Origin of the sequence: Pseudarthrobacter sp. NPDC058119 (assembly GCF_042884655.1) — a bacterium.
Classification (GTDB): Bacteria; Actinomycetota; Actinomycetes; order Actinomycetales; family Micrococcaceae; genus Arthrobacter.
In genome coordinates, this window is the sequence record NZ_JBHVTN010000004.1 from 216045 (window position 1) to 271511 (window position 55467).

The following is a 55467-nucleotide window of genomic DNA, read 5'->3' on the forward strand; positions in this document are numbered from 1 at the left end:
CCTCCGTTGTCGGTGCCGCCGCCGGTGTTGGAGCCTCCGTTGTCGGTGCCGCCGCCGGTGTTGGAGCCTCCGTTGTCGGTGCCGCCGCCGGTGTTGGTTCCTCCGCCGTTGTCGGTGCCGCCGCCGGTGTTGGTTCCTCCGCCGTTGTCGGTGCCGCCGCCGGTGTTGGTTCCTCCGCCGTTGTCGGTGCCGCCGCCGTTGTTGGTTCCTCCGCCGTTGTCGGTGCCGCCGCCGTTGTTGGTTCCTCCGCCGTTGTTGGTTCCTCCGCCGTTGCCGTTGCCGCCGCCGTTGTTGGAGCCTCCGCCGTTGCCGTTGCCGTTGCCGTTGCCGCCGCCGTTGTTGGAGCCTCCGCCGCCGTTGTTGGTTCCGCCGCCGTTGCCGTTGCCGCCGCCGTTGCCGTTGCCGCCGCCGTTGTTGGTTCCGCCGCCGTTGCCGTTGCCGCCGCCAGTATTGTTGGCGCCGCCGTTGTTGGTTCCGCCGTTGCCGTTCCCGCCAGTATTATTGCCGCCGCCGTTGTTGGTTCCGCCGTTGCCGTTGCCGCCCGTGCCGCTGACATTGACCAGCGGTATCAGCGCGCTTCCGCTGGAGTGGGCGATGACCACTGGATCGGAAGCTGCGATGGCAGGTGCTGTGAGGCTCATGAGGCCAAGCCCCACCGCCCCAAATGTGGCTAAGGTGCGTTTCATGTCTTCTCCCCATGTCTGTTCGTGAAACGGACCATGGCGGGGACGGCCAGAGGTGGCGCCGTATTCCCCAGCAACACGGTCAGCTTGCTTTGAGATTTCAGGCTAGGGGCGCCGCCAGGGGCAGTCGCCAGTAGGGGGTACTCGTCTTTCCTGGGGGCTGGCGGCCCAGGTTACCTGCCAGTACCCTAAAGCCGGTCCGCGCCACCTGCTTCAGCGGCGGGACCTTGTCCGCCGCTCGGGCCGCGCCTACCGTTTTAACTGAAGCAGGGAGGGGGAATCGTGGAAATCTACATGTGGTGGTTGGACCTGGACCTGGCCAGCAAAGAGTGGCTGCGGCAGAACCTCCGCGCTCCGGAGTTGCCGCTTCCGGTACTCCAGGGGATCGCGGAAGCCGGCGGCCCGCATCCAGGCAATCCCGCCGCCGTTCTCACCGCTGCCGACTGGGACTTCATCGAAACGCAGTCTGAATTCGTGGACTGACCCCTGTCCGCCCGCGGTCCCTCCGGTGACGGGCTGATAACCGTTGCGCGTTCCCCCGGACGGTGGTTGCATGGTCCGCATGGCAACGGCGGCAGAATCCTTCATCCTGGCAATCGGCACCAAGAAAGGGCTGTGGCTTGCCACCAGCCGGGACCGGCGGGAATGGTCCTTCACCGGCCCCCATTTCCTCATGGCCGAAATCCCCAGCATCGGTATCGATACCCGGGACGGCCGCACCAGGATCCTGGTGGGAGTCAGCAGCCCGCACTGGGGACCCACCGTTGCACACTCCGATGACCTCGGCGCCACCTGGTCCGAGCCCGAGCACGGCGCCATCACCTTTCCAGGCGACACCGGTGCCGCACTGGAGCGCGTATGGCAGATCTACCCGGACGCCGAGTCCCGGCCCGGGGTGGTGTGGGCGGGGGCTGAGCCTATCTCCGTCTGGAAATCGACGGACGGCGGCGAGCACTTCGAGTTGAACCGGGGCCTGTGGGACCACCCGCACCGCAGTGAGTGGGGAGCGGGATATGGAGGCGCGGCGGCACATTCGATCGTGGTGGATCCGGCGGGAGAAACCGTGCACGTCGCCATGAGTACCGGCGGTGTGTACCGCTCGCTGGACGGCGGGTCGTCCTGGGAGGCGCGCAACAAGGGCATCTCGGCCTACTTCATGCCCGACCCCAACCCGGAGTTCGGCCAGTGCGTGCACAAGATCGCCGCAGACGCCGTCGTCGAAGGACGCCTCTACGCACAGAACCACCACGGGGTCTACCGGACCGATGACAACGCTGACAGCTGGAACTCCATCGCCGAGGGCCTGCCGGCCGACTTCGGCTTCGTGATGCTGACACACCCGCGCCGGGATGGCACCGCCTGGGTGGTACCGCTGAAGGCCGACGGCGAACGCATCCCTCCGGACGGAAAGCTCGCCGTCCACCGCACGGACGACGCCGGGAACACCTGGACACGGCTCAGCGCCGGACTCCCCGAGCAGGAATACAACAGCGTGCTCCGGGACGCCGCATCGGTGGACACGGCGGAACCCGCCGGGGTCTACTTCGGCACGCGGGGCGGGACTGTCTACACGAGCGCTGACGAGGGGGAGACCTTCATGGAGGTAGCGTCCCACCTGCCGGACGTGCTCTGCGTCCGGGCGGCAGTGGTAGCCGGTGGCTGAGATTTCGCTGCTGTTGCCCAGTGTCCTGCAGCCCCTGGCCGGTGGGCAGTCCGTGCTGTCCACTCCCGCCGACGGGCCGGTAACAGTAGGGCGCCTGCTCGATGCCGTCGCCGCCGACTATGCCGTGCTGGGCCGCCGGCTCAGGGACGAGACCGGGGCGCTGCGCAGATTCGTCAACGTCTATGTCGACGGCGACGAGGTGCGTCGGCTGCAGGGCCTGGAAACCGAGGTGGCGCCCGGCCAGGAAGTACTGGTCATCCAGTCTGTTGCGGGCGGCTGAGCGTCAACTGGAGTCCTGGCGCAAACCGAGTGCAAAATCGTTGACAATTTCGTCCGCGATCCGTACCGTCGGTTTCGTGCAGTGGTGATCAACTGCATCCATTCCTAGCGATGATGCGACAGGAAGGTACAGGGTGGCCGCGAGCCTGAGCCTCAAGGACGTTAGCCTGCACTTCGGCGGGGTCAAGGTGCTGCAGGACGTAAGTTTCGACGTCGAGCCCGGCGTCATCTTCGGACTGGTGGGCCCGAACGGTGCCGGGAAGACGTCCCTGTTCAACTGCATCAGCGGCCACTACAAGCCAAGCTCCGGCTCGATTTCTATCGACGGGACCGAGGTGTCCGGCAGTGCCCCGTCCCGGATGGCACGCCTTGGACTCGCACGCACCTTCCAGCATCCGGCGCTCCAGCTGAACGCCACAGTCCTGCAGAACGTGCTCCTCGGCGGCCACACGCGGCTGCCCGGCGGCCCGGTCTCGTGGGCCCTCCGCATGCCGTACACCGTCCGTGCCGAGCGCGCCGTCCGCACCGAGGCGCTCGACCTCCTTGCCAACGCCGGGCTGGGCTGGGCGGCGGACGTGCCCGCCGACGAACTGTCCCACGGGCTCCATAAGGGCATCGAGTTGTGGCGGGCGCTGCTTTGCAGGCCCGCGTTGCTCCTTCTCGACGAACCGGCAGCCGGCCTGTCGCACGCGGAGGTTGAACAACTCATCGCCACCGTGAAGCGCCTGCGCGCCGAGCAGGACCTCACCATCATCATCGTGGAGCACCACATGGGACTCATTTCTGCGCTGACGGACCAGGTGGTGGTCCTGGACCACGGGCGGAAGCTGATGTCGGGAACCGCGGCGGAAGCCCAATCCGATCCCCGCGTCATTGAGGCCTACATCGGAAAGGACGCCGCGGATGACGCTGCTTGAACTTACTGGCGTCACAGCGTACTACGGCCCCGTGCAGGTCCTGGACGGGGTTTCCCTCAGCGTCCCGGAGGGCGGATCCGTGGGCATCCTGGGCGCGAACGGGGCAGGCAAAACCACCACGCTCCGCGCCATCAGCGGCAGCGTCCGGACCGGCGGCAGCATCAGGTTCGACGGCCGGGACATCACGGGCCTCCGGCCGGACCAGGTGGCAGCACTGGGCATAGCGCACGTCCCGGAGGGCCGGGGCACCCTGGGCCAGCTGAGCGTGCGCGAGAACCTGATGGTGGGCTCCTACCTGCGCAAGGACCGGAAGGCCATCGCCGGCGACATCGACTACTGCCTGGACCTCTTTCCGCAACTGCAGGACAGGGTTGGCTCGCGCGCAGCAGCACTCTCGGGCGGCGAACAACAAATGCTCGCCGTTGGCCGCGCCTTCATGGCCAAACCCAAACTCTTGCTCCTGGACGAAGCCTCGCTGGGGCTGGCTCCGAGCACCGCCAAAACGGTCTACCAGGCCATCCGGCGGCTGCGGCTCGAATCCGGCATCGCCATGCTGGTGGTGGAACAGAACGCAAACCTCGCCTTCTCCCTGGTGGACACCGCTACCGTCCTGGAAACGGGCCGGAACGTCCTCACCGGAACCTCCGCCGAACTCAAGGGCATGGACGAAATCCGCCGCGCCTACCTGGGGGGCTGACGGTATGGGAACCTTCATCCAACTCGTCGTCGACGGCCTGGCCACCGGCTCCATCTACGCGGCCCTGGCCCTGGCAATCGTGCTGGTGAACCAGGCCACCGGCCTGATCAACTTCGCACAGGGAGGCATGGCTGTGCTGTCCGCCTACATCGCCTACGCGTTCGTGCAGCTCGGCCTGCCACTCATCCTGGCCATCATCATCGCCATTGTCCTGTCCTTCCTCTTCGGCGCACTGGTGGAACGCTTCCTGATCCGGCGGTTCGAACGGGGAGATCCGGACACCGCAGTGGTGGTGACCATCGGCCTGCTCACCCTGGTCACCGGCATCTGCGCGGTCCTTTGGGGCTACAACAACCTGGGGTTCCCGTCGCTCTTCCCGCTGACCAGCGTTGAAATCCTCGGGGCAGTGGTCAGCGTCAGGTCCCTTGCCACCGCCGTGACCATCGTTGTGATCATGGTGGTCCTGCAGCTGCTCTTCCTGCGCACCAAGCTGGGACTGGCCCTTCGCGCCGTTGCCGACAACCCGGCGTCGGCCGCTTTTTCCGGCCTGCCGGTGGGCCGCCTGCTCATGGTGGGCTGGGGACTTGCCGCCACCCTGGGGGCGATTGCCGGTGTCCTGGTGGCTCCTCAGCTGACCCTGACGCCCGGCATGCTGGACACCGCCCTGGTCTACGCGCTCGCCGCCGTGATCCTCGGCGGCCTGACCAGCCCTATTGGCTGCGTGGTGGCGGCATCCGCGATCGGTGTCCTGGAAAACCTGGTGGCCGTCTACGTTCCGCTCATCGGCCACGACCTCAAAATCGCCGTGCCTTTCGCTTTGATCTTCGTCATCCTCATCGTCCGCCCCCAAGGCCTGTTCGGCAGGAAGGTCGTGGTGAGGGTCTGATGAATGCCGCCGCCACTGCACGCAGGCCTTGGGTCCGCATACCCCTCGCCGCCGTCGTGGCCATCGTGCTGATCGTGGCGCCGCTGGCCCTGCCGGCCTTTGCGAACCAAACGCTGGTCCGCATCGGTGTCTATGCCGTGGCCGTGCTCGGGCTGAACATCGTCATGGGCTATACCGGCCAGGTCAACCTCGGTCAGATCTTCTTCGTGGGGCTCGGCGCCTATGTCACCGCCTACGGCGTCAACCACGGCTGGAACATCCTGCTGGTGTTCGTCGCGGCATGCGCCGTGGCCGGGGTAGTGGGGCTGCTGGTGGCCCTCGCGGCCGCGCGCCTGGGCGGCCTGGCCATCGCCATGGTCACCATCGCCCTGCCCATCGTCGGGGTACCCCTGGCCAAGCGACTCTCCGAATTCACCGGCGGTTCGCAGGGGATCTCCGCACGGTTCACGGATGCCCCGGACTGGTCGGGGCTGGACAACGACCAATGGCAGTTCTACATCGTCCTGGTGGTGGCGGCCGCGGCCTTCCTCCTCGCGCGGAGCCTGGTCCGGGGCAAGTACGGGCGGGCATTCGCGGCCGTCCGGGAGAACGAGGCCGTTGCGGCCTCCATGGGCATTTCCCCCTACCGGACCAAGGTCCTTGCGTTCACGATCGCCTCCATCTTCGGGGGCGCCAGCGGTTTCCTGTACCTCGCTGCCGTACAGTACACCTCACCGGAAACCCTCAGCTTCGGCCACTCCATCAGCCTCCTGGCCGCCATGGTGATCGGCGGCGCGGGAAGCATCGCCGGGTCCCTCCTTGGCGGTGCCTACTACGTCTTCGTTCCGCAGTTGACCAACGCCATCGATCCCAACCTCACTACCGTCAGCCAGGGCGCCATCCTCCTCGCGGTGCTGTTCCTGCTGCCCGGCGGCCTGGTGAGCGTACCCCGGGTGGTGCGCCGGCTGGCCCGCCGGACCGGTGCCGGCCCTTCGCCGGGCCGCGGGTCCTCCACCGGTGCAGCCCGGGAAACTTCCCAGCAGACAGCTCCAACCCACCGTCCGGTACCGGACGATGCGCCGGAGGGACATGAACAAACAGAGAGGCAAGATGGACCATGAACATGAGAAAGAAGCCCGGCGGGGTACTTGGCATCGTTGCCGTGACGGCCGCCCTCGCGCTCTCCCTGTCCGGCTGCAGGGGCGATAGCGGCGGCCAGGGCGGCGGCGGTTCCGCGTCCTCTCCCGGGATCACGGACTCGGCCATCACCCTTGGCATTACCACCCCCCTCAGCGGCGCCACCGCCGGCCCGGGCAAATGCACCGTGGCCGGTGTCTCGGCCTACTTCGGTGCCGCGAACGCCGCCGGCGGCGTGAAGTTCGGCGACGGCAAGACGCGCACCGTGAACATCAAGTCCTACGACGACGCCTACGATCCGCAAAAGTCGCTGGCCAACTTCCAGCAGATGGTGTCGGATAACGTCTTTGCCGCCACGGCCGGCCTGGGCACGCCCACCAACCGTGCCTTCCGCGACGCCGCGATCAGCCAGAAGGTCCCGCAGGTGCTGGTGATGACCGGCGACCCGCTCTTCAGTGACCGGAAGCAAAGCCCGTGGCAGCTGGGCTTCGTGCCCATCTACCAGAATGAGGGGGGCGCCTTCGGCAAGCTCCTGGCGAAGTCGGGCGCTCAGCACAAGGTGGCCATCCTGTCGCAGAATGATGACTACGGCAAGGGCTACGTGGCCGGCTTCAAGGAAGCGATCCAGGGAGCATCCAACATTTCGGTGGTGGGGGAGCAGACCTACGAGGCCACCGACACGTCCGTTGATGCCCAGCTCACCCAGCTCGCCGCCTCCGGGGCGGACGTCTTCTTCAACGCCATGTCCATCACGCCGCTGACCATCGCCGCGTTGCAGAAGGCGCAGCAGATCGGCTGGAAGCCCAGCTGGTTCCTGCCCTCCAACACGTCCAGCCCCACTGCGATCCTTGAGCCCGGCGGAGCCGCCGCCTACCCCGGCATCTATTCGGTGTCCTTCGCCAAGGCGCCGCAGAGCCCGGCATTCGCCCAGGACCCCGACGTCGTGAAGTTCCTTGACGAACTCAAGAAGTACGGGAACTACCCGGATATGCCGGCCTTCCCGCACTGCATGTGGAGCTACATGGTGGGCGCCACCCTTGAAAAGGCGTTCCAGAACATGAAGGAACCCACCCGGGACAGCTTCATGACGGCTCTGCGGGACATCAAGGACCTGAAGGCGCCACTGATGCTCGAAGGTACGTCGGTCAACACCACCGTGGACGGCCAGCCGGCAGTGTCCTCGGTGGTTGTGCAGAAGTACAACGGCAAGGGTTATGCCACGGCCGAGAACTTTGGCTGACCAGGGCGGTTTCCGCTAGGCGCGGGCGGCGCTCGGCTCCGGCCGGGCGCCGCCTTCCAGTGTGTCCACCAGTTCCAGCCCGCGCCGGGCCCACTCGATCTCCACCCGGGCCCGGTCCACCAGGCCCTCGTAGGTGAACCGCTTGAAAGCGATGGTCCGTTCACGGTCGGCCGGGTCCGTCACGGCCAGCCGGCGCACCAGCATGGGGTTGTCCACCTGGTCGATGCGCTGGAGTTCACCTTCCCACTGGGCGAGTTCGGACTCCCACTGCTCCTGGTGCCGGCGGAAGAACGCCCGGGCGGCCTCCGGCGAAGCCGCTTCAAGGTAGGCGGCCCGCAGGTGGGCGGGGTCGCGGACCCGGGCGTACTCCAGGGGCGTCTGCATCCAGTTGAGGAAGGCCTTGTTTCCGGTATCCGTCACGTGGTATAGCCGCCGTGTGGCGCGCTGGCCCCTGGGCTGCTCCTCACCCTCGATGAGGTTCTCCGCTTCCATCTTGCGCAGCTCGGGGTAGATCTGGGAGTCGGGGGCATGCCACACATGCCCCACCGACATGGAGAACTGCTTCTGCAGTTCGTAGCCTGACAGCGGGCCCACGCGCAGCAGCGCAAGCAGCGCGTACCGAAGGCTCATGCGGTACTCCTCCAAGGGCTCAAGGAAGGTGCGGGGGCGCCTGCGCCCCCGCACTCCGGGGTCCCCAGCCTAGGCCGACTGGTAGTTCGTCCGCCACCCGCCGTGGTACGTGGCGCGCGCCACGGTGGAGTAGGGCACGGGGCTGACCACGGCCCGCACCTCGGTCTGCACATGGGGTTCGACGGCGGCCTTGGCGGTTCCGCCGTTGGGCTCACCCCATACAACTTTCAGTTCCGTGCCTTCGGGAACGTTGGGATCAATCGTGGCCAGCGAGAGGGCGCGGCGTTCATTGGCGCTGTAGCCGGTGAACATCGAATAGCCCACCACGGTCCCGTCGGCGTCCACCACCGAGTCATAGTTGGCCGAGCCGTAGTTCGCCAGGGGCAGGTCGAAGAACTTGTAGCTGGGTCCGTCCACGTTGAACAGCGACGCGAAGATGGAGGTGACATCTTCGGCGTCCCAGGCCAGGGTAACCTTCTTGCGCTGGGCGGCCGGGTCGATCTTCTGGAGCGCGTCCCGGCCGATGAAGTCGTGGTCGAACTTCACGAACGAGCCATAGCCCAGCTCCCACGGGGTCAGGTAGTAGTCCTCGATGTTCCCGGACACGAACGAGCCCGCCAGGGTTCCGGTGGCTTCGTAGCCGTCGGCCGGCAGCCATTCACGGTAGCCCCGCTCCGCTTCGCCGGTGTAGATGGCCGGAAGGGGAGACGGGATCCAGCCGGATTCGAGGGTATTGGACGGGTATGCCCGGGAGCCGACGGGAACCAGCCCGAACTCGGCTCCGGCCTCAACGATCGCGTCGCGGATGCGGTCGTGGTCCGCGTACGGTCCCCACACCTCCAGTCCCGGTGCGCCGGCCATCCCGTGCCGCAGGGTGCGGACGGTGGTGCCGGCAATGGCCATGGTGGACATGTTGAAGAACTTGAGCTGCTCCAGGGCTCCGCCGTTGAGCTTTTCGATCACCTGCCAGGCGTTGGGCCCCTGGATCTGGAAGCGGTAGTACTGGCGGCTCACGGGGTGGCCGTACGGCCGCGACGGTGAGCGCCGGTCCACGGTGATCTCCAGGTCCCGGTAACCGCCCGTTTCGCCGTGGTAGAGCAGCCAGTTGGCGGCCGGCGACCGGCCGACGTACACGTATTCGTCCTCCGCCTCGTGGAAGAGGATGCCGTCGCCGATCACGTGCCCGGACTCGGTGGTGGGCACGTACTGCTTGGCCTTGTCCACCGGGAACACGGCGGTGGAGTTGATGGCGGTGGCGGTGATCAGCTTGATGGCGTCCGGGCCCTTCAGGAACAGGTTGTCCATGTGGTGGGACTGGTCGTACAGCACGGCCGTCTGCCGCCACGCGGTCTGCTCCTTGATCCAGTTCTGGAAGTCGGCCGGGACCACCGGGTAGATGTAGGAGCCGATCTGGGAGTTGCGGAGGAGGTCCACGGCCCCTTTCGACGCGTCGAGGACTTCCTGCAGGTTTTTCGGTGCCACGTTGAACCTCTTGTTCTGTATCGGATTGGTGGTGGGTCTTTAGAAGACGATGGTCTGGTTGCCGTGCCGGATGACCCGGTCTTCGGCATGCCACTGGACGGCGCGTGACAGTACCGCGCGTTCCACGTAGGCGCCCCGCGCCTGCAGGTCCAGCGCTGAATGGGCGTGCGTCACGCGTGCCACGTCCTGTTCGATGATCGGCCCCTCGTCCAGGTCCTTGGTCACGTAGTGCGAGGTGGCGCCGATCAGCTTGACTCCGCGGTCCTTCGCCTTGCGGTACGGCGCGGCGCCCACAAACGCAGGCAGGAAGGAATGGTGGATGTTGATCAACGGCACGGAAACCGCGTCCAGGAACCCGGGGGACAGGATCTGCATGTACCGGGCCAGTACCACGAAGTCCACGTTCCCTTCCAGCAGCTTCAGGATTTGGGACTCGGCCGCGGCCTTGTCCGCCCCGGCGGACGGGACGTGGAAGAACGGGACGCCAAAGGACCGCACGTCCTCCGCGGTGTTGGTGTGGTTGGAGATCACCATGGGGATGGTCACCGGCAGTTCACCCCGCCGGTGCCGCCACAGGAGTTCGAGCAGGCAGTGGTCGGAGGTGGATACCAGGATGGCCATACGCTTGGGGATGGAGCGGTCGGTCAACGTCCAGGACAGCCCCAGTGGTGTCAGCGTCCCGGCGAGGTCGGCCTCGATCCCGGGTATCGCCGCGGACAGGTCGGGCCGGTTGAAGACCACCCGCTGGAAGAAATCACCCGAAGAAGGATCGCTGGAGTATTGGTCCAGGGACACGATGTTTCCCCTGTTGCGGGTCACGAGGGCGGCCACCGCGGCCACGATGCCGGGCTGGTCCGGCCCGTGGACGATCAGGCAGGACTGGTCCTTGCGGGATTCGGTGTGCAGGACCATGGCGTGCCGCCTAGCCCTCTGCGGTGAAGTGCCGGACCCAGTTGGCCGTGGCCAGCAGGCCGCCAAAGGTGTAGAAGTGAAGCCCCACCTGCGCCGGCAGGTGCTGGTCCTGCCGGGGTGCCCGGTCGGCCAGCACGGCGGCCAGGTCGTTGACGAACCGGTCCGGGCCGGCGTCGCCCATCAGGTTGGTCAGCGAGAAACCGTATTTCTTCACGATCATGGCGTTGGCGCCCACCCCGAAGCGCCGCGCGAAGCCAAGCAGCCGCTTGACGCCGGCCGGGCCTGGCGTGCCCACGCGGATGGGAGCCTGGATGCCCCTGGCCCGGACCTCATCGATCCACGCGGAAACGGGCGCGGTGTCGAAGGCGAACTGCGTGATGATGGAGGCTTCCAGCCCCTGCGCGGCGAGGGCTGCGGCCTTGTCCTCCAGGGCCCGCCAGAGGTCTTCCCGGCGGATGTCCGGATGGCCTTCCGGGTATCCGCCTATTCCCACCTCGCGCACCCCGTACTGTTGCAGGAGGCCGGTGTTGACCAGTGCCAGGGAGTCTTCGTAGGGGCCCTCCGGTTCTGCGGGGTCGCCACCCACCACGAAAAGATGCTCGGCGGCGCCCACCTCCTGGAGCCGCCCGAGGAACTCCTCAAGGTCCCCCTTCGAGGCCAGCCGGCGCGCCGATACGTGCGGCACCGGGATGAAGCCCAGGTCCCGGGCAGCCTTGGCCGCGGCCACCCGCATCTCAAGGTCCTCATTGCCGAGGAAGGTGACGTTGATGCGGGTGCCTTGCGGAATGCTGTCCTTTGCCTCGATGAGGGCAGGAATGTCCTTGCCGGTCATCTCCAGCGAGAAATTCTTGATGAGTTCCAGGGAGGCTGCCCGGTTGGGGGCGGGCATGGTTCGAGTCGCCATCAGGTCATCCTTTCGGCGGGTGCAGCGGTGCACCCGCCTCCAAGATTACCTATGTGCATAGGTAATGTCGATAGCTATTTGGTAATTCCTGGACCCTTCATGACTGCCGGCCGCCCGCAGGCCCTACCCTTCGGCCGCGGCCGGTTCGAGATGGGCGATGGCGCGGGTGTCCTGGAAGGCCCGGACCCCTTCGATGCCCTGTTCCCGGCCCATGCCGGACTGCTTCATGCCGCCGAAAGGCGCCCGCAGGTCCAGCCGGGTTGCGCCGTGGTCATTGACCCAGACGTAGCCACAGACCAGGCGTCCGCCCACGCGGTCGGCCGCTGCCGGATCGGCGGTCCACACCGAGCCGCACAGGCCCGCCCAGGTCGCGTTCGCCGCCTCCACCGCCTCGTCCTCCGTGTCGAACGGGATCAGGGGGATGACGGGCCCGAACTGTTCCTGGGTGACAACCCGCAGTGCGGGATCCGGATCGATGACCAGTGCCGGGCGCAGGAAGTTCCCGCCGCGCAGTTCAGGGTCCGAGGGAAGGGTGCCGAACTCCCTGACATCCGCGCCCGCTTCCCTGGCCTCCTCGATGAGCTCGGCCACGAAGGCCTTCTGTACGGGGGAGTGCAGCGGACCCATGGTGGTCCCGTCGTCGAGCCCGTAGCCGATGACCGCCTTTTCGAGCCGCTGCGAGAGCCCGGCCACCACCTCGTCCAGGCGCGAACGGTGCACGTAGACCCGCTTTGCGTTCATGCAGATCTGGCCTGTGGTGTCGAAGATGGCGGCATGGAGCCGGTCCAGGTGGGTTTCATCGAGGACCGCGTCTTCCAGGATGACGGCAGCGTCGTTCCCGCCGAGTTCGAGGGTCACCCGGGTGAGGGACTTCGCGGCCATTTCCATGATGCGCTTGCCGCCGCCCACGCTTCCCGTGAAGCAGACCTTGGCGATGTCCGGGCTGGTGATGAGTTCGGCCATGTCCGCGTCCTTGCCGGTCACCACGTTCAGCACCCCAGGGGGCAGCTTTTCGGCGATCCGCTGGACCACGCGGGTCGTTGCGAGCGGCGCGGTGGGCGGCGGCTTAACAATCGCCGTGTTCCCTGCCAGCAGTGCGTGCGGCAGGGAGGCTGCAAGGATGGCGATGGGCCAGTTGAACGGCACGATGACCGTCACGACTCCCAGCGGCTGGAAGGTGACTGAGGTGGAGACCGGCATGCCGGGCGCGGGCGGCAGCACCTTGGCGGTGTCGACGTCGGGAGCCAGTTCCAGCGCGAGGTTCCACCTGATCTCGAACACCAGGGAGTCGACCCAGGCTTCCATGCGGATCTTGCCGTTCTCCTGCGAGAGGATGGCGGCATCCTCGTCGCGGAAGTCCGCGATGCCTTCCAGGGCCTGCCGCATCCGGTCCGCGCGTTCCTGCGCACCCAGTGCTGCCCATCCGGGGTAGGCCGCCTTTGCTGCGGCGATGGCATCCTGGACGTCGGACGGGCCGGCTGCCGCGGCGTGGCCCACCACTGTGCCGGGCTTGCCCGGATCGGCAATGTCCATCGTGGCGGCGGCCTGGCGTTCGGTGCCTCCTATGTAGAGGCCGGTGGTCACCGGGGCGGACGTGTCCACTGTGTTGGTCATGATGATGCACCTCTCTGTGCGGTACTGCCGGGATCCCTTAATTTTCTCACTGGCGGATGTTTGGTGTTCCGTGCGTATGGAACGTCTCGATGGTCTTCATGCCCCAGGCCTGGCCCTTTTTGCGCTCCTCCTGGCTCCACTCCACCACTGGCGAGTCAGGGTCCAGCAGGAGGCGGGCGCCGGCGTTGGCCAGCTCGATCCGGTTGCCGCCGGGCTCCCAGACGTACAGGAAGAACGTCTGGTTGATGGCGTGCTTGTGCGGCCCGGACTCGATGTGGATGCCGTTTTCAAGGAAGATGTCGGCGGCCTTCAGGATGTCCTCGCGGGTATCGGGGGCGAATGCCACGTGGTGGAGCCGGTTGCCGTGCTTGAGCCAGTCGTCGGAGTACACGACGTCGTAGGACTTGTTGTTGAAGTGGAACCACCATGCGGCGTATCCGCCGTCGTCGAGCCGGATGCGCTCGCTCTCCCGCCCGCACAGCGCGTGGGCCACGAATTCGCCGTTGGCCACCACGTCCTTGGCCAGGTAATTGATGTGGTCCAGCCGCCGGGCGTTGACGCCCCGGCCGGGGAAGGCCGAGGCCTGGTTCTTCAGGGCGGGTTTGTCGTCCGTGGCCACGTACCGTTCGGTTTCGTAGTAGATGCCCATGAGGTGCCCGTCGGGGTCCCGGAAGGAGTACGTGGGCCCGGTGCCCACTTCGCCGTCTTCCCAGCCGATGCCCAGGCCGGTGGCTTCGATGGCGGCGACCCGGCGCTCCAGCGCCTCCTGGCTGGTGGTCCGGAAGGTGGTGCGTCCGACGCCGGCGTCGGCTGAGGCGGTGAGTTTGAGGGTGTAGAGCTGGTATTCGTCCCAAGTGCGAAGGTAGGCGGACCTCGTGCCGCCACTGCCGGTCTCCGCCACGACGCGCATGGCGAGCAGGTCGCGGAAGAACCACAGGCTTTCCTCGAAGACGGGGGTCAGCAGTTCCACGTTTCCAAGGTGGGCGACGTCGAACGAGGTATACCCGGTCATGAAGCTGTCCTCTCTAAAAGGGGTCGTTGTGCAGGCGTCAGGGGCGCGGGCGCGGGAAGGCGCGTCCGTCGAAAATCTTCCGTGCCGTCCTCAGGGCGGTTGAACGGGTCACGGTGTAGCCGTCAGGGGTGGAATCGATGGCTACCTCGACGTCGAAGTGCCCGGTGGGGTGTTCCACCCTGAAGGGTTCGCCCGGTGAAGGAAGCGCGGCCAGGTCATGGCCCACGGATCCTTCGGCCAGGACCCCGGCCGCCACGGTGAGTGCTCCAAGCACTCCGATGGAGGTGTGGACCCGGACGGGAAGGAAGCTGCGGGTGCCAATGGCGCCCCCTTCCCGCGGCGGCGCCAGCAGCACCAGCTTGGGCACGGTCGCCCTACTGACGTCGCCCATGCCCATCAGGTCCGCCGCGGCGAGGCGGAGCCCGGCCAGCCGGTATGCCAGGCCTTCATTCGCCTCGAGGTCTGCAGGGGATTCGTCCCCGGTGATGCCCAGGTCGGCGGCACGCATCAGGACGGTGGGCATTCCGTTATCCACGCAGGTGAGGTCCATCCCGTCGGCGTGGTCCATGACGTTGCCCGTGGGGAACAGGGCCCCGGTCGAAGAACCGGCGGTGCCTTCGAAGTTGAGCCGGATGGCTGCCGCCGTGCCCGGAACGCCGTCGATCGCCACCGCGCCCCCTGCCGCCGGGCCGCCGTCGTAATCCACCACGCCGCCGGGGGTGGCAAACCGTGCCGTGGCCATGCTGCCGGTGTTCAGCATCCGGATGCGCACTTCGGTGTGGCCGTCGGACGGCTGCACCAGGCCACGCTCCACGGCGAAGGGCCCGACGGCGGCAAGGATGTTGCCGCAGTTTTGCCGGCTGCTGACGAGTGCGGTGTCCACGGCGACCTGGAGGAACAGGTAGTCCACGTCCGCCCCGGCGTCGGGAGACGGCGCGATGACGGCAACCTTGCTGGTCAAGGGGTGCGCTCCGCCCAGTCCGTCCACCTGGCGCGGATCAGGCGAGCCCATGATCCGTAACAGCAGGTCGTCGCGTTCAGCGGGGTCGGCAGGCAGGTCCGAGGCCAGGAACAGCGCACCCTTGGAGGTCCCGCCCCGCATCAGGAGGCAGGGGATTCCCTCTGTATCGGGCATGTGCACCCTCGCGTTCCACGGCGGGCATGGTGCCTGGGCGGCCCATGGTCAGTCCTTTCCGGCGGACAGTGCCAGAAAACCACGCTCTGGAACTTTGGTCAAGACATCCGATACAATTTTGTTAGCAATCGTGTTGGTACTGGACGTCCGGGGCTGCCTACCGCCGCCGTGGACCGAACGATGGAGTTCGCAGTGACAGGCATTTCGCAGTGACAGGATCTTTGCAGGAAGCGCTGGACCGGGCGGCTTCACCCGTCCAGCTTTTACGCGATTCCCCGGCCAGCCCCCATGTTTTTCCCGTGCGGGCCGAGTTCAGCAACTGGCGTTCCGAGCAGAATTCCTGGCGCACAGCCTGTGCCCTCCTGGACCAGTCGCACCACATGACCGATCTCTTCCTCTCCGGGCCGGGCGCGGAAAGCCTGCTGCGCGGGCTCGCGGTGAACTCTTTCGCGAACTTTCCGGTGGACCGTGCCAAGCAGTTCATCGCGGTGAACCATTCAGGGCAGCTCATCGGCGACGCCATTTTGGCGCACCTCGATGAACAGTCCTTCAACCTGGTGGGCCACCCGATGGCCATCGACTGGGTTCAGTACCACGCCGAAACCGGAGGCCGCGATGTTGAAGTTTCCCGCGACGGAAACTCGATCGTCCGCGCCGGGGACCCCCGCCTCTTCCGCTACGAGCTCCAAGGGCCCACCGCCCTGGCCCTCGTCGAAAAGCTCACCGGCGCCCCGGTGCCGCAACTCGGCTTTTTCCATATGGGGCGCCTCCCCATCGCCGGACTGCAGGTCCGGGCCATCCGGCACGGCATGGCAGGGCAGCCCGGTTACGAGCTCTTCGGCCCTTGGGCGGAGGGCGAACGCGTCCGGGATGCGCTCTTGCAGGCCGGTGGGGAATTTGGGCTGACCCAGGTGGGGGCGAAGGGCTACTCGACGGCGAACCTTGAGTCCGGGTGGGTGCCCTCGCCCGTGCCGGCGGTCTTTACGGACGAACGGCTGCGCGGCTACCGCGAATGGCTCCCGGCGTCAGCGGCCGGTTCACTCGGCGGGAGTTTCGATTCAGCGGACATCGAGGACTACTTCCTGACCCCCTACGAGCTCGGGTACGCCCGCTCCATCGCCTTCGACCACGACTTCGTGGGCCGTGAGGCGCTGGAAGGGCTCTCCCGCACCTCCTCCCGCCGCAAGGTGACACTCGTCTGGAACCCTGACGACGTCCAGGACGCGATGGGTTCCCTCCTGCGGCCCGGGCTTCCCGCCAAGTACATCGACATGCCCAAGGCCCGCTACGCCCTGTTCCAGGTGGACCGGGTGCTCCGGGACGGCAAAACGGTGGGCCAGTCCTTTGACTGCGGCTACATCGCCAACGAACACTCCTTTGTCTCCCTGGCGGCGGTTGACGGACTGGAGGACGGCGACGAGGTCACCGTGCTCTGGGGCGAAGAACCCAACTCCGCCAAACTGCAGGTGGAACCCCACCGGCAGTTCCCCATCCGGGCCACCGTCGCCCCCGCCCCCTACGTGCAATTCGCACGCGAGAGCTACCGCGCCACCCGCTGAACCGCCTACCGCTGAACTGCGCCACCCCTGAACCGAAGGAGAACAGCCCATGGCCCCGAAATCCCTGCAGGACGTGCTCGATGCGGCCGGCAACACCGTCGAACTTCTGCGTAACTCCCAACTTGGCACCTACATTTACCCGGTTGTCCCGGCCGAATTCACCAACTGGCGGCGCGAGCAGCGGGCATGGCGTGAAACGGCGGTGCTCTACGACCAGTCCCACCACATGGTCAACTTCTTCGTGAAGGGCCCCGATGCCTTGAAGCTCTTCTCGGACACCGGCATCAACAGCTTCGCCAGCTTCCCGGTCAACACCGCAAAACAGTTCGTCCCCACGGCCTCCAACGGCGGGGTGATCGGCGACGGCATCCTGTTCCACCTGGAAGAGCAGGAATTCGTCTACGTGGGCCGTGCGCCGGCTGCGAACTGGCTCCAGTTCCATGCCGAAACCGGCGGGTACGACGTCGAATGCACCTACGACGACAGGTCGCCGTCGCGCCCGTACGGTCAGCCGGTCAGCCGGAAGTACTACCGCTTCCAGATCCAGGGCCCCTGCGCCTGGCAGATCATCGAGAAGCTCAACGGCGGAACCCTGGAGCAGGTGAAGTTCTTCCACATGGGCCACCTGGGCATCGCCGGGGAACAGGTCCGCACGCTCCGCCACGGGATGGCGGGCGCGCCGGGGCTGGAAATCTGGGGACCCTACGACCAGCACGGGAAGATCCGGGATGCCGTGCTCGAAGCCGGGGCCGAGTTCGGTCTTGAACCGTGCGGGTCGCGGGCCTACTCCTCAAACACGCTGGAATCGGGCTGGATCCCCTCGCCCCTGCCGGCCATCTACAGCAGCGATGCCGAGCGCGCCTACCGTGAATGGCTGCCCGCAACCAGCTACGAGGCGGTCAACGCGCTCGCCGGCTCGTTCGTCTCCGGCAACATCGAGGACTACTACCTGACTCCGTGGGAGCTGGGCTATGGCTCCTTCGTGAAATTCGACCACGACTTCATTGGCCGCGACGCCCTCCAGCAGGTCGATCCTGCCGCCCAGCGGAAAAAGGTCACCCTCGCCTGGAACGACGAGGACCTGGCCGCCATCTGGGCGTCGTTCCTGGACCGCGACAAGCCCGGCTACCAGTTTTTCGACGTCCCCAACGCCAACTACGGATCGTCGAACTACGACTCTGTCATCGACGCCGACGGGACGGGGGTGGGCCTGTCGCTCTTCACTGGGGTGACGGCCAACGAACGCCGCGGCCTCTCGCTGGCCACGGTAGACCCCAACGTTGGGATCGGCACCGAAGTGCGGGTTGTCTGGGGCGAGCCCGACGGCGGATCACGGAAGACGACCGTGGAACGGCACGAACAAATCAGTGTCCGCGCCGTCGTCAGCCCGGCCCCATACGCGGTGACGGCCCGCACCGAGTACCACGGCGGCTGGCGGACCGCTGCCGCCGGTGCCAGATAGGCAGGCGAAAACGGCCGCCCCCGCTGTTGCCGTCCTGGGCCTGGGGGAAGCCGGGAGCATCTACGCCCACGACCTGGCCGGCCGTGGATTGCGGGTGACGGGAACGGATCCGGTGGTCCAGGCAGTCCCGCCAGGGGTGCGGCGGGCCCCCGGGGTCAGCGAAGCGGTGGCCGGCGCCGGCCTGGTGATCAGCCTGGTGGGTGCCCGCGCGGCGGAAACCGTCCTTGCGGAGGCGCTGGCCGCAATGGAGCCGGAAGCCATCTTCGCGGACCTGAACACCGCGGCGCCGGGCCAAAAGCGGCAGCTCGCGGAACGGGCGGCCAGGAGCGGAGTCCGTTTCGCCGACGTCGCCATCCTGGCGCCCGTTCCCCGCGGGCGGATCAATTCGCCCCTGCTGATTAGCGGCACGGGGGCTGATGCTCTGCTGTCACTCTGCGCCGGCTGGGGTATCCCGGCGGCCGGCGCAGGCGGCGAAGCCGGTGCTGCGGCAGGCCGGAAACTGCTCCGCAGCGTGTTCATGAAGGGGCTGGCCGCGGCTGTCCTGGAGGCGGTCACGGCTGCCGAGGCGGCAGGGGCAAGAGACTGGATCGTCAGCCAGATCGCAGCGGAACTTGGCCCGTCAGGCGATGCGCTGGTGGCGCGGATGCTTGAGGGGACTAGGCTGCATGCCGTCCGGAGGGGAGCGGAAATGGTGGAGGTGAGGGAGTTCCTCGAGTCGCTGGGGGCAGCCCATCCAGTCACTGACGCCACCATTGAGTGGCTGCAGTCGCTGGCGCAGGACCGGGAGGGGGGACGGGTTGCGGACAGTCCTTCCTGACTACGCCCGCAGCCGTCTTCCCGGACCGGCTATGCCACCCGCCAGACGCTGCACTCGTCCGTATTGATTGCTTTGCGCACCCCGCTGATGCGGTCCAGGATCCAGACCACGCCGATGCCCGGAGCTGTCTCCTGCACGCTGCCGCGGCGGATTACCACGTCGTCGTAGGAAGGCCCCACTGACAGGCGGGCTTCGATTTCGTCGCCGCGGTGGAGCTGGTCCAGGGCACGGACTCGTGTTACATGCGTGGTCGCTTTCTTCAACATCGCGGGGCCTCCTGGCTGGAGCTGGTGCCGGCTCTTGCCTGCACTGTCCAGTGTGGGCCTGGAATGTTGCGTGCCGGTTTCCCCGCGGTTAGGGTCCGGTTAGTTCTTCGCGCCCGCCCGGTTTCAGGCAGCTGCCCCGCGGTAGGCGGCCAGGAACGTGGAAATCCGCCGGACCGCTTCCTCGATGTCCAGCACCGACGGGAGGATGACGAAACGGAAGTGGTCCGGCGCGGGCCAGTTGAACGCCGAACCGTGGGAGACCAGGATCTTTTGGTTCCGCAGCAGGTCCAGGACGAACTTCTCGTCGCTTTCGATCGGGTACAGGTCCGGGTCCAGGCGCGGGAACAGGTACATGGCCCCCGACGCCGGGACGCACGTGACGCCGGGAATGGCCGTCAGGAGCTTGTGGGCCAGGTCCCGCTGTTCGCGCAGCCGGCCGCCCGGCTTCACCAACGCGTCGATGCTCTGGTACCCGCCAAGGCAGGTCTGGATGGCGTGCTGGGCGGGAACGTTGGCGCACAGGCGCAGCGACGCCAGCAGTTCCAGGGCTTCACGGTAGGCGGCGGTAGCGGCCAGCGGGCCGGTGATGGCCACCCAGCCGGCACGGTAGCCGGGCATCCGGTAGGCCTTGGAGAGGCCGCTGAAGGTCAGGCAGCAGACGTCCTCGGCCACGGCCGCGGTATGGATGTGCGTGGCCTCGCCGTAGAGCACTTTCTCGTAGATCTCGTCGGAGAACAGGACCAGGTTGTGCTTGCGGGCCAGGCCGGCGAATTGTTCCAGGATGTGGCGGGGGTAGACGGCACCGGTGGGGTTGTTCGGATTGATGATCACGATCCCCTTGGTGCGGTTGGTGATCTTCGCTTCCACATCGGCCATGTCCGGCCACCAGTTCTCCGCCTCATCGCAGATGTAGTGCACTGGCTTGCCGCCGGTGAGGGTCACGGCGGCGGTCCACAGGGGGTAGTCCGGGGCGGGGACCAGGATTTCGTCGCCGTTCTCCATGAACGCCTGCAGGGACATGGAGATCAATTCGCTGACGCCGTTGCCGACCACGATGTCCTCGACCCCGATGTTCATCAGGCCACGGGTCTGGTAGTACTGCGAGATGGCAGTCCGGGCCGTGAAGATGCCCTTGGAATCGCTGTAGCCCTGGGCGCCGCGAAGGTGGTGGATCATGTCCACCACCACGGACTCGGGCGCTTCCAGCCCAAAAGGTGCGGTGTCCCCGAGGTTCATCTTGAGGATCCGGTGCCCTTCGGCCTCCATGTTCTTGGCGGCCTCAAGGATGGGGCCGCGGAGTTCATAGCGGACATTGCGGAGTTTGCTGGAGTGTTGCATGGCGCGCATGGTTGATCTTTTCACAAAGCACGACGGCGGGCGGCGGCCAGTCCGTGGACGCCTGCTGGCACGGCGCTCCTTATTCGATAAGTTGTGAACTTGTAGTACTGCCTTCCGTGTGGTGGTGCACGGGAACGGGAAGGAAGTACCCCACGTGGGCGGTGTGCTGATCGGACTGGCGGTGATCGGCGTCGTCATTGCCGTCGGATATCTTGCTGCCCGCTGCGGCCTGGGCGATGAGCCCACCATCAACGCATTGACCCGCACCGCCTTCTTCATCACCAACCCGGTCCTGCTGTTCACGGTGGTCCTGAAATCGGACCTGTCCGTGGTTTTTTCGGCCTATGTTCCGCTGGCCATGATCACGGCGGCGGCCACCGCGCTGTTATACGTGGCTGCCAGCCGGATCTGGTTCCGGCGCCCCCTGGCCGAGACTGCGGTGGGCGCCATGGCCGGCTCCTACGTCAACGCCAACAACATCGGCATCCCCATCACGCTCTACGCCCTGGGGGATGCCACCCCGGTGGCCCCGGTCCTGCTGGTCCAGCTCCTCCTGTTCGCCCCGCTGGTCCTGACCCTGCTGGACCTGGACCAAGCCGGCCGCTTCTCGCCCCGGCTGCTGCTCACGCAGCCCTTCCGCAACCCCATGATCATCGCCTCGCTCCTCGGCGTGGTCCTGGCGGCGTTCCACGTCCAACTGCCCGCCCCGGTGATGGCGCCGCTCACCCTGCTGGGCGGCGCGGCTGTCCCGGTGGTGCTGCTGGCCTTCGGCATGTCGCTGCGCGGCACCAGGATGCTCCGAAGCGGCGGGCACACGGCCGAAATCCTCACTGCCACGGCGCTGAAGTCCGCTGTGATGCCTGCCGTGGCATACGTCGTCGGGCGCTTCCTGTTCAACCTGGACCACCACATGCTCCTGGGCGTGGTGCTCATGGCGGCGCTGCCCTCGGCCCAGAACGTGTTCCTGTTCGCCAGCAAGTACGGGCGCGGGGTGGCCGTGGCGCGGGAAACCATCCTGCTCTCCACGGCCGCCGCCGCGCCGGTGCTGGTACTGGTCGTCTGGCTGCTGGCGGCCTGAAGCGGGCGCGCCGCCCTACCGCCCGGGCGGCCGGCCGGGCAAGAATGGGCACATGGAACTTCCCGTGATGCCGCCCGTCCCGCCCATGCTCGCCAAGGCCGTCAGCGGCATCGACGGCATCCCCGGCAGCGGAGGCCTCAGCTACGAACCCAAGTGGGACGGCTTCCGCTCCATCATTTTCCGTGACGGCGATGACCTGGAGATCGGCAGCCGCAACGAAAAACCCATGACCCGCTACTTCCCGGAACTGGTAGCCGCGCTCAAGGAAAACCTGCCCCCGCGCTGCGTGGTGGACGGCGAGATCATCCTGGTGGGGACATCCGGGGACCGGCTGGACTTCGACACGCTGCAGCAACGCATCCACCCTGCCGCCAGCCGGGTAAAGATGCTGTCGGAACAGACTCCCGCAAGCTTCGTGGCCTTCGACCTCCTGGCCCTGGGTGACGACGACTACACCGGACGGCCCTTTTCGGAGCGCCGGGCCGCGCTGGAGAAGGCGCTCGCCGGCAGCAACGCACCGGTCCACCTCACCGCCGCCACCACGGATAAGGACACCGCCGCGCAGTGGTTCGAGCAGTTCGAGGGGGCCGGCCTGGACGGCATCGTGGCCAAGCGGCTGGACGGCCGGTACGAGCCGGACAAGCGGGTGATGTTCAAGGTCAAGCACGAGCGGACCGCGGACTGCGTGGTGGCCGGCTACCGCCTGCACAAGAGCGGGCCGGACGCTATCGGCTCGCTGCTGCTGGGGCTCTACAAGGACGACGGCGGCCTGGCCAGCGTGGGCGTGATCGGCGCCTTCCCGATGAAGCGCCGGCAGGAGCTGTTCCAGGAACTGCAGCCGCTGGTGACGGACTTCGACAACCACCCCTGGGCGTGGGCAAAGCAGGAGGAAGGCGAACGGACGCCGCGCAACGCCGAGGGCAGCCGCTGGAGCGCCGGGAAGGACCTGTCCTTCGTGCCCCTGCGGCCCGAACTGGTGGTGGAGGTCCGCTACGACCATATGGAGGGCGACCGGTTCCGCCACACCGCCCAGTTCAACCGCTGGCGGCCGGACCGGGACCCGGAAACCTGCACGTACGCACAGCTGGAGGAGCCGGTGAACTTCGACCTCGCCTCGGTACTGGAGACCGGCCGGAGCTAAGGGCGCCGTGCATTCCTGCCCAGTTACTCCCGCTTCCCCCCGGCGCCACCGCACGGAAAGCCCGCCGCCCCTGGTTTTCGAGGAGGCGGCGGGCTTTTGTGGCTATGTAACTGGGCGGGAGTGAACGCTCCTACTTCAGGCCGAGCAGCTTGGTGGGCGTCCGGAAGGACTCCCGGGCCGTCAGGGCGGACACGGCTGCAACGGCGCAGATGATGGCGGTGAAGATGCTGATCTGGACCCAGCCGCCGGGCTTGATGCCGCCCATGGCAGCAACGATTGCCGGGGCGAACCCTGCCATCAGGAAGCCCAACTGGGTGCCGATGGCCAGGCCGGAGAAGCGGACCTTGGTGCTGAACATCTCGGCGTAGAAGGACGGCCAGACGGCGTTGGCTGCTGCGTAGCCGCCGGAGAAGTAGCCGATGGCGGCAAGGAACATCAGCGGGACGCTGCCGGATTCCAGGCTGAGCAGGAACACGGGGGTCAGGATGGCGCTGGCCAGGGCACCGTAGATGAAGACGGGCTTGCGGCCGATCCTGTCCGCCAGCATTCCGAAGAGCGGCTGCGTGCCCAGGGCCACGATATTGGCGGCCACGACCAGCCAGAGGGTGGTGGTGCCGTCCACGCCGGCCACGGTCTTGGCGTAGCTGATGGCCAGGGTGCCGAACACGGTGGAGACGGCGGCGATGAAGGCGCAGCAGATGACGCGGAGGACGTCGCGCCAGTGGCCCTTGAGCAGGTCCGCGACGGGAAGCTTGGCGATCTCGGCGTTCTTCCGGGCTTCCTCGAACGCGGGAGGTTCGTGCAGGGTGCGGCGGATGAGGAACGCCACCACGACCACGACGGCGCTGAGCCAGAAGGGGATGCGCCAGCCGATGCCGAACTTGATCTCATCCGGCAGTGCCAGGACGGGGATGAACACCAGGGCGGCGAGGATCTGGCCGCCCTGGGTGCCGGTGAGGGTCCAGGAAGTGAAGAAGGAGCGGCGGTTGTCCGGGGCGTGCTCCAGGGTCATGGAGGAGGCGCCTGCCTGCTCGCCTGCCGCGGAGAGGCCCTGGCAGAGACGGGCCAGCACCAGCAGCGCCGGAGCCCACCAGCCGACGGTGTGGAAGTCGGGCAGGCAGCCGATGACGAAGGTGGAGGCACCCATGAGCAGCAGGGTGAACATCAGGACCTTCCGGCGTCCCACGCGGTCGCCGAAGTGGCCCAGGATGATGGCGCCGATGGGCCGTGCCACGTAGGCGAACCCGAAGGTCGCGAAAGACATTATGGCGGCGTTCGCATCGGCATTGGGGAAGAAGACCGTGGGGAAGATCAGTGCTGCGGCGGAGCCGAAGATGAAGAAGTCGTAGTATTCGACGGCGCTGCCCAGGAAGCTGGCGACGGCGGCCCTCTTGGGCGTCCCGGCGTTGGTGAGGGCGCCCTCCCCGGCGGACGGAAGTGTCTGGCTCATGGTGTTCCTTTGGTGTGACGACATTGTCGCGGATGGATCTGGGGGTCGCAGCCGCCGTTGCCTTGGTGCGGGCGGGGGTGCGGCTGGAGTCCGGTGGAAAGACCCGGCAGGGGTAGCCACATGGTGGGAGCTACTTGTGCGATACAGAAACTATGACTGTGAGGACAGTCACCTGTCAAGGAAATAATCACCATCTAGAAATAGCTCTCACATTGTGGCAATATCAAGACATGAGTGTGAACCAAGCCACAATCAACGACGACGTTCAGCCGGACCCTGCCGCGCTGGCCGGGGAGCCCGATGGCGGAGCCGGCGCGGGGGCGAAAAAGGCGGACCGGACCGACATGGTGGGCAAAGCCCTGGGCCTGCTGGTACTGCTGGGAGAGGAGCCGCGCGGTGCCAGTGCCGCCGAGATATCCCGCCGGGCCGAACTGCCGTTCAGCACTACCTACCGCCTGCTCGGATCGCTGGCACGCGACGGATTCGTGGACTATGAGCCGGATGGCCGCCGGTACCACCTTGGCCTCCGGATCTTCCAGCTGGGCCAGCGCGTTTCCAACCACCACGGTTTCGCCGGCACGGCCATGCCGGTGTTGCGCAGGGTGACCGCCGAAACCGGCGAGGCTACCATCCTCAGCGTCCGCGACGGCCTCCACCATCTCACCGTCAGCAAGGTGGACGGCCCGCAGATCTTCCGCGTGACCAGCGATCCCGGCCACCTGGGCTCCCTGTCCACCACCGCAGTCGGCAAGGCCCTGGTGGCATTTGCTGAGGACGCGGAGCGCGAAAAGCTCCTGGCGGAGTTGCCGCTCGAGCCGCTGACCGGGAAGTCCATCACGGACCGGGAGGCGTTCAGGGCCGAGATTGCCCAGGTCCGCCGGCAGGGCTACGCCGTGATGGACGAAGAGAATGAGGCCGGCATGCGGGCGGTGGCGGTGCCGCTGCTCAACAGCCAGGGCCATGCCTTCGCCTCACTGGCGACGGCGGTTCCCGTCTTCCGGCTGGACCTGGAGGACTTGATTGCCCATGTTCCGCTGCTGCAGGAGGCCGCCGCCGAGCTGGCGGCCAGGCTGCCGCAACGCTAGCGGACCTGGAGTCGAAGCAACTTTACGCCCTAATTTGTTCGTATAAAGAACATTAGTGCGATAAGTGAACATCTGTTGTACTGTAATCCCTATCACCCCGCAGCGCGGCCAGAGTTCCGCGCCTGCCCGGTGCCGTACCAAAGGAGCTGCACGCATGAGCATTCGAACTGAGTCCTACCTGGTGGGACTGGTCGGTGACGGCGTCACGCCATCGCTCACGCCGCCCATGCACGAACGGGAAGGTGACGTGCAGGGCCTGCGCTACCTGTACCGGCCCATCGACCTGCTCGAGCTGGGATTGACCGGAGAGGCGGTGGGCGACATCCTGCGGAGCGCCCGCACCCTGGGATTCAACGGGTTGAACATCACCCACCCGTGCAAGCAACTGGTCCTGCAGCACCTTGACGAGGTCAGCCCGGACGCGCGCCGGCTCGGTGCAGTGAACACCGTGGTCATCCGGGACGGCCGCTTCATCGGCCACAACACGGACTTCTCCGGCTTCGCCTCCGCCCTGGCATCGGGCCTGCCCGGCGCCCGGCTGGACCGCGTGGTGCAGCTCGGCGCAGGAGGTGCCGGCTCCGCGGTCGCCTACGCCCTGCTCAGCGCCGGCGTGCAATCCCTGGACCTGGTGGACATGGATCCCCAGCGCGCCGCAGAGCGCGCCGCCGAACTGGCAGGGTTCTTCCCGGGCCGCACCGTCACGGCACGCACGACGACGGAGCTGCCGCAGCTGATGCACGCGGCCGACGGCCTGGTGCACTGCACGCCGGTGGGCATGGCAGCCCACCCGGGAGTTCCGCTGGATATGGACTTGCTGGAGCGCCGGCATTGGGTGGCGGACATCGTCTACCGCCCCATCGACACCGAACTGGTCCGCGGCGCCCGCGCCAAGGGCTGCGAGGTCCTGGACGGCGGCCGGATGGCGGTAGGCCAGGCAGCCGACGCCTTCCGGATCTTCACCGGGCTGGACGCCGACCCGGACCGGATGCGCTCACACTTCCTGGAACTCGTGGCCGCCGAGGAGGTGGCCGCCTGATGCGCACCGGAATCGCCACCGTCTGCCTCTCCGGCACCCTCAAGGAAAAGATGCAGGCCTGCGCCATCGCCGGCTTCGACGGGATCGAGATCTTTGAACAGGACCTGGTCACGTCCCCGCTCAGCCCCGAGGACGTGCGGAAGATGGCCGCGGACCTGGGCCTTGGCCTGGACCTGTACCAGCCGTTCAGGGACTTCGACGGCGTCACGCCGGACCTGCTCAAGGCCAACCTCCGCCGCGCGGAGGCCAAGTTCAAGCTCATGGAACGCCTGGGCATGGACACCATCCTGGTCTGCTCCAACGTAGCTACCGCAACCATCGACGACGACGGCGTCCGCGCCGAACAGCTGGCGCAGCTGGCAAACCTGGCCGGGGACCACGGCGTCAAGGTGGCCTACGAGGCCCTGGCGTGGGGCAAGTACGTCAACGACTACGAGCACGCCCACCGCTTGGTGGAGATGGTGGACCACCCCAACCTGGGCACCTGCCTGGACTCCTTCCACATCCTCTCCCGCGACTGGGAAACATCCCACATCGAGGCGTTCAACCCGGAGAAGATCTTCTTCGTCCAGGTGGCGGACGCCCCCAAGCTCTCCATGGACGTGCTGTCCTGGAGCCGCCACTACCGGGTCTTCCCGGGCGAGGGGCAGTTCGAACTTGCCAGGTTCATGGGGCACGTGGTCCGCGCCGGCTACACGGGGCCGGTTTCGCTCGAGGTCTTCAACGACGTCTTCCGCCAGTCCGACGTGGAACGCACCGCCGTGGATGCGATGCGCTCCCTGATCTGGCTGGAGGAGCAAAGCGCCAAATGGCTCGCCGGCACCGAAGCCGCGCCCGGCAACGCAGCAGCGCTCCGCCGTCGTTATCCCATGGAACTGGCCACCCTGCCCAAAGTGAACGAGCCCGCCGGGTTCAACTTCGCCGAGGTCAAGGCCGACGACACCGTCCAGTTGGAGAAGCTCCTGGGCCAGCTCGGTTTCCAGTTCGAAGGCCGTCACCGGACCAAGGACGTCCAGCTCTGGACCATGGGCCAGGCCCGGGTGATCATCAACGAACAGGCGGCGCAGCACGCGGAACCGGCCATCGCCGCGCTGGGGTTCGACGTCGATTCCCCCGTCATTGCCTCAGCGCGCGCCCAGCAGCTCAAGGCCCCCGTGGTGGCCCGGAAGGTCCAGGCGGACGAGGAAGTGTTCCAGGGCATCGCCGCACCTGACTCCACTGAAATCTTCCTCTGCCAGGGCAGCCCGGACGGCACGGCGGCGTGGACGCACGAATTCGGCGAAGGGCTGGAACACCCGTCCGCCGGAACCACGGCGGTCATTGACCACGTCAACCTGGCCCAGCCGTGGCAGCACTTCGATGAAGCTGTCCTCTTCTACACCAGCGCCCTGGCCCTGGAGCCGCAGCCCTTCGCCGAGGTTCCCAGCCCCAGCGGCCTGGTGCGCTCGCAGGTCATGCAGACCTCTGACGGCGCGGTGCGGCTGGTCCTGAACCTCGCCCCCATCCAGCAGGCCCGGAACGAGGCCCGCAAGACCTACCAGGAACACATTGCCTTCGCCGTGGAGGACCTGGTGGCCACCGCCCGTGCCGCCCGGGAGCGCGGCCTGGAATTCCTCCAGATCCCTGCCAACTATTACGAGGACCTGGACGCCCGGTTCGATCTGGAACCCGGATTCCTGGCCACGCTTCAGGAGCTCAACCTGCTCTTCGACCGGGATGCCGACGGCGAGTTCCTGCACTTCTACACCGCGACCGTGGGCAGCGTGTTCTTCGAAATGGTGGAACGCCGCGGCGGCTACGACGGCTACGGCGCACCCAACGCCCCGGTGCGGCACGCGGTCCAGTACGACTCGCTGCACCGCACCACTTAAACCCGCACCACCCAGACGCAACACACCCAACAGATCAGAAAGGAGCCAGCCGTGAAGGACGACATCAACGCCGAGCTGGAGTCGGAGGAGCTCGTGCCCCCGGCCGAACCGAAGGCTGCCCACCAGCCCCTGGACCAGGCCAGCGAGTCGCAGGCGGACCTCAGCGCAGAGATCAACGCCATCGGCGAGGCCTACCGGCGCGCGCTCAAGGACGGCGGCCAGCCGGAGATCCAGCCCCGGCTGGACTACCCGCCGTACCGCAGCAGCATCCTGCGCCACCCCACCAAAAGCCTGCAGCACGCCGACCCGGAAACCATCGAGCTCTACTCGCCGGCCTTTGGGCACCAGGACGTGCACGCCCTGGAATCGGACCTGACCATCCAGCACAACGGCGAGCCCCTCGGTGAGCGGATCATCGTCACCGGCAAGGTCCTGGACGGCGACGGCCGGCCGGTGGCGGGCCAGCTCGTGGAGATCTGGCAGGCCAACTCCTCCGGCCGCTACATCCACAAGCGCGACCAGCACCCCGCGCCCATCGACCCCAACTTCACGGGAATCGGCCGCTGCATCACGGGCCCGGACGGCTCCTACCGGTTCATCACCATCAAGCCCGGCGCGTACCCGTGGAAGAACCACCTGAACGCCTGGCGGCCGGCACACATCCACTTCTCGCTGTTCGGCACCGAGTTCACCCAGCGCATCATCACCCAGATGTACTTCCCCGGTGACCAGCTGTTCCCGCTGGACCCGATCTACCAGACCATCGTGGACCAGGATGCCCGCGACCGGCTGGTGGCCACCTATGACCACAGCATCACCGAGCCCGAATGGGCGCTGGGCTACAACTGGGACATCGTCCTGACCGGCCCGAAGCGGACCTGGACCGAAAACGAGGCGCTCGGCGCCGCAGGCGACGAGGAGTAGGAAAGATGACCAAACTGGTACCCACCCCCGGCCAGACCGTGGGCCCGTTCTACGGCTACGCGCTCCCGTTCGAGAAGGACAACGAACTCCTGCCCCCCGGCTTCCCGGGCTCCATCCGCCTGCAGGGCACCGTGTACGACGGCGCCGGCCACACCATCCCGGACGCCATCCTGGAAATCTGGCAGCCGGACGGCGAGGGCAAGGTTGTCCAGCGCACCGGTTCCCTGGTCCGCGACGGCTACACCTTCACCGGCTGGGGCCGCGGCGCCGTCGGCAACACGGGCGTCTTCACCTTCACCACCGTCAACCCCGGCCCCACCAAGCCCGGCGCGGCGCCGTTCATTTCGGTGGCGCTCTTCGCCCGCGGCCTGACCAACCGGCTGTTCACCCGCATCTACCTGCCGGAGGACACCGAGGCACTGGCCAACGACCCCCTGCTCAGCTCACTGGACCCGGAGCGCCGCCAGACGCTCATCGCGCGCCGCGACGCTGACGGCGGCCTCACCTGGGACATCCGCCTCCAGGGTGAGGGCGAGACGGTCTTCCTGGACTTCCAGTGACGCACGCCGCCGCCCTGGGAGACCTGCGCGCCTTCGCGGAAGAGGCCGACGCCGGCCTGCTCACCCCCGTCTCAGCGTCGCCGTTGGTGGCGGCGCTGACGGGGGACCGGGCAGTGCTGGCGGCCATCCTCGCCGTCGAAGCCGGCTGGGCAGCCGTGCTGCAACGGGCCGGGCTGGCCCCTGCAGGTTCGGCCGCCGTCGTCGCCTCCGCTGCCGAGGCCGGCCGCTACGACCTGGCCGGTATCGCGCTGCGCACCCAGGGCGGCGGCAACCCGGTGATCCCGCTGCTGGCGGACCTCCGGAAGAACGTGGCGGCGCTCGATGCCGCCGGCGTGGGGGCCGCGAAGGCCGTGCACACCTCGCTGACCAGCCAGGACGTGCTGGACACCGCCCTGATGCTGCTGGCCCGCAACACCGTCCACGCGGTGCTGGCGGACCTGAAAGCCACCACGACGGCGCTCGCGCACCTTGCCGGACAGCATGCGGACACGCTGTGCGTGGGCAGGAGCCTGACGCAGCATTCGCTTCCGTATACGTTCGGGCTGCGGGCCGCACAGTGGTTCCAGGGCCTGGCCGCCGCGGGGCGGCAACTGGAAAGCCTCGGATTCCCGGTCCAGTTCGGCGGCGCGGCGGGAACCCTCGCTGCCGGAACCGTGCTGACGGATGGCTCCGACGCCACACCGTTCACCCTGGCCGACGCCCTGGCGTCCCAGCTGGGTCTGGCCCCGGCCGCTGCCCCCTGGCACATCAACCGCCTGGCCATCACCTCCCTGGGCCATGCCCTGGCATCCGTGCTGGACGCCTGCGGCAAGATCGCCGCGGACGTCCTGTTCCTGAGCCGGCCCGAGGTGGCTGAGGTCGCCGAGCCGCGGGCCGCCGGGCGGGGTGTCTCCTCGGCCATGCCGCAGAAGCAGAACCCCGTGCTGTCCGTCCTGGTCCGGAGCGCCGCTCTCCAGGCGCCGCAGCTGGCCGCCCAGCTGCATGCGGCCGCCGCCAACTTCAACGACGAACGCCCGGACGGCGCCTGGCACACCGAATGGCCGGCCCTCCGCCAGCTGCTGGCACTGGCCCTCGGCGCTGCCGGGCATCTCCGGGAACTCGCCGAAGGGCTCCGGGTGTTCCCGGACGGCATGCGCCGCAACCTCGACCTGTCCGGCCCGCTGCTGCTGGCCGAAGGCGTCACCGCCGCCGTGGCTCCGCTGCTTTCGGAGCAGGACGGCCGCACCGGCAAGCAGCAGCTGCAGCAGGTGGTGGACCGGACCCTCGACGCAACCCCTTCGGAGCAGGCCGCGACCTACCGGAAGTTGTTCCGCGAGGCCGTCCCCGCCGCCGTCGTCCCGGACGCCCGGCTGGAGGAACTCCTGGACCCCGCCAGCTACCTGGGCCAATCGGTGGAGATCAGCCGCCGAATCCTTGCCGCCTACCCCGAATTTGATTCCACCCCCACCGACGCGAATGGAGCTTCCCGTGGCTAAGCCGGCCTTGAAGGCAGCGCTGCTGTCCCCGCAACGACCCCTGGGCGACCACCCCCTGATCGTGGCAGGTCCCTCCCTGGGCACCTCCACGATCCTGTGGAACAAGGTGGCATCCCTGCTCGGCAACGATTACGACGTGGTGGCCTGGGACCTTCCCGGCCACGGGGTTTCGCCCGCCGCCGGCGAAGGGTTCGACGTCGCCGCGCTTGCCGACGCCGTCGTGGACCTGGTGGACTCCATCGCCCCCGGCGAAAACTTCCACTACGCCGGGGTTTCCCTGGGCGGCGCGGTGGGCCTGCAGCTTGGCATCAAGCACGGTGAACGGCTCAAGAGCCTCTCCGTGCAGAACAGCGGCGCCAAGATCGGCACCCCCGAAGGCTGGCTGGAGCGCGCCGAAACCGTCCGCACCCAGGGCACGCCCGTGATGATCCAGGGGTCCGCCGAGCGCTGGTTCGCGCCCGGCTTCATGGACCGGGAACCCAATTTCAGCAGCAGGCTCCTGCACGCCCTGCGCGACGCCGACCGCTTCAGCTACGCCTTCTGCTGCGAAGCGCTGGCCGCCTTCGATGTCCGGGAAGAGCTGGGCAGCATCACCGTCCCCACCCAGGTGATCGCCGGCGCACTGGACGGCGTAGCGCCGCCCGCCATGGCCGAGGAAGTGGCAGCGGGTATCACCGCAGGTGGCGGCACCGCGACGGCGGTGACCGTGGAGGGCATCTCGCACCTGGCACCCGCCGAGGCACCGGCCCACGTCGCGGACCTGATGCGCAGCCTGGCCTCCTGGGCCGAATCACGGCAGGCAGCCAAGTGAGCGGCGCTGAACACGACGGGGCTGAGCGCCACGGTGTGGTCCAGCCCGGCGCCACCAGCCAGGAAATCTACGACGGCGGCATGGCCGTCCGGCGCCAGGTCCTGGGCGACGCGCACGTGGACCGGGCCAACGCCAACAAGGACGAATTCACCGACGACTTCCAGGACATGATCACCCGCATCGCCTGGGGCGGAATCTGGACCCGGCCCGGCCTGACCCGCCAGATGCGCTCCGCGGTCACCATCACCGCCATGGTGGCGCACGGCCACTGGGAGGAGCTGGCCATGCACATCCGCGCCGCCCTCCGGAACGGCCTCAGCAGGGACGACATCAAGGAAATCCTGCTGCAGACCGCCATCTACTGCGGAGTCCCCTCCGCCAACACCGCCTTCAAGACCGCCCAGCAGGTCTTTCGAGAAATGGACACCACCCCATGAACCAGGCTTTTGTGTACGACGCCGTGCGCACCCCGTTCGGCAAGTTCGGCTCCGGCCTTGCCGCCGTCCGTCCGGACGACCTCGCAGCGCACGTGATCAAGGAGTCCGTAAAGCGCGCACCGTCCCTCGACGTCGAGCGGATTGATGAGGTGGTGTTCGGCAACGCCAACGGTGCCGGTGAGGAGAATCGCAACATCGCCCGGATGGGCACCCTGCTCGCGGGCCTGCCGGTGTCCATCCCCGGCACCACGGTGAACCGGCTCTGCGGCTCCTCCCTGGACGCGGCGATCATTGCGTCCCGCCAGATCAACGCCGGCGATGCCGACCTGATGCTCGTCGGTGGCGCGGAGTCGATGTCCCGTGCGCCGTGGGTGCTGCCCAAGACGGAGAAGCCGTACCCGGCCGGGGACATGACCTTGGCGTCCACGACGCTGGGCTGGCGCCTGGTGAACAAGGCGATGCCCAAGGAATGGACCATCTCCCTGGGCGAGGCCACCGAGCGGCTCCGCGAAAAGTATGGCGTGACCCGGGAGGCGCAGGACGAGTTCGCAGCCAACTCCCACAACCTGTCCGCCGCCGCCTGGGACGAGGGCTTCTACGACAACCTGGTCACCCCGGTCCCGGGCAGCGACCTGGTCCGCGACGAAGGCATCCGCGCCGGGTCTTCGGCTGAGAAGCTCGCCGGTCTCAAGACCGTGTTCCGGGCAGAGAACGGCACGGTCACCGCGGGCAACGCGTCCCCGCTGTCCGACGGCGCCTCCGCGGCCTGGATCGGATCCGAGGCCGCCGCCGGGCTGCTCGGGCTGGACCCGCTGGCGCGCATCGCCGGGCGCGGCGCACACGCCAACGATCCGCAGTACTTCGGCTACGCCCCGGTCGAGGCGGCGAACAAGGCCCTCGAAAAGGCGGGCATCGGCTGGGAGCAGGTGGGCGCCGTCGAACTTAACGAAGCGTTCGCCGCGCAGTCCCTTGCCTGCATCAACGCCTGGGGCGTCGACCACTCGATCGTGAACCGGCACGGCGGGGCCATCGCCATGGGACACCCGCTGGGCGCGTCCGGGACCCGGATCCTGGGCACCCTGGCCCGGTCCCTGCAGGCCTCCGGCGAACGTTGGGGCGTGGCCGCGATCTGCATCGGCGTCGGCCAGGGCCTGGCCGTCGTCCTCGAAAACGTCACCGCTGGAAAGGACCAGTAATGCTGAACTTCGTAGATTCGGTCCAGGACGCCGTCGCCGGCATCAAGGACGGCTCCACCGTGATGATCGGCGGGTTCGGCAACGCCGGCCAGCCGTTCGAACTGATCGACGCGCTGCTGGACTGCGGCGCCAAGGACCTGACCGTGGTGAACAACAACGCCGGCCAGGGCGACCAGGGCCTGGCACTGCTGATCAAGGAGGGCCGGGTGAAGAAGATGATCTGCTCCTTCCCGCGGCAGTCCGATTCCTGGCACTTCGACGCCAAGTACAAGGCCGGCGAGATCGAACTCGAACTGGTGCCGCAGGGCAACCTGGCAGAACGGATCCGCGCCGCGGGAGCTGGGATTGGCGGGTTCTTCACACCCACCGGCTACGGCACCATGTTGGCCGAGGGCAAGGAAACCCGGTTCCTGGACGGCAAGTGGCAGGTTTTCGAAACCCCCATCCACGCCGACGTCGCCCTGATCAAGGCCCTAAAGGCGGACGGGAAGGGCAACCTGGTGTACCGCAAGACGGCACGGAACTTCGGTCCGATCATGGCCGCGGCCGCGAAGCACACCATCGCCCAGGTCTCCGAGATCGTCCCCACCGGCGGGCTGGACCCGGAGAATGTCGTGACCCCCGGGATCTACGTCAACAGCATCGTCAAAGTTGCCGGCAGCGGCAGCACGGCAGGAAAGGCGGCCTGAGATGAGCCTCACCGAAACCAGCATCAAGACCTCCGAAACCCCGCTGGGCCGGGACGACCTGGCCAAGCTGGTGGCCAGGGACATCGCCCCCGGGTCCTTCGTGAACCTGGGCATCGGCCAGCCCACCCTGGTGTCCAACTACCTCACCGAGGAACAGAACATCACCCTCCACACGGAGAACGGGATGCTCGGCATGGGCCCGGAAGCCAAGGGCGAGGAGATCGACGGCGACCTCATCAACGCCGGCAAGATCCCCGTCACCGAACTCCCGGGCGCGTCCTACTTCCACCACGCTGACTCGTTCGCGATCATGCGCGGCGGCCACCTGGACATCTGCGTCCTGGGCGCCTTCCAGGTCTCCGCCACCGGGGACTTGGCGAACTGGCACACCGGCGCACCCGGGGCGATTCCCGCCGTCGGCGGTGCCATGGACCTGGCTACCGGCGCCAAGGACGTCTTCGTCATGATGACCCTCCTCACCCGGGAAGGGGCCTCCAAGATCGTGGACGCGTGCACCTACCCGGTCACCGGCGTCGGCTGCGTCACCCGTGTCTACACGGACAAGGGCGTTTTCCTCACCGGCCCGGACGGCGTCTCCGTCCGCGAAACCTTCGGCTGCACCCTCGAAGAACTCCAGGAACTGGTGCCGGTCCCGCTCACGGCCGCACCCGCCGACGGACGCCAGGGCCCGGGCGCATCCTAGGATTGGTAACCATGACCGACGCCGCAGGTACCGACACCAGGCCCGCCCCGCAGGCCGGCGACCAGTATGTCCAGTCGCTGGCCCGGGGGCTGGCGGTAATCCGTGCCTTCGACGCCGACCGCCCCGTCATGACGCTCACCGAGGTCGCCTCCCGCACCGGCCTGACCCGGGCCACGGCGCGGCGCTTCCTGCACACGCTGGTGGAGCTCGGCTACGTGCGGACCGACGGGAAGACCTTTGCACTCACGGCCAAGGTCCTTCAGCTGGGGTACGCGTACCTTTCCGGGCTGTCACTGCCGCAGCTGGCCCAGCCGCACCTGGAGGAGTTGTCCCTCAAGCTGGGCGAATCCACTTCCGCAGCGGTGCTGGACGGAACGGACATCGCCTACATCGCGCGGGTGACCAGCCGCCGGATCATGACCGTGGGCATCACCGTGGGTACCCGGTTCCCGGCCTATGCCACCTCGATGGGGCGGGTGCTGCTGGCCTACCTCCCGCCGGCGGACCTGAAGGCCTACCTGGCGTCCGCCGAGGTCAGGCCGCTCACTCCGCGTGCCCTGGGCTCCGTGGACCAGCTGGTGGGGGTGCTGGAAACCGTACGGGCGCAGGGCTGGTGCCTGCTGGACCAGGAGCTGGAGCTGGGCCTCATGTCCGTGGCAGCCCCGGTCTATGACGGGGCCAAGGTGGTGGCGGCGGTGAACGTGTCGCTGCAGGCCCAGTCCGTGGAGGCCAAGCCGGACCCGCAGGCGTACCTGGCATCGGTGGCGCAGGAGATTGTTGCCACTGCCAGGCTGATTTCGGCCGACCTTACCGCCCGGGGATAGCAGGGGCCCGGGCTTCAGTCCACGTACCGCAGTCCGGCTTCCTCCAGCGGTCCGCGCATGTTGTAGATGTCCAGGCCCAGCTCTCCCGCGGCGAACCGCCCGCGCTTGGTTTCTTCGTTGTCTTCGCGTTTCCTGGCGGCTGCCGCTACCTCCGCGGCGCGGGCGGCGGGCACCAACACCACGCCGTCGACGTCGGCAATGACCACGTCCCCGGGGTTCACCAGCGCGTTGGCGCAGACCACCGGGATGTTCACCGAGCCCAGGGTGGCCTTGACGGTGCCCTTGGAGTTAATGGCCCGGCTGAACACGGGAAAGTCCATGGCCTGGAGCGCGGCGACATCGCGGCAGCCGCCGTCGATGACCAGGCCGGCTGCGCCTTGTGCCCGGAGCGATGTTGCCAGCAGTTCGCCAAAGAAGCCGTCCTCGCATTCGGTGGTGCAGCCAGCCACCACCACGTCTCCGGGGCGGACCTGTTCGGCTGCAACATGCAGCATCCAGTTGTCGCCGGGCTGGAGCAGGACGGTGACAGCGGTGCCGCACAGGGCGGCGCCGGGGTAGGCGGGGCGGATGTAGGGGCGCATGAGTCCCAGCCTGCCCATCGCCTCATGGACCGTGCTGACGCCAAAGGCGGAGAGGGCCTTAACGGCGTCCTCCGGTGCGCGGGTGATGTTGGTGTGGACCACCCCTAGTTCCTGCATCCTGGTTCCCTTCGAAGGCATCTCACCTGCCCTGCCGCTTGAGCAGGGCATCGAGGCGCGGATAGACGGTACGGGCGTTGTGCTCGTGGACGGCACCGAGTTCTGCCTCGTCCAGGCCGGCGTCGTCGATGTAGCGTGCCGTGTCGTCGAAGTGGTGCCCGGTCCACGGGTCGATGTCCCGGACGGCGCCTATCATTTCGGAGGCGAAGAGGATGTTCTGCGTGGGGATGACTTCCAGCAGCAGGTCGATTCCGGGCTGGTGGTACACGCAGGTGTCGAAGAAGACATTTCCCAGCAGGTGCTCTTCCAGCGCGGGCTTCCCCATGGCCATGGCAAGCCCGCGGAATCTTCCCCAGTGGTAGGGAACTGCACCGCCGCCGTGGGGAATGACGAGCTTCAGGGTGGGGAAGTCCCTGAACAGGTCCCCCTGGATGAGCTGCATGAACGCGGTGGTGTCCGCGTTGAGGTAGTGCGCGCCGGTGGTGTGGAACGCGGGGTTGACGCTGGTGCTGACGTGGACCATGGCCGGGATGCCGTACTCCACCATCTTCTCGTAGACGGGGTACCAGGACCGGTCGGTCAGGGGCGGGGCAGTCCAGTGGCCGCCGGACGGGTCGGGGTTCAGGTTCAAGGCTACGGCGCCGTATTCCTCCACGCAGCGCGTAAGTTCGGGGAGGCAGGTGGCGGGGTCCACGCCGGGAGACTGGGGGAGCATCGCCGCGGGGACGAAACGTTCCGGGTAGAGCCGGCTGACCCGGTGGCAGAGTTCGTTGCAGATGGCGGCCCACTCCGCCGAGGTTTCGAAGGAGCCTACGTGGTGGGCCATGAAGGACGCGCGCGGCGAGAAGACGGTGAGGTCGATGCCGCGTTCGTCCATGAGCCGCAGCTGGTTCGCCTCGATGCTTTCGCGCAGGTCGTCGTCGGAAATTGACAGGTCGGTTCGGGAAGGTGCCAGTGAAGGATCCTGCAGGGCCGCCACCTGCCGGTCACGCCACAGCCCAAGGGCGGCCGGCGCCGTGGTGTAGTGGCCGTGGATGTCAATAATCATCGCGCATGCTCCTGGCAGGGGCGCCTGCCAGGAGCATGCGCCGTTCTAACTCGATAACCGCACAAGCAAATGTTGTCAGCAATATAGCTAACAATCAATGCTTTGGGGGGCCAGCGCAAACAGGTCTGGAGTACGCTGAATCCGGAAATTGTCAGCGAAATTGGCAACCGGCCGGACAGGGAGATGGTGGGCAGTGGAAACCGTGGATGGAACGGGCCGGGCCCTCACGGCTGCCGAGCTCGCGGAGCTGCTGCGCACCGCCATCGTCAGCGGGGAGCTGGTTCCCAACCAGCGGCTCGTGGAAGGCGACCTCGCTGCCGAGTATGGGGCGAGCCGCGGAAACATCAGGGTGGCCCTCTCGGAGTTGAGCGTGGAAGGCCTGGTGGAACGCGTCCAGAACCGCGGGGCCAGGGTCCGGGCCGTCTCCGTGGAGGAGGCCGTTGAAATCACCGAGGTGCGGGCTGCGCTGGAGGCGCTGTGTGCCCGCAAGGCCGCGGAACGGGCCACGGACAGTGACATCGCGGAGCTGCAGGAGCTGGCGGCCCGGATGAAGGGCGCCGTGGACCGGGGAGACCGCGAGTCCTACTCGGAAGGCAACCAGGCGATGCACGAAAAAATCATTGCCATGAGCGCGCAGAAGACCGCCGCGGCAACCATCCAGCGGCTCCGCGGACAGGCCGTCCGTTTCCAGTTCCGGCTGGCACGCCAGCCGGGACGTCCGGCTGTCTCGCTCCCGCAGCACCTTGCCGTCATTGAAGCCGTCTGCGCGCACGATGCCGACGCCGCCGCGGAGGCCATGCGCGTCCATCTGGAAAGCGTGGCGGACGCCATCCGCGCCAGCAACAAGTAATCCCCGCCGTTCAGGCCGGTCGCGCCGCCGCCCGGCAAGAGGCGGCTGACAGGCGAATCGTTACCCACAACCTCCCTGCCGGCTACTCCCGCCGCGGGCCGTCGCGCTTTAGACTCAAGCCAACTGCGTGCAGCAGAGCCGCTGCACTGCTCGTCAGGAAGAGGAGTCGGCGGGTGAAACTGGGGATTCCGCGGGAACGCCGGGAGGGCGAGCGGCGTGTGGCCGCCACCCCGGATACGGTCAGGCAGCTGGCGGCGATGGGACTGGACGTCCTGGTCGAAGCCGGGGCGGGGGACGGCGCCGGGCATGCCGATCCCGCCTACCAGCAGGCCGGTGCCACCATCGTCCCCGTACTGGACACCACGGCCCTGGATGTCCTGGCCCACGTCAGGCCCCTTGACCCGCACTTTGCCGCGTCCCTGCCAAGGGGAGCCGTAACGGTGGGCCTCGCGTCGCCGTCGTCCGAACTGCCCGCGGTGCAGGCGCTCGCTGACAATGGAATCACCTCCTTCGCCCTGGAACTGGTGCCCCGCATTTCCCGCGCCCAGTCCATGGATGCCCTGACTTCCCAGGCCCTGGTGGCCGGGTACCGCTGCGTCCTGGAGGCCGCCATCAGGCTGCCCCGGTTCTTCCCGCTGTACATGACCGCGGCAGGGACCATTCCGCCGGCGAGGGTCCTGGTGCTCGGCGCCGGCGTGGCAGGCCTGCAGGCGATCGGCACCGCCAAGCGGCTGGGTGCCCGGGTCTTCGCGAACGACATCCGTCCCGCCTCCGCCGACGAGGTCGCGTCGATGGGCGGCACCTTCATCCGGCTGGACCTGGAAACCGCTGAAGCGGCCGGCGGCTACGCGCGGCAGCTCAGTTCCGACGCCGGCACCCGGCAGCGGCAGCTGCTGGCACCCCACGTGGCGCAGTCGGACGTCCTGATCACGACGGCGGCCGTCCCCGGACGCCCCGCCCCGCTCTTGGTGACACGCGGGATGGTCCAGGGCATGCGCCCCGGTTCGGTGGTGGTGGACCTTGCCGCGGAATCCGGCGGCAACGTCGAAGGCTCGGTGGCAGGCGAGGACATTTCCATCCCCACAGCCGATGGAACCGGACACATCACCCTGGTGGGCTTGAAGGATCCGGCGTCCGCGATGGCGTCGGACGCCTCCCGGCTGTACGCCAAGAACGTAGCCAACCTGCTGGCCCTGTTGGTCCATGACGGAAGCCTCACGCTGGATTTCGACGACGAAGTGGTGGCCGGCGCCTGCCTCACCCACGCCGGGGAGGTGCGGCACCGGCCCACCGCGGACCTGCTCGCGGCACGGACGGCCAAGGCTGCGGCCGGGCAGGAAGGTACACGCTGATGGATGGAATCGCCCTGCTCACCATCACCGTGCTGGCGGTGTTCGTCGGCTTCGAGGTGGTCTCGAAGGTCTCCAGCACCCTGCACACGCCGCTGATGTCCGGTGCCAACGCCATCCACGGGATCATCCTGGTGGGCGCCATCATCGTCGCCGGCCAGGCAGCCGATCCGTGGGTGCTCGCGGTGGCGCTGCTCGCCGTCGTCCTCGCCACGGCCAACCTGGTGGGCGGGTTCGTGGTGACGGACCGGATGCTTCACATGTTCCACGGCAAAAAGGACGTCGTGAAGGCAGGCGCCCAGCCCAAGGCAGGCAGCAAATGAGCCTCCTTGACCCCATCTGGACCTCCCTGCTCTACCTCGCCGCTGCGGTCTGTTTCATCCTGGCCCTCCGCGGCCTCAGTTCACCCCGGACGGCACGCCGCGGAAACCTGGTGGGGGCACTCGGGGCGCTGATCGCCGTCGTCACCGTCTTCCTGTCCGCCCGGCTGGAGAACATCCCCTGGATCCTGGCCGCCATCGCCGTGGGTTCCGCGGTGGCGGCGCCCGTGGCGAGGCGGGTGAAGATGACGCAGATGCCGCAGCTCGTGGCCCTGTTCAACGGGGTGGGCGGCGGCGCAGCGGCCCTGGTGGCGCTCCTGGAGCTGGGCCATGCGGAGGACCCCTGGGTCCGGGTGGCGATTGTGTTCACGCTCCTGGTGGGTGCGGTGTCCTTCGCCGGTTCCGGGATCACGTTCGCCAAGCTGCAGGAACTCATGACAACCCGGCCGGTGGTGTTTCCCGGACTCCCGGTGGTGATGGCCCTGGTCCTGCTGGCGGCGGTGGCGGCGGCGGTGGCCGTGGTCCTCACCGGATCAGTCCCGCTTGCGGTCCTGCTGCTGGTCCTGGGCCTGGCCGCCGGTGTCCTGCTGGTGCTGCCCGTGGGCGGCGCCGACGTTCCCATCGTCATTTCACTCCTGAACGCCTTCACCGGCCTGGCCGTCGCGGCATCCGGCCTCGTGCTGGGCAACGTCCTGCTGGTGGTGGCCGGGACCCTGGTGGGAGCCTCCGGCACCATCCTCACCCGGGCCATGGCGGCGGCCATGGGCAGGAGCGTGGCGGGCATCCTGTTCGGCGCTTTCCGGGGAGGTTCGACGGCGGGGTCCACGGCCGTGAGCGAACGTCCAGTCCGGTCGTCCTCGGCAGAGGACGTGGCGGTGCTGCTGGGGTATGCCCAGCGCGTGATCATCGTCCCTGGTTACGGGCTGGCGGTGGCGCAGGGCCAGCACACGGCTGCCGAGCTGGCCCAGGCCCTGGAAGCCCGGGGCATCGAAGTGGACTTTGCCATCCATCCCGTGGCCGGGCGCATGCCGGGCCATATGAACGTCCTGCTGGCTGAAGCCAACGTGCCCTATGAATCGCTCAAGGAAATGGGCGAGATCAACCCCGAGTTTAAGACCACCGATGTGGCCTTGGTGGTGGGCGCCAATGACGTGGTGAACCCTGCCGCCAAGACGTCCTCCGGATCCCCGATCTACGGGATGCCCATCCTGGAGGTGGCGGAGGCCCGGCAGGTGGTGTTCCTGAAGCGCTCCATGCGCCCGGGCTTCGCTGGAATCGAGAACGACCTGCTGTACGAGCCCCAGACATCCCTGTTGTTTGGTGACGCCAAGGACTCCCTGGCCCAGGTGCTGGGCGCCGTCAAGGCGCTGTAGCAGGGGAACAGCCCACGCCGGGTTACCCTTCTCTCAGAAGCTTGCTTTACATCCGCCATCAGAGGACGCCATGACTGAGACCAGCTCCACTTCGCCCAAACGTGCCGCCATCATCGTCAATCCCGCCAAGCCGGTGGACATCGACGTGCGCGGTCTGGTGGCCAGGCACTGCGTGGAAAACGGCTGGGGCGAACCCATTTGGCTGGAGACCACCAAGGAGGACCCCGGCGTGGGCCAGGCCAAGGAAGCGCTGGCCCAGGGCGCGGACATCGTCATCGCGGCCGGCGGCGACGGTACCGTCCGCTGCGTCGCCGAGGTCCTGGCCGGCGGGGACACCCCCATGGGCCTGCTGCCCCTGGGGACCGGCAACCTGCTGGCCCGCAACCTGGGCCTGGACGTGACCGATTACGACGCCGCCATGGCCGGGGCCCTGATCGGTACCGAACGGAAGATTGACGTGGTCCGCGCGCGGCGCAACGACCCGGACAAGGAACAGGTGTTCCTGGTCATGGCCGGCGTCGGATATGACGCCACCATCATGGCGGACACCAATGAGGACCTGAAGGACAAGGTGGGCTGGCTGGCCTACGTGGACGCCGGGATCCGCAACCTGCCCGGCAAGCCGGTCAAGGCCACCGTGGTGATCGACGGCAAGGACGTGGTGCACCGCGGTGTCCGCAGCGTGATGGTGGGCAACTGCGGCAAGGTCCAGGGCGGCCTGGAAATCTTCCCCGACGCCAAAGTGGACGATGGCCTCCTGGACATTGCCGTGCTGGCACCCCACCACGGCAAGCTGGGCTGGCTGTCCGTGCTGGCCGGCATCATCGGCCGGGGCAGGAATAAGGACACCGCGGTGGAGTACTTCCAGGGCAAGACCGTGGAGATCACCCTTGAGCACAATGACGACTACCAGCTGGACGGCGACCACGAAGGCGAGGGCAAGCACGTCCTGATGACCATGGAGCCCGGAGCCCTGACCCTGCGGATGTAGGGACCACGGACGGCGGGGGCGGTTACGCCAGCAGCCTGCCCCAGCGCGGATCCAGCAGTGGTGCGCCTGCCAGCTTCAGGGCCTGCCACAGCGTCACCGCCACGGAATCCAGCACCGCTACACCGGTGGCGTGCTCGATCTCTGCCGTGATGTTGGCCCCGTACAGGTTGGTGCACAGGTACACCAGCGCGTCGGGAGCCGCGGCGGCGAGTTCCAGGGAGCCGGGACGCATCTCGTCGTCGGTGACCCGGGCAAAGGACTCGTTGTCGCTCAGGCCCAACGCCCGGTGGTCCACCGTCTTGATGCCCTCGCGCTCATAGGAGGCGATGACCTGGTGGTTCACGTCCTCCGTGTAGGGCGTGAAGAGGCCGATCCGTTCGGTGCCGAAAGCCCGGAAGGCCTCAAGGTAGGCGAGCGTGGAGGTGGTGGCAGGGATGCCTGTGGCGGCCGTGATCCCAGCGGCCAGTTCCTGGTCGTGCGCCGAACCCAGCCATGAACCCGAGGTGCCGTTCCACGCAATCACGTCCACGTCCGCCGTCGCCAGCAGCTTTGCTGCCTCCTGCATGACGGCCGGGTCGAACTGGCGGTCGGACGAGTCGTCCAGGGCGATGCGGGTGACCGGGATCCGGGTGAAGTGCACGGTGACATCCGTGCGGCTGCCCAGGATGCGGTAGGTCTGGGGTTCCAGGCAGGTGTTGGAGGACGGCACGATCATGCCGATCCTGCGGGGGCGGGTGCTTGCAGTCATTCGTGGGCTCCTAGAGGGCGGCGGGGAGGAGGGTGGCCTCGTGGGCGGACTGGTGCTCCCGGAAGCCGTTGCGGTTGATGAAGCGGCCGGCGGCGCCCGGATCGTGGAAGCCGTCCGCGTCCAGGACCACGCGCCCGTTGGAAATCACGACGGCGGGCCAGCCCGTGAGTGCCTTCCCGTCGAAGGGCGAGAAGTCGGTCCCCATGTGCAGGCCAGCGCCGTTGACCGTGCGTTCCTCGGCGGGATCGAAGATGACCAGGTCGGCGTCGAAGCCCTCGGCGATGCGGCCCTTGCCGGGGACGGCGTTGATCCGCGCGGGCTCGGACGCGAATGCGCTGACGAACTGCTCAACGGTGGCGCCGGCGGAGGTCATCGTGGTGAACGTGACGGGCATCCGCGTTTCCACGCCGGGCAAACCATGGGGCATGGCGCGCACGTCATCGGTGCGCTCGCGCTTCTGGGACAGGTCATAGCAGGAGTGGTCCGAGGACATGGTGTGGATGGCCCCGGACACCAGGCGCTCCTTGAGGGCGGCCACGGTTTCCGGGCTGCGCATGGGCGGGCAGCAGGCGAACCACTCGGGGAAGGTGGAGGCATAGACGGTGTCGTCCAGTGTGACGTAGTGCGGGCAGGTTTCGGAGTACGCCTCAAACCCGCGTTCCCGTGCCTGGGAGACCAGGTCCACCGCTCCGGGCGTGGACTGGTGCACGAAGTAGACCGGTGCCCCCGTGTATTCGGCCATGGTCAGTGTCTCCTTCACCGAGATCTCCTCGGCCAGTTCGGGCCGGGTCCGGTGCAGGTGTTCGATCCCGATCAGGCCGTCCTGGGCGTGCTGTTCGGTGCAGTCGGCAATGATGGGATCGTGCTCGGCGTGGATGTAGGCGAGCCCGTCCAGCCGCACCATCTCGCGCATCACTTTCAGGATGGTTCCGCCCTCGGCCATGGTGGTGCCGCGGTTGGTGGTGTACATCTTCACCGAGCGGACACCCTCCGCAGCCAGCTGCTCCAGCTGCCATGGCACGGTCTCGTCCCAGCTGATGACGGCGCCGTGCAGGGCCACGTCGCAGCGTGACTGGGTGGCGAGTTCCTTCTTGTGCAGGACGGCGGCCAGCGGGGTTTCCTGGGCATCACGGGGGATGCCGAAGTCGATGATGGTGGTGGTGCCGCCCCACAGTGCTGCCGTGGAGGTGGTCCGGTAGTCGTCGAGGGTGCGGAACCGCCCGGTCACCTGGGCAACATGGCAGTGGCCGTCCACGCCGCCGGGGATCACGAGCTTGCCCGTGGCGTCGATGGTGCGGTCCGCCGCGGGTACGGGCCCGGCGGCGTCCGCGAGGGCTGCGATCTGCCCGTTGGTGACCACGATGTGGGCTTTCCGACGGCCGGTGCTGTTGACGACGGTGGCGTTGGAAATGACGAGGTCTCGCTGGTGGGACATCGGTGTCCTCCTGGGGTTTGGGTCGTGTGGTTCAGGCCGTGGGCTGGGGTGTGCCGGCGCGTTCCTGGCGGGCGGCGAGGGCCGCGTCCAGGTTGCCGGACAGTCCCTTGCGGTCCTTGGCCGGGGGCGGCGCGAAAGCGCCGGAGCGGTGGGTGCCTGACTGCAGGGCGGCCACCGCCTCGGCCATCCGGATGCCGGCCGAAATGCCGTCGACCACGGGCACGGGGATCTGTCCGCGGAGCTCCCGGGCAAGTCCGGCCAGCGGTGCACCGGCCAGGATGACGACGTCGGCGCCGTCCTCTGCCACGGCCTGCCGGCTCAGTGCCAGCAGGGTTTCCCGGAAGTCCTCCTGGACGGAGGCGATGCTGGGAAGGGAGTCGTTGATGGAGCGGATGGAGGCCAGCCGGCCGGACAGGCCGAACCGCTCCACGCACTCGCGGTACCAGGGTTTGATCCGGTCCGAAATGGCAATGATGGAGAAGCGGTGGCCCTGCAGGGCCGCGCCGCACAGCGCGGCCTCGGTGATGCCGATGACGGGAACGTCCGCCAGTTCTTTCAGGGCAGGCATGCCTGGATCGCCGAAGGCGGCGACCACCACGGCATCCACGGGGTCTGCTCCGGGGCGGGTGTGTTCGGCGATGATTTCGGCCACCGCGCCGGCGGCGATGAGGGATTCGAAACGGGTCTCGATGTATTCGACGCCGTGGGCGGCGGTACGGACCAGCAGTTCAGTGCCGGGTGAGGCGGAGCGGAGCGCCTCGGATTCGATCAGCGCGGTGACATCGGCGCTGATGTTGGGGTTGATGACCAGGAGTTTCATTTTCTCTTCCGGTGGAATTCTGGTTCGGTTTTTTGGAAGTCCTCGGGGAACTGGTCCCGGTACTTTCCAATGTGGGAGGCGGACTGGGCGGCTGCCTTGTCCGGGTCCCCGCTGGCAATGGCGGCGTAGAGCTCGCGGTGTTCTCGGATGAGTTCGGGCAGGTCGCTGACGTGCCGGAACAGCCAGTGCATCCGTCCCTGGAGGGGTTCCAGGGCGGACTTGAGGAAGTTGTTGTCCGCGATGCCGGTGATGGCGTCGTGGAACTCGCTGTTTGAGCGGTGGGCCTCCATGACCGAACCCTTGGCCAGGAACGCCTCCGCGTTGTCCAGCAGCCGCTTGAGGTAGGCAAGGTCGTCCTTGGTGGCCCGCTTGGCTGCAAGCCGGCAAGCCAGGACCTCCAGGGACTGGCGGACGTCGAAAAGGTCCTCCACGTCCTTCGGGCTAAGGCTGCTGACTTCGGCGCCGCGGGCACCGCGGTCGCTGATCAGGCCTTCCTGTCGCAGCATGCGAAGGGCTTCGCGGACCGGCAGCCGTGATACGGAGAATTCGGCTGCCAGGTCCCGCTCCACCAACCGCGTGCCGGGAGCGTAGTGTCCTTCGAAAATCCGGGTGCGGAGGGTGTCCCGGACAGTCTCGCGGAGGGGGCGGTCCTTGTCCTGGGTCTCTTCTGCGGTCAGCATGATGCTCCATTCGGATTCTTGTTCGGCACTGCTCCCGGCTGCGGGGGCGTTGTTTGCAGGTTTCCCTGCGAGGGTCAGCTTAGACAGGAAGCCGCTTGTTGTAGTTCAGGGTAAGGACTGATGCGCCCATGATCACCGCGGAACCCACGAAGTACAGCAGCGCCCAGGTGTAGGAGCCGGTGGCTCCGACGATGAGGCCGACGACGATGGGGGTGACGAAGCCGGAGATGTTGCCGCTGAGGTTCATGGCACCGCCCAGGACGCCTGCGTTGGTGCGGCCGCCCAGGATGGCGGGGATGCTCCAGAACAGGCCCACCCAGCGCAGGAAGAACAGGACCACGGAGAGCAGGACCACGGCGGTGGTGGCGTCGGGGACCACGGTGACGCCCACCAGGCCGGCAACGACAATGGCGCTGGAGATGCCGAGCAGGGTCCGCATGACCAGGTTGGCGGAGGCGCCGGAGGCGCGCCACTTGTCGGCGATGGTGCCGCCGATAATTTCGCCGACGAACCCTGCGCCGAAGATCACCAGCGTGGACCAGCCGATGGTCTTCAGGTCGAAGCCCTTGGCCTGGGCCAGGTACAGGGGACCCCACGTCAGCAGGCCGTAAAAGACACCGTTGAAGCCCAGCCAGCCCAGGCACATGGCCCAGAAGGAACGGAACTTCAGGTAGGGGAGCAGGCCGCGCTTGCCCTTGCTGCCGTCCACGGCTGCTTCGGCGTCCTCGGCCTGGTGCGAGGCTTCGATGTAGGAGGCTTCGGCGTCGTTGACACCCCGGTGCTGGCGGGGGTTATCCCGGACATACCACCAAACCGCAAGGCCCATGAGTACGGTGGCAGCGCCTGCAATGACGAAGGCCCAGCGCCAACTGCCGGTGGAGGCGATGAGTCCGGCGATGATGATGCCGCCCAGGCCTGCGCCCAGGGGCGCGCCTGCGTCGAGGATGGTTGCGCCGCGGCCGCGTTCGGACTTGTGCATCCAGATGGCATTGAGCTTGCCGCCGGCAGGCATCACGCCGGCCTCGGTCACGCCAATTCCCAGGCGGGCGATGAACATGCTCAGGAAGCCGCCGGCCATGCCGGAAGCCGCCGTCGCCGCGCCCCAGCCGAGGCAGGAGGCGGTCATGACCTTGCGGGGACCGAACTTGTCGATCAGCCAGCCGACGGGAACCTGCATCAGGGCGTAGGTCCAGAAGAAGGCGGACAGCAGCAGGCCCACCAGTTCGGGCGCCAGGTTGAATTCCTTTTGGATGATGGGCAGCGCCACGGAGATGGATCCGCGGTCGATGTAGTTGACGGACACGAGCACCAGGAGCAGCAGGAAGAGTTTCCAGCGGACGGCAGTGCGCCGTTGCGTGCCGCCCTTTCCGGATTGTTCACGGGTCAGTGGCGTGGCCTCGTCTGACGTGGCCGCTGTTTCAGTGTTTGGGATGGACACAGCTTCTCCTTCACGGGGAAGTTTACGGATGGGGAGGGTTTTGCGGTGCGTGATAGGCGTCGGCAGGGTTGGACCTGCTGGCCGGAAAAGTGGCCGCCGGACGATCCGGAGCGTCGAGCGGTGCCCTTTTTTGGGATCCCAATTTGGGATCCCAAAATCAAAGGTAGAAGTGACTCCCGCCACTGTCAAGGGTTTTGTCCGTCCTGATGCGCCGGCTGGCCTGCCAACGGATTGTGACTGGACGTGGGTCTATGCCGGGGAATCCGTCCGGCGGTGCGAGAGGATCTCGGCAAGCTCCGCAAGGCGGTGCGCACGGGCCGATTCGGCCGGGGTGAACGGCTCGCCGGGCCGGGAGAAGGTGACGGGGCCGTGCCATGCCGTGGGGATCTTAAGCCGGGTCCCGTCGTCGGACCCTTTGGTGCCGGCGTCCGACGGCGGAACGATGCCCGCATGCAGCAGCTCGGCCACCGCCAGGGGTAGTTCGTCCGGGGCGGCCGCGATCCTCGACGCCAGGCTCAGCGCCCTGGTCTGTCCGTCAGCCATGGCCAGTGCGGTGGTGGGCCACACGTGCGGCTGGCTCCCGCCGCCGTCGGACAGCGCCGCCAGCAATTCACGCTCACTCACGGTGCCCGGGGCGGAGAGCACGAACTCGTCCAGGACTCCGCCCGGTGCCGGGTGGACGTGGATGCCAAGGATGTTCGCATCCAGCCTGGCCAAAGCCCGCGTGATCCGCTGCAGCGACCCGGGCTCGTCCCGGAGCAGTGTCCGCGCCCGCCACAGCGACGGTGCCGCTGCCAGCCTCCGGCGGTGACGCAGTGCCGGCGCGTGCAGCCAGCTGCGAAGGACCCGGGCGGCGGACGGCTCGGCCACCCAGATCACCAGGACCGTGGCGGTGAGCGTCAGCACCAGCACCTTGGCCACGTAAGGGAGGTGGGCCTCCACCACAAGGGCGTGCACCAGAAGCTCGATGGGCAGCATCGCAGCGACGTTGGCCAAGGTCAGCCGGGCCTTGGGCGGCTCCGGCATCCGGCCGCAGACTTCGCAGCTCAGTTCGGCGGCAGGCGTGTTGCGCGGAGTGCGGGTCATGACTCAAGCATCAGCCTGCGCTGTTTCCGCCGCATTGCCTCCTGATTCCATTCATGGGAACGTGTTGGCCGGTTTCGGAGGCCTCCGGCGTAGGATTTACCAGGAACGTCAGCGCGGCCGCCACCCCGGAATCCACCCCCAAGGAAGGCGCTGCCCCCGTGAAGATGCTTGCTGAGATGTTCAGCATCGCCCCCGGCAACAAAGACCACCACCCGGCAATAAGGTGCGCCGTCGGCGTCTTCGTCCCCCTGATTACACTGGTGCTGCTGGGCAGGCTGGACCTTGCGATCTTCGCGTCGTTCGGAGCCTTCACTGGAATCTATGGCCGCGGCGAGCCGCACGCCGTGCGCTTTGTGCTGCAGCTGCGGGCCGGGCTGCTGATGCTGCTGGTCATCTTCCTGGCCGCCCTCGCGGCCCGCATGGGTCCTGCCTGGGGCCTGGATGCCGCCGCCCACACGTGGCTGCTGGTCCTGGCCACCACGCTGGTGGCGGGCGCCTGCTCGGTGGCGATTTCCTGGCTGCGGCTGCGCCCGGCCGGCTCCCTGTTCCACATTTTTGCGTTCGCCGCCATCGCCTCCATCCCCAACCAGCCGCCGCTGTGGGAAGGCATGCTGGTTGCGGTCCTGACCACCATGTTCGCGCTGCTCGTCGGCTTCTCGTCAAGGATCCTTCCCAGCCACCGCACCCCCTGGACCAGGCCTCCCCGCATCCGGCGCACCCCCGCTGAGAAGCGGACGGCGTGGCTCGAGGGCTTCGGCTACCTGGTGGCGGCGGGCCTGGCCGGGTCGCTGGCCACCTGGGCAGGAAGCCGGCTCGGCTTTGGCCACAACTACTGGGCGATGGTGGCCGCCGTGGTTCCCCTCGTGGGCCACAGCACCAGGCACCGGGTGCGCCGCGGCATCCAAAGAATCATCGGGACCGTGCTCGGCCTGCTGGTCCTGGCTGCCGTCCTGCTCGTGGGGCTGCAGCCCTGGCAGACCGTGCTGGTCATGGCGCTCTGCCAGTTCGGCGCCGAGCTGTTCATCATCCGCCAGTACCTTCTCGCGCAGGTGTTCGTCACGCCGCTGGCGCTGGTGTCCACGCTCCTGGTGGTCCCCGCCTCGGCGTCCATCCTGTTGCGGGACCGCATCGTCGAGACCGTCATCGGCGCCGCCGTCGGCATCGTGGTTGTACTGGCTCCTGGTGCGTGGCGCCGGCTGCGCCCCGGCGGGACCGGCATCTCTGCTGCGGCCTGACCGCCACCCGGCCGTCGGCCTCCGTCCGCCCGGCCGCGGTACGCTGGACTTCCCGTTCAACGGAAGGCGGCGGCAGTGGCAAACTCAAACTCGGGCGATTCGGTGGTGGACCGGATTGTGCGGCTGATCTCTGCCTTCCCGCAGGACGTTGCCGATCTCCGGTTGTCGGAGCTTGCCGAGCGTGCAGGCCTCCCACTGACCACTGCACACCGGCTGGTGGGCCAGCTGGCCGGCCACGGGCTCCTGGAAACCGCCCCCGGCGGCATCGTCCGCCCGGGCCTCCGGCTGTGGGAGCTGGTGAACCGTACCTCGCCCGCCCTGGCGCTGCGGCAGGCGGCCATGCCCTTCATGGAGGACATCCAACAGGTCCTGAACCAGAACGTGAACCTGGCAGTACTGGACGGCTGGGAGGCGTTGTTCGTCGAACGCCTCTCCCGGCGCGGGTCGGTCGCCAACCGGGCCCAGGTGGCCGGCAGGATGCCCATCCACATTTCGTCCGCCGGGCTGGCGCTCATGGCCCACCAGGACAGGGCCCTGCAGGGTGAGTATCTCGCCCAGTTCCACGATCCGTACGGCAAGCTGGTTGCCGACGACGTCCGTACCCTGCTCGCCGATACCTCGCGGCAGGGCTTCGCGCAGCTGAAGGGCGTGGTCGATCCGGACACGTGGGGCATCGCCGTGCCCGTCCTGAACCGCCGCCAGCGCGCGGTGGCATCCCTCGGCGTCGTGGTTCCGCTGCGGGAAATGCGGCTGCGGGCGCTGGTTCCTGCCCTGCAAACGGCGGCCCGCGGCATTGCGAGGGGCCTGGCTGACGCCTGACCACCCGCCCGGACTGGATGCCGCAATCCGTTGAATGGAATACCTGTAACGCTGGTCACCCGCCCTGCCGCACACTGAAAGCCAGGCATCCATTCGGCCCCTTCCCGGGCCCGCAACGAAGCGAGAAGCAGCCATGGCACGAAAGATCATCACCACCCAGGTAGCCATCATGGGAGGCGGTCCGGCGGGGCTGATGCTCTCCCACCTGCTGGCAAAGGCCGGCATCGAGTCCACGGTGATCGAGATCCGCAGCCACGAGGAGATCTCCCACACGGTCCGTGCCGGCATCCTGGAGCATGGGACCGTCAACCTGCTGGTGGACAGCGGGGTCTCCGACCGGGTGCTGCGCGACGGCGACCGGCACGACGGCATCGAGCTGCGCTTCAACAACGAGAGCCACCGCATCGACTTCAAGGACCTCGTAGGCGAGTCCGTATGGCTGTACCCGCAGACGGACGTCTTCCTGGACCTCGCCGCACGCCGGAAGGACGACGGCGGCGACGTCCGCTACAGCGTCACCGACACCACCGTCCATGACCTGGAAGGCAAGCCGAAAGTCTGGTTCACCGACCCCGACGGCGTTGAATACGAGATCCAGGCAGACTTCCTGGTGGGCGCGGACGGCTCGCGCAGCCACTGCCGGTTCCAGATTCCGGAGGCCCACCGCAAGTGGTACTTCCACGAATACCCCTTCGCCTGGTTCGGCATCCTGGCCGAGGCGCCGCGCAGCTCCGACGAACTGATCTACGCCAACTCGGCCAACGGCTTCGCCCTGATCAGCCAGCGCACGGAGACGGTCCAGCGGATGTACTTCCAGTGCGATCCCAAGGAGAACGTGGCGGAATGGGATGACGACCGGATCTGGGCGGAATTCCGCAGCCGCGTCAACGGCAACGGCTTCGAACTCAAGGAAGGCCCGGTCCTGGAAAAGATGGTGCTGCCGTTCCGCAGCTTCGTCCACACTCCCATGCGCCACGGCAACCTGTTCCTGGCCGGCGATGCTGCGCACACCGTGCCGCCCACCGGCGCCAAGGGCCTGAACCTGGCCATCAACGACGTCAAGTTCCTTTTTGAAGGGCTGGACAGCCACTACAACTCCGGCTCGGACCGGCTCCTGGACACCTACAGCGACCGCGCCCTGGACCGGGTGTGGAAGGCCCAGCAGTTCTCCTACTGGATGACCACCATGCTGCACACCCCGGCCGACGCGGACGACTTCTCCCGCGCCCGCCAGCTCGGCGAACTGAACTCCGTGGTCTCCTCCCGCCACGGCAAGGCCTACCTGGCCGAGGCATACACGGGCTGGCCCGCTTCGGCCTAAAGGGGCGGGGGAAGTACGACGGCGGCCGGCTGGGCGGGGCTCAATTGCCCACCAGCCGCCGGACGGCCGCCGCGATGGCGGCAGGGTCGGGCTGTTCGTCACGCCTGACGGTGAGCAGGTGCAGCAGCACCCCGTCGCCGTAGTCGGCCACGTCCCGGGCCCGGGCCTTCGCATCCTGGACACCCAGCGCGGCAAGGGCGTGTTCCAGGCCGCCCACCAGCTGGAAGTGGCCGGCCGTCACGGAATCGGGCTTGTCCAGGGAAAGCGCCAGCCGGGCCCGGGTCAGGCCTCCGTGCCTGCCGGCAAGCATCACCACCATGGAGGCGAGCTGGTTTGCCAGTTCAGTGGCATCCTTTGGCGGACCGGCAGGTCCCTGCTCGCGGAGGAGCGCGGCGTCCAGCTCGAGCAGCCGGTCCAGGACGGCGTCAACCAGAGCGGCGCGGTTGCGGTAGTAGTTGGACGTAGTGCCTTCCGACAGGCCGGCGGCGGTATCCACGGCCCGGTGGGTGAGGCCCTTCATGCCCTTCTCCGCCACCACGGCCAGGGCAGCGTCAAGCAACAGGGTGCGTCGGTCCGGCATGGAATCAGTGTAATGGGACCCCTTTCAGTTTACTACAAAAGTAGTAAAATGGCGTGCATGGAAACGATCACGATCGTTGGCGGCGGCATCGCCGGCCTGGCCCTAGCGGCAGCCCTGGACCCCAGCCGCTTCCACGTGACGGTCTACGAGAAACGGCCGGAGCTGCCCTCGGTCGGCACGGTGTTGGCCATGTGGCCCAACGCCCAGCGGGCGCTGGCGCGGGTGGGAATCCTCGCGCAGGCGCGGGAGGTGAGCCCCGTCCTTGGCAGTGGTTCTATCCGCAACGCGGCAGGCGAACCGTGGATGACAGTCAACGGCGGTGAGCTGTTCGGGATATCCAGGGTGGACCTGCTGCGGCTCCTCGAGTCAGCCGTTCCTCGTAGCGTTTCCAGGGTCACAAGGCACCTGCGGGAGCTACCCGCCGAGGCAGGGCTGGTAGTAGGTGCAGACGGTGTCCACAGCGCAGTCCGCCGCCAGGTTTGGGGCGCCGCTGTAGATGCCAGGGTGACATCCTGCCTCGCGCTGCGGGGCACCATTCCGGCGCCCGTGGATCCCGATGCAGTAGGGGAGTATTGGGGGAAAGGTGACCTTTTCGGGATCGCAGCCTCCCCTGGGGGAACCAACTGGTACGCCAGCTGGCGTTCCGACCTGGGCCCCTCCGGCATCGATGTTGAACTGGCCCTGGAGCAAGCGCGGCAGCGTTTCGCAGGCCACGCTCCGGCTATCCGGCAGGTGCTCGTCGCCACAGTTCCGGAGCTCTCACTCGCGCAGCGGATCTGGACCACGCCGCCTCTGCGGTCCTACGTCAGAGGCGCCGCCGTGCTGGTGGGCGATGCAGCACACGCCATGACTCCAAACCTTGGCCGCGGGGCCTGTGAATCCCTTGTTGACGCTGTGACCTTGGCGGACCTGTTGAACACCCTTCCCCAGGAGAGGGCGCTAGCCGCCTATAGCCGGCAGCGCCGGCTGCGGACCCAGGCGCTGAGCCGGGCATCGGCAGCCATGATGCGTGTTGCCCTGGCAGACCGTGCCCAGCCGCTGCGTGACCGCCTGCTCAGCCTGGCCCGACGGCGGAACGCGCGGACCGCCGTCGGCAGCGGTTCGGGGAGATAGTCAGCGGACGGCGGCGGCCGGGCGCGTGGCGTCGTCCCCGCCAGGCGCCTGTGCGTCGGGAAGTCCGGCGCCGGGCACCTGCGGGGCGGGCGCGGCCGCGGGCAGCCGCTTCCTGCCCTTCCGCCGGCCGGACCTGCCGTACACGAGATACATCGTCACCCCGGTGATGACCATGAGGAGCACCGTATAGACGAAGGTGTTTGCGATTCCCTCCGTGCCTTCGGCTCCGTCGGTGTTGGCCTTGATCACCAGGCCCAGCGGCTGCACCAGCGGATGGGCCAGGAAGATGGCGGTGTCGTAATCGTCCAGCAGGCTGTTGAAATTCAGGGCCGTGATGGCTGCCGCCGCCGGAAGCACCAGGGGCAGGAGGATCCGGCGGAAGACATACAGCGTCTTGGCACCCATGATGGCGGCAGCCTCCTCCAGGGAAGAGTTCACGGCCGCAAAGGACGCCTTGAGCATCCTGAGGGTGAACGGGATCTTCACCGTGACGAAGGCGATGAGCAGGATGACCGTTGTCCCGGTAAGGACGGCGCCGCCCACCAGGGGATTGGGATGGTCGTAGCTGACAATCAGGCCCAGGGCCAGCAACGCCGACGGCAGGATCCACGGGATGTGCAGCAGGTACTCAAACGTTGAGGCCACCCAGTTTTTGTACTTCTGCAGGAGCCTGGCCACGAAGAGCAGGCCGCCGACCGCAATGACCGCCGCCAGGGCGCTGTACACCACACTGACGATGAACGGCCGGAGCCCGGACTGCTGGGTGAGGACGCGGATGTAGTTGTCCAGTGTCAGGTTGGAAAACGAGAGCTGTCCGGTCTGGATGGCTGCGCCGTCGGCAAATGAATACAGCACGATCAGCACCACGGGAAGGGTGTAGACGGCAAAGAGAAGATAGGCGACGGCGTGCACGGCCACGTTCGCGACGGGGTTGGCGATGTCCTGTTTCTGGAGCTCGGAGGAGACCTTTGACACCGAAAAGTAGGTACCGCCCTTCTCCAGCCGGGACATGACGGCGAGCATCACCATGGTGGCCAGGCCAAGGATCACGGCCAGCAGCGCTGCCAGGTCACGTGAGGTGGGGCTGTTGGTGAACGTCAGGATCATCGGGGTGATGGTCTGGAAATCGCGGCCGCCCAGCACTTGCGGGGCGCTGAGGGCGCCCAGGCCGGTGAGGAAGGACAGGATGGTGACGGCGAACAGCGTGGGCTTGAGCATGGGCAGGACAATGCGGCGCAGGATGGTCCACGTGGAGGCGCCAAGGTTCCGCGCGGCCTCGATGGTCTGGTAGTCGATGCCTTTGAGGGCGTTGGCAACGAACAGCATGTGGTTGGTGGTGGTGGCAAAGGTCATGACCGCCAGCACGGCAAAGAACCCGGAAAACCAGCCGGGGTCCATCCCGGGGAAAACCCGGACCAACAGCGACGTGGCAATGCCCTTGTCCCCGTAGATGAATTTGTACCCCGCCGCCAGCACGATGCCGCCGTAGATGAAGGTGGAGGCATAGCCTAGGAACAGGATCCTCGAGCCGCGGATCCTGAAGTAATGCGTCACCAGGACGATGAAGACGCCCACCAGGTTGACCGTGACGGACAGTGCCACGGCCAGCAGGAAGCTGTTGCCCAGTGCCTTCATGGCCCGCTGCGAGGAGAACAGCTTCTCCGCGGCGCG

The 55467-nt window shown here is 67.5% G+C and carries 54 protein-coding genes and 1 pseudogene (1 of these 55 cut by a window edge); 34 read left to right on the forward strand and 21 right to left on the reverse strand.

Going from position 1 to position 55467, the window contains the following annotated elements:
* A pseudogene (locus ACFVTD_RS10980) lies at positions 1-686 on the reverse strand (hypothetical protein); the annotation flags it as partial.
* A gap of 279 nt (positions 687-965) precedes the next feature.
* On the opposite strand from ACFVTD_RS10980, the gene ACFVTD_RS10985 reads away from it, so the two are divergent.
* The 8 genes from ACFVTD_RS10985 to ACFVTD_RS11020 all read left to right on the forward strand — a co-directional run bounded on the left by ACFVTD_RS10985 (position 966) and on the right by ACFVTD_RS11020 (position 7481).
* On the forward strand, positions 966-1166 hold the full coding sequence (locus ACFVTD_RS10985; protein ID WP_387562272.1) for a hypothetical protein: 201 nt from the start codon (positions 966-968) through the stop codon (positions 1164-1166).
* Between the two features lie 70 nt (positions 1167-1236).
* A complete protein-coding gene (locus ACFVTD_RS10990; protein ID WP_387562275.1) occupies positions 1237-2346 on the forward strand; it encodes an exo-alpha-sialidase in 1110 nt (369 codons plus the stop codon).
* Entirely contained in the window at positions 2339-2626 is a 288-nt protein-coding gene (locus tag ACFVTD_RS10995) for a MoaD/ThiS family protein (RefSeq protein WP_387562278.1), read from the forward strand. Before ACFVTD_RS10990 ends, ACFVTD_RS10995 begins: the two co-directional genes overlap by 8 nt.
* A 133-nt stretch (positions 2627-2759) precedes the next feature.
* Positions 2760-3542, forward strand: a complete 783-nt coding sequence (locus tag ACFVTD_RS11000; RefSeq protein ID WP_387562281.1) for an ABC transporter ATP-binding protein — start codon at positions 2760-2762, stop codon at positions 3540-3542.
* The gene (locus tag ACFVTD_RS11005; protein WP_387562284.1) at positions 3529-4239 is read left to right on the forward strand and encodes an ABC transporter ATP-binding protein; all 711 of its coding nucleotides are present in this window, start codon (positions 3529-3531) and stop codon (positions 4237-4239) included. Before ACFVTD_RS11000 ends, ACFVTD_RS11005 begins: the two co-directional genes overlap by 14 nt.
* A gap of 4 nt (positions 4240-4243) precedes the next feature.
* The gene (locus ACFVTD_RS11010) at positions 4244-5125 is read left to right on the forward strand and encodes a branched-chain amino acid ABC transporter permease (protein ID WP_387562287.1); all 882 of its coding nucleotides are present in this window, start codon (positions 4244-4246) and stop codon (positions 5123-5125) included.
* Positions 5125-6225: a branched-chain amino acid ABC transporter permease gene (locus tag ACFVTD_RS11015; RefSeq protein ID WP_387562290.1), complete on the forward strand. Its 1101-nt coding sequence runs from the start codon at positions 5125-5127 to the stop codon at positions 6223-6225. Before ACFVTD_RS11010 ends, ACFVTD_RS11015 begins: the two co-directional genes overlap by 1 nt.
* Before the next feature lie 2 nt (positions 6226-6227).
* Positions 6228-7481 (forward strand): ABC transporter substrate-binding protein, encoded by a 1254-nt coding sequence (locus tag ACFVTD_RS11020; protein WP_387562293.1) that lies wholly within the window; start codon positions 6228-6230, stop codon positions 7479-7481.
* Positions 7482-7496: 15 nt separating this feature from the next.
* Here the strand turns inward: ACFVTD_RS11020 and ACFVTD_RS11025 are convergent, their stop codons facing one another.
* The 7 genes from ACFVTD_RS11025 to ACFVTD_RS11055 form a co-directional block, all read right to left on the reverse strand.
* Positions 7497-8111 (reverse strand): PadR family transcriptional regulator, encoded by a 615-nt coding sequence (locus tag ACFVTD_RS11025; RefSeq protein WP_387562296.1) that lies wholly within the window; start codon positions 8109-8111, stop codon positions 7497-7499.
* Positions 8112-8180: 69 nt separating this feature from the next.
* Positions 8181-9593: an aminomethyl transferase family protein gene (locus ACFVTD_RS11030; RefSeq protein WP_387562299.1), complete on the reverse strand. Its 1413-nt coding sequence runs from the start codon at positions 9591-9593 to the stop codon at positions 8181-8183.
* A gap of 39 nt (positions 9594-9632) precedes the next feature.
* Complete coding sequence (gene purU, locus ACFVTD_RS11035; protein ID WP_387562302.1) at positions 9633-10505, reverse strand: formyltetrahydrofolate deformylase; 873 nt, start codon at positions 10503-10505, stop codon at positions 9633-9635.
* Between the two features lie 10 nt (positions 10506-10515).
* On the reverse strand, positions 10516-11409 hold the full coding sequence (locus tag ACFVTD_RS11040) for a methylenetetrahydrofolate reductase (protein WP_387562305.1): 894 nt from the start codon (positions 11407-11409) through the stop codon (positions 10516-10518).
* A 123-nt stretch (positions 11410-11532) separates the two neighbouring features.
* Entirely contained in the window at positions 11533-13023 is a 1491-nt protein-coding gene (locus tag ACFVTD_RS11045; protein ID WP_387562308.1) for an aldehyde dehydrogenase family protein, read from the reverse strand.
* Positions 13024-13069: 46 nt separating this feature from the next.
* Entirely contained in the window at positions 13070-14035 is a 966-nt protein-coding gene (locus tag ACFVTD_RS11050; RefSeq protein ID WP_387562311.1) for a VOC family protein, read from the reverse strand.
* A 37-nt stretch (positions 14036-14072) separates the two neighbouring features.
* Positions 14073-15170, reverse strand: a complete 1098-nt coding sequence (locus ACFVTD_RS11055; protein ID WP_387562314.1) for a 4-oxalomesaconate tautomerase — start codon at positions 15168-15170, stop codon at positions 14073-14075.
* A gap of 299 nt (positions 15171-15469) precedes the next feature.
* On the opposite strand from ACFVTD_RS11055, the gene ACFVTD_RS11060 reads away from it, so the two are divergent.
* Genes ACFVTD_RS11060 through ACFVTD_RS11070 form a run of 3 tightly spaced genes read left to right on the forward strand, consistent with a single transcriptional unit; the run spans position 15470 to position 19008 of the window.
* A complete protein-coding gene (locus tag ACFVTD_RS11060; RefSeq protein WP_387562317.1) occupies positions 15470-16729 on the forward strand; it encodes an aminomethyl transferase family protein in 1260 nt (419 codons plus the stop codon).
* A gap of 49 nt (positions 16730-16778) precedes the next feature.
* Positions 16779-18191: an aminomethyl transferase family protein gene (locus ACFVTD_RS11065; protein WP_387562320.1), complete on the forward strand. Its 1413-nt coding sequence runs from the start codon at positions 16779-16781 to the stop codon at positions 18189-18191.
* Positions 18181-19008, forward strand: coding sequence for a DUF1932 domain-containing protein (locus ACFVTD_RS11070; protein WP_387562323.1), 828 nt, complete (start codon positions 18181-18183; stop codon positions 19006-19008). The genes ACFVTD_RS11065 and ACFVTD_RS11070 overlap by 11 nt, the downstream gene beginning before the upstream one ends.
* A 29-nt stretch (positions 19009-19037) precedes the next feature.
* Here ACFVTD_RS11070 and ACFVTD_RS11075 read toward each other — a convergent pair whose 3' ends face one another.
* Positions 19038-19274, reverse strand: coding sequence for a hypothetical protein (locus ACFVTD_RS11075; RefSeq protein ID WP_141158887.1), 237 nt, complete (start codon positions 19272-19274; stop codon positions 19038-19040).
* Between the two features lie 123 nt (positions 19275-19397).
* Positions 19398-20621 (reverse strand): pyridoxal phosphate-dependent aminotransferase, encoded by a 1224-nt coding sequence (locus ACFVTD_RS11080; RefSeq protein ID WP_387562326.1) that lies wholly within the window; start codon positions 20619-20621, stop codon positions 19398-19400.
* Positions 20622-20766: 145 nt separating this feature from the next.
* On the opposite strand from ACFVTD_RS11080, the gene ACFVTD_RS11085 reads away from it, so the two are divergent.
* Together ACFVTD_RS11085 and ACFVTD_RS11090 are read left to right on the forward strand one after the other, a co-directional pair.
* Entirely contained in the window at positions 20767-21690 is a 924-nt protein-coding gene (locus ACFVTD_RS11085; RefSeq protein ID WP_387562329.1) for an AEC family transporter, read from the forward strand.
* A 52-nt stretch (positions 21691-21742) separates the two neighbouring features.
* Positions 21743-22831: an ATP-dependent DNA ligase gene (locus ACFVTD_RS11090; RefSeq protein WP_387562332.1), complete on the forward strand. Its 1089-nt coding sequence runs from the start codon at positions 21743-21745 to the stop codon at positions 22829-22831.
* Between the two features lie 130 nt (positions 22832-22961).
* Here ACFVTD_RS11090 and ACFVTD_RS11095 read toward each other — a convergent pair whose 3' ends face one another.
* Positions 22962-24281, reverse strand: coding sequence for an MFS transporter (locus tag ACFVTD_RS11095; protein WP_387562335.1), 1320 nt, complete (start codon positions 24279-24281; stop codon positions 22962-22964).
* 230 nt (positions 24282-24511) lie between these two features.
* Here ACFVTD_RS11095 and ACFVTD_RS11100 point away from each other — a divergent pair, with 230 nt between their 5' ends.
* From ACFVTD_RS11100 to ACFVTD_RS11155, 12 genes are all read left to right on the forward strand, one after another.
* On the forward strand, positions 24512-25366 hold the full coding sequence (locus ACFVTD_RS11100; RefSeq protein ID WP_387562338.1) for an IclR family transcriptional regulator: 855 nt from the start codon (positions 24512-24514) through the stop codon (positions 25364-25366).
* Between the two features lie 154 nt (positions 25367-25520).
* A complete protein-coding gene (locus tag ACFVTD_RS11105; RefSeq protein WP_387562341.1) occupies positions 25521-26402 on the forward strand; it encodes a shikimate dehydrogenase in 882 nt (293 codons plus the stop codon).
* Entirely contained in the window at positions 26402-28273 is a 1872-nt protein-coding gene (locus ACFVTD_RS11110) for a bifunctional sugar phosphate isomerase/epimerase/4-hydroxyphenylpyruvate dioxygenase family protein (protein ID WP_387562344.1), read from the forward strand. The genes ACFVTD_RS11105 and ACFVTD_RS11110 overlap by 1 nt, the downstream gene beginning before the upstream one ends.
* 51 nt (positions 28274-28324) lie before the next feature.
* Positions 28325-29197 carry a protocatechuate 3,4-dioxygenase subunit beta gene (gene pcaH / locus ACFVTD_RS11115; protein ID WP_387562347.1) on the forward strand — a complete coding sequence of 291 codons (873 nt, stop codon included), beginning with the start codon at positions 28325-28327 and terminating at the stop codon, positions 29195-29197.
* A gap of 5 nt (positions 29198-29202) precedes the next feature.
* Positions 29203-29757: a protocatechuate 3,4-dioxygenase subunit alpha gene (pcaG, locus tag ACFVTD_RS11120; protein ID WP_387562350.1), complete on the forward strand. Its 555-nt coding sequence runs from the start codon at positions 29203-29205 to the stop codon at positions 29755-29757.
* Positions 29754-31232, forward strand: a complete 1479-nt coding sequence (locus ACFVTD_RS11125) for a lyase family protein (protein WP_387562353.1) — start codon at positions 29754-29756, stop codon at positions 31230-31232. Before pcaG ends, ACFVTD_RS11125 begins: the two co-directional genes overlap by 4 nt.
* The gene (locus ACFVTD_RS11130; RefSeq protein WP_387562356.1) at positions 31225-32043 is read left to right on the forward strand and encodes an alpha/beta fold hydrolase; all 819 of its coding nucleotides are present in this window, start codon (positions 31225-31227) and stop codon (positions 32041-32043) included. Before ACFVTD_RS11125 ends, ACFVTD_RS11130 begins: the two co-directional genes overlap by 8 nt.
* A complete protein-coding gene (gene pcaC, locus ACFVTD_RS11135; protein ID WP_387562359.1) occupies positions 32040-32480 on the forward strand; it encodes a 4-carboxymuconolactone decarboxylase in 441 nt (146 codons plus the stop codon). Before ACFVTD_RS11130 ends, pcaC begins: the two co-directional genes overlap by 4 nt.
* Positions 32477-33676, forward strand: a complete 1200-nt coding sequence (locus tag ACFVTD_RS11140; protein ID WP_387562362.1) for a thiolase family protein — start codon at positions 32477-32479, stop codon at positions 33674-33676. Before pcaC ends, ACFVTD_RS11140 begins: the two co-directional genes overlap by 4 nt.
* The gene (locus ACFVTD_RS11145; protein ID WP_387562365.1) at positions 33676-34365 is read left to right on the forward strand and encodes a 3-oxoacid CoA-transferase subunit A; all 690 of its coding nucleotides are present in this window, start codon (positions 33676-33678) and stop codon (positions 34363-34365) included. The genes ACFVTD_RS11140 and ACFVTD_RS11145 overlap by 1 nt, the downstream gene beginning before the upstream one ends.
* A 1-nt stretch (position 34366) precedes the next feature.
* The gene (locus tag ACFVTD_RS11150) at positions 34367-35068 is read left to right on the forward strand and encodes a 3-oxoacid CoA-transferase subunit B (protein WP_387562368.1); all 702 of its coding nucleotides are present in this window, start codon (positions 34367-34369) and stop codon (positions 35066-35068) included.
* Between the two features lie 11 nt (positions 35069-35079).
* Positions 35080-35892 carry an IclR family transcriptional regulator C-terminal domain-containing protein gene (locus ACFVTD_RS11155; protein ID WP_387562371.1) on the forward strand — a complete coding sequence of 271 codons (813 nt, stop codon included), beginning with the start codon at positions 35080-35082 and terminating at the stop codon, positions 35890-35892.
* 14 nt (positions 35893-35906) lie between these two features.
* Here ACFVTD_RS11155 and ligK read toward each other — a convergent pair whose 3' ends face one another.
* Entirely contained in the window at positions 35907-36590 is a 684-nt protein-coding gene (gene ligK / locus ACFVTD_RS11160; protein ID WP_387562685.1) for a 4-carboxy-4-hydroxy-2-oxoadipate aldolase/oxaloacetate decarboxylase, read from the reverse strand.
* 22 nt (positions 36591-36612) lie between these two features.
* Positions 36613-37638, reverse strand: a complete 1026-nt coding sequence (locus tag ACFVTD_RS11165; protein ID WP_387562374.1) for an amidohydrolase family protein — start codon at positions 37636-37638, stop codon at positions 36613-36615.
* Positions 37639-37831: 193 nt separating this feature from the next.
* Here ACFVTD_RS11165 and ACFVTD_RS11170 point away from each other — a divergent pair, with 193 nt between their 5' ends.
* The 5 genes from ACFVTD_RS11170 to ACFVTD_RS11190 all read left to right on the forward strand — a co-directional run bounded on the left by ACFVTD_RS11170 (position 37832) and on the right by ACFVTD_RS11190 (position 42521).
* On the forward strand, positions 37832-38488 hold the full coding sequence (locus tag ACFVTD_RS11170; RefSeq protein ID WP_387562377.1) for a GntR family transcriptional regulator: 657 nt from the start codon (positions 37832-37834) through the stop codon (positions 38486-38488).
* A 173-nt stretch (positions 38489-38661) separates the two neighbouring features.
* Complete coding sequence (locus tag ACFVTD_RS11175; protein WP_387562380.1) at positions 38662-39840, forward strand: Re/Si-specific NAD(P)(+) transhydrogenase subunit alpha; 1179 nt, start codon at positions 38662-38664, stop codon at positions 39838-39840.
* Positions 39840-40160, forward strand: a complete 321-nt coding sequence (locus ACFVTD_RS11180; protein ID WP_387562383.1) for an NAD(P) transhydrogenase subunit alpha — start codon at positions 39840-39842, stop codon at positions 40158-40160. The genes ACFVTD_RS11175 and ACFVTD_RS11180 overlap by 1 nt, the downstream gene beginning before the upstream one ends.
* Positions 40157-41530 (forward strand): NAD(P)(+) transhydrogenase (Re/Si-specific) subunit beta, encoded by a 1374-nt coding sequence (locus ACFVTD_RS11185; protein ID WP_387562386.1) that lies wholly within the window; start codon positions 40157-40159, stop codon positions 41528-41530. The genes ACFVTD_RS11180 and ACFVTD_RS11185 overlap by 4 nt, the downstream gene beginning before the upstream one ends.
* Positions 41531-41600: 70 nt before the next feature.
* Positions 41601-42521 (forward strand): diacylglycerol/lipid kinase family protein, encoded by a 921-nt coding sequence (locus tag ACFVTD_RS11190; RefSeq protein ID WP_387562389.1) that lies wholly within the window; start codon positions 41601-41603, stop codon positions 42519-42521.
* A gap of 22 nt (positions 42522-42543) precedes the next feature.
* On the opposite strand, the gene ACFVTD_RS11195 is transcribed toward ACFVTD_RS11190, so the two are convergent.
* The 6 genes from ACFVTD_RS11195 to ACFVTD_RS11220 form a co-directional block, all read right to left on the reverse strand.
* Positions 42544-43269, reverse strand: coding sequence for an Asp/Glu racemase (locus ACFVTD_RS11195; RefSeq protein ID WP_387562392.1), 726 nt, complete (start codon positions 43267-43269; stop codon positions 42544-42546).
* A 10-nt stretch (positions 43270-43279) separates the two neighbouring features.
* Positions 43280-44704, reverse strand: coding sequence for an amidohydrolase family protein (locus ACFVTD_RS11200; protein ID WP_387562395.1), 1425 nt, complete (start codon positions 44702-44704; stop codon positions 43280-43282).
* A 31-nt stretch (positions 44705-44735) separates the two neighbouring features.
* Entirely contained in the window at positions 44736-45524 is a 789-nt protein-coding gene (locus ACFVTD_RS11205; protein WP_387562398.1) for an aspartate/glutamate racemase family protein, read from the reverse strand.
* The gene (locus tag ACFVTD_RS11210) at positions 45521-46204 is read right to left on the reverse strand and encodes a GntR family transcriptional regulator (RefSeq protein ID WP_387562401.1); all 684 of its coding nucleotides are present in this window, start codon (positions 46202-46204) and stop codon (positions 45521-45523) included. The genes ACFVTD_RS11205 and ACFVTD_RS11210 overlap by 4 nt, the downstream gene beginning before the upstream one ends.
* A 79-nt stretch (positions 46205-46283) precedes the next feature.
* A complete protein-coding gene (locus ACFVTD_RS11215) occupies positions 46284-47642 on the reverse strand; it encodes an MFS transporter (protein ID WP_387562404.1) in 1359 nt (452 codons plus the stop codon).
* 249 nt (positions 47643-47891) lie between these two features.
* Positions 47892-48728 (reverse strand): ACT domain-containing protein, encoded by an 837-nt coding sequence (locus tag ACFVTD_RS11220; protein ID WP_387562407.1) that lies wholly within the window; start codon positions 48726-48728, stop codon positions 47892-47894.
* A 158-nt stretch (positions 48729-48886) separates the two neighbouring features.
* Here ACFVTD_RS11220 and ACFVTD_RS11225 point away from each other — a divergent pair, with 158 nt between their 5' ends.
* The 3 genes from ACFVTD_RS11225 (at position 48887) to ACFVTD_RS11235 (ending at position 52103) form a co-directional block, all read left to right on the forward strand.
* Positions 48887-49963: an FUSC family protein gene (locus tag ACFVTD_RS11225; RefSeq protein ID WP_387562688.1), complete on the forward strand. Its 1077-nt coding sequence runs from the start codon at positions 48887-48889 to the stop codon at positions 49961-49963.
* A gap of 75 nt (positions 49964-50038) precedes the next feature.
* Positions 50039-50782 carry an IclR family transcriptional regulator gene (locus ACFVTD_RS11230; RefSeq protein ID WP_387562410.1) on the forward strand — a complete coding sequence of 248 codons (744 nt, stop codon included), beginning with the start codon at positions 50039-50041 and terminating at the stop codon, positions 50780-50782.
* Positions 50783-50915: 133 nt separating this feature from the next.
* Positions 50916-52103 (forward strand): 4-hydroxybenzoate 3-monooxygenase, encoded by a 1188-nt coding sequence (locus ACFVTD_RS11235; protein ID WP_387562413.1) that lies wholly within the window; start codon positions 50916-50918, stop codon positions 52101-52103.
* A 40-nt stretch (positions 52104-52143) separates the two neighbouring features.
* Here ACFVTD_RS11235 and ACFVTD_RS11240 read toward each other — a convergent pair whose 3' ends face one another.
* Positions 52144-52683, reverse strand: coding sequence for a TetR/AcrR family transcriptional regulator (locus ACFVTD_RS11240; protein ID WP_387562416.1), 540 nt, complete (start codon positions 52681-52683; stop codon positions 52144-52146).
* Positions 52684-52740: 57 nt separating this feature from the next.
* Between ACFVTD_RS11240 and ACFVTD_RS11245 the strand changes: the two genes are divergently transcribed.
* A complete protein-coding gene (locus ACFVTD_RS11245) occupies positions 52741-53796 on the forward strand; it encodes an FAD-dependent monooxygenase (RefSeq protein WP_387562419.1) in 1056 nt (351 codons plus the stop codon).
* Here the strand turns inward: ACFVTD_RS11245 and ACFVTD_RS11250 are convergent, their stop codons facing one another.
* Positions 53797-55467: the 3' portion of an ABC transporter permease gene (locus ACFVTD_RS11250; RefSeq protein ID WP_387562422.1), read on the reverse strand. The gene runs 153 nt beyond the window's last position; 1671 of the gene's 1824 nt are visible here — the last part of the coding sequence; its start codon lies off the right edge, out of view — the gene reads right to left on this strand; it ends in the stop codon at positions 53797-53799.

What these genes read in the sequence shown, in the direction of transcription:
- pcaG (WP_387562350.1), top strand. Translation starts at nt 29,203, where the DNA reads ATGACCAAACTGGTACCCACCCCCGGCCAGACCGTGGGCCCGTTCTAC.
- ACFVTD_RS11090 (WP_387562332.1), top strand. Translation starts at nt 21,743, where the DNA reads ATGGAACTTCCCGTGATGCCGCCCGTCCCGCCCATGCTCGCCAAGGCC.
- ACFVTD_RS11210 (WP_387562401.1), bottom strand. Translation starts at nt 46,204, where the DNA reads ATGCTGACCGCAGAAGAGACCCAGGACAAGGACCGCCCCCTCCGCGAG.
- ACFVTD_RS11155 (WP_387562371.1), top strand. Translation starts at nt 35,080, where the DNA reads ATGACCGACGCCGCAGGTACCGACACCAGGCCCGCCCCGCAGGCCGGC.
- ACFVTD_RS11065 (WP_387562320.1), top strand. Translation starts at nt 16,779, where the DNA reads ATGGCCCCGAAATCCCTGCAGGACGTGCTCGATGCGGCCGGCAACACC.
- ACFVTD_RS11195 (WP_387562392.1), bottom strand. Translation starts at nt 43,269, where the DNA reads ATGACTGCAAGCACCCGCCCCCGCAGGATCGGCATGATCGTGCCGTCC.
- ACFVTD_RS11110 (WP_387562344.1), top strand. Translation starts at nt 26,402, where the DNA reads ATGCGCACCGGAATCGCCACCGTCTGCCTCTCCGGCACCCTCAAGGAA.
- ACFVTD_RS11140 (WP_387562362.1), top strand. Translation starts at nt 32,477, where the DNA reads ATGAACCAGGCTTTTGTGTACGACGCCGTGCGCACCCCGTTCGGCAAG.
- ACFVTD_RS11045 (WP_387562308.1), bottom strand. Translation starts at nt 13,023, where the DNA reads ATGACCAACACAGTGGACACGTCCGCCCCGGTGACCACCGGCCTCTAC.
- purU (WP_387562302.1), bottom strand. Translation starts at nt 10,505, where the DNA reads ATGGTCCTGCACACCGAATCCCGCAAGGACCAGTCCTGCCTGATCGTC.
- ACFVTD_RS11075 (WP_141158887.1), bottom strand. Translation starts at nt 19,274, where the DNA reads ATGTTGAAGAAAGCGACCACGCATGTAACACGAGTCCGTGCCCTGGAC.
- ACFVTD_RS11105 (WP_387562341.1), top strand. Translation starts at nt 25,521, where the DNA reads ATGAGCATTCGAACTGAGTCCTACCTGGTGGGACTGGTCGGTGACGGC.
- ACFVTD_RS11010 (WP_387562287.1), top strand. Translation starts at nt 4,244, where the DNA reads ATGGGAACCTTCATCCAACTCGTCGTCGACGGCCTGGCCACCGGCTCC.
- ACFVTD_RS11095 (WP_387562335.1), bottom strand. Translation starts at nt 24,281, where the DNA reads ATGAGCCAGACACTTCCGTCCGCCGGGGAGGGCGCCCTCACCAACGCC.
- ACFVTD_RS11150 (WP_387562368.1), top strand. Translation starts at nt 34,367, where the DNA reads ATGAGCCTCACCGAAACCAGCATCAAGACCTCCGAAACCCCGCTGGGC.
- ACFVTD_RS11050 (WP_387562311.1), bottom strand. Translation starts at nt 14,035, where the DNA reads ATGACCGGGTATACCTCGTTCGACGTCGCCCACCTTGGAAACGTGGAA.
- ACFVTD_RS11145 (WP_387562365.1), top strand. Translation starts at nt 33,676, where the DNA reads ATGCTGAACTTCGTAGATTCGGTCCAGGACGCCGTCGCCGGCATCAAG.
- ligK (WP_387562685.1), bottom strand. Translation starts at nt 36,590, where the DNA reads ATGCAGGAACTAGGGGTGGTCCACACCAACATCACCCGCGCACCGGAG.
- ACFVTD_RS11080 (WP_387562326.1), bottom strand. Translation starts at nt 20,621, where the DNA reads ATGCGCGCCATGCAACACTCCAGCAAACTCCGCAATGTCCGCTATGAA.
- ACFVTD_RS11185 (WP_387562386.1), top strand. Translation starts at nt 40,157, where the DNA reads ATGAGCCTCCTTGACCCCATCTGGACCTCCCTGCTCTACCTCGCCGCT.
- ACFVTD_RS11200 (WP_387562395.1), bottom strand. Translation starts at nt 44,704, where the DNA reads ATGTCCCACCAGCGAGACCTCGTCATTTCCAACGCCACCGTCGTCAAC.
- ACFVTD_RS11240 (WP_387562416.1), bottom strand. Translation starts at nt 52,683, where the DNA reads ATGCCGGACCGACGCACCCTGTTGCTTGACGCTGCCCTGGCCGTGGTG.
- ACFVTD_RS11190 (WP_387562389.1), top strand. Translation starts at nt 41,601, where the DNA reads ATGACTGAGACCAGCTCCACTTCGCCCAAACGTGCCGCCATCATCGTC.
- ACFVTD_RS11015 (WP_387562290.1), top strand. Translation starts at nt 5,125, where the DNA reads ATGAATGCCGCCGCCACTGCACGCAGGCCTTGGGTCCGCATACCCCTC.
- ACFVTD_RS11235 (WP_387562413.1), top strand. Translation starts at nt 50,916, where the DNA reads ATGGCACGAAAGATCATCACCACCCAGGTAGCCATCATGGGAGGCGGT.
- ACFVTD_RS11020 (WP_387562293.1), top strand. Translation starts at nt 6,228, where the DNA reads ATGAGAAAGAAGCCCGGCGGGGTACTTGGCATCGTTGCCGTGACGGCC.
- ACFVTD_RS11005 (WP_387562284.1), top strand. Translation starts at nt 3,529, where the DNA reads ATGACGCTGCTTGAACTTACTGGCGTCACAGCGTACTACGGCCCCGTG.
- ACFVTD_RS11220 (WP_387562407.1), bottom strand. Translation starts at nt 48,728, where the DNA reads ATGACCCGCACTCCGCGCAACACGCCTGCCGCCGAACTGAGCTGCGAA.
- ACFVTD_RS11025 (WP_387562296.1), bottom strand. Translation starts at nt 8,111, where the DNA reads ATGAGCCTTCGGTACGCGCTGCTTGCGCTGCTGCGCGTGGGCCCGCTG.
- ACFVTD_RS11165 (WP_387562374.1), bottom strand. Translation starts at nt 37,638, where the DNA reads ATGATTATTGACATCCACGGCCACTACACCACGGCGCCGGCCGCCCTT.
- ACFVTD_RS11205 (WP_387562398.1), bottom strand. Translation starts at nt 45,524, where the DNA reads ATGAAACTCCTGGTCATCAACCCCAACATCAGCGCCGATGTCACCGCG.
- ACFVTD_RS11040 (WP_387562305.1), bottom strand. Translation starts at nt 11,409, where the DNA reads ATGGCGACTCGAACCATGCCCGCCCCCAACCGGGCAGCCTCCCTGGAA.
- ACFVTD_RS10990 (WP_387562275.1), top strand. Translation starts at nt 1,237, where the DNA reads ATGGTCCGCATGGCAACGGCGGCAGAATCCTTCATCCTGGCAATCGGC.
- ACFVTD_RS11055 (WP_387562314.1), bottom strand. Translation starts at nt 15,170, where the DNA reads ATGCCCGATACAGAGGGAATCCCCTGCCTCCTGATGCGGGGCGGGACC.
- ACFVTD_RS11245 (WP_387562419.1), top strand. Translation starts at nt 52,741, where the DNA reads ATGGAAACGATCACGATCGTTGGCGGCGGCATCGCCGGCCTGGCCCTA.
- ACFVTD_RS11180 (WP_387562383.1), top strand. Translation starts at nt 39,840, where the DNA reads ATGGATGGAATCGCCCTGCTCACCATCACCGTGCTGGCGGTGTTCGTC.
- ACFVTD_RS11100 (WP_387562338.1), top strand. Translation starts at nt 24,512, where the DNA reads ATGAGTGTGAACCAAGCCACAATCAACGACGACGTTCAGCCGGACCCT.